Here is a 55,692-nt window from a genome sequence, read left to right as displayed (position 1 = left end):
CGGGAGTTCCCGCAATGGCCGCTGGTGGACGTGCAGCACACCGCCACCCTGTCGGCCACCGAGCTGCGGCGCTACCTGTTCGAAGCCGGCGACGTCGACTTCCACGGCGCGCTGCTGATGCTGCGTGGCAATGTGCCGGCGCCGGTGTACGACATGCTCGAAGCGTTCCGCAAAAGCGCGCCTGCGTATGCCCAGCTGGTGGCCGAGTACCGCTTCATCGAACAGTACAAGGCCGCCTGGAAGGATGCGCCCTACGCGCCCACCTTCGTCACCACCGATGCGGTGGTGGTGCATTCGGGCCACGTGCTGCTGGTACGGCGCCGTTCGGAGCCCGGCAAGGGCCTGTGGGCGCTGCCCGGCGGTTTCGTTGGCCAGGAGCAGAGCCTGCTGGACAGTTGCCTGCGCGAACTGCGCGAGGAAACCCGCCTTAAGATTCCGCTGCCGGTGCTGAAGGGTTCGCTGAAGGGCCAGCAGGTATTCGACCACCCCGACCGCAGCCAGCGCGGCCGCACCATCACCCACGGTTTCCACTTCGAATTCCCGGCCGGTGACCTGCCGCCGGTGCGCGGTGGCGACGACGCCGACAAGGCGCGCTGGATACCGGTGAGTGAGGCGTTGGACATGGGCCCGCAATTGTTCGAAGACCACCTGCACATCCTGGAGTATTTCCTCGGCCGCGGCTGACCTGCCCGGCTCTCCCCACCGGCGGATAGACCGCTGGTGTCACTCGACGCGAAGGAGCTTCCGTCATGCACTACCTCGATAACCTTCTCCTCAACACCGACAGCTACAAGGCCAGCCATTGGCTGCAGTACCCGCCGGGTACCGATGCCACGTTCTTCTACGTGGAATCACGTGGCGGCCTGCACGATCGCACGGTGTTCTTCGGCCTGCAGGCGATCCTCAAGGACGCCCTGGCACGGCCGGTCACCCACGCCGACATCGACGACGCAGCTGCGGTATTCGCCGCCCATGGCGAGCCGTTCAACGAAGCCGGCTGGCGCGATATCGTCGATCGGCTCGGCGGCCACCTGCCGGTGCGCATCCGTGCCGTGCCCGAGGGTAGCGTGGTACCCACCCACCAGGCACTGATGACCGTCGAGTCGACCGACCCGGCTGCATTCTGGGTGCCGTCGTACCTGGAAACGCTGCTGCTGCGCGTGTGGTACCCGGTCACCGTGGCCACCATCAGCTGGCATGCACGGCAGACCATTGCTGCGTTCCTGCAGCAGACCAGCGACGATCCGCAGGGGCAGCTGCCGTTCAAGCTGCACGACTTCGGCGCCCGCGGTGTATCGAGCCTGGAATCGGCCGCGCTGGGCGGTGCCGCACACCTGGTCAACTTCCTCGGCACCGACACCGTCTCGGCCCTGTGCCTGGCCCGCGCGCACTATCACGCGCCGATGGCCGGTTATTCGATTCCCGCCGCCGAGCACAGCACCATCACCAGCTGGGGCCGCGAGCGCGAAGTGGACGCCTACCGCAACATGCTGCGCCAGTTCGGCAAGCCGGGCGCGATCGTGGCAGTGGTGTCGGACAGCTATGACATCTACCGCGCGATCAGTGAACACTGGGGCACGACGCTGCGTGATGAAGTGATCGCTTCGGGCGCCACCCTGGTCATCCGCCCCGACTCGGGTGACCCGGTGGACGTGGTGGCCGAAAGCCTGCGCCGGCTGGATGAAGCATTCGGCCACACCCTCAACGGCAAGGGCTACCGCGTACTCAACCACGTGCGGGTGATCCAGGGCGATGGCATCAACCCGGATACGATCCGCGCCATCCTGCAGCGCATCACCGAAGACGGCTACGCCGCCGACAATGTGGCCTTCGGCATGGGCGGCGCGCTTTTGCAGCGGCTGGACCGCGACACCCAGAAGTTCGCGCTGAAGTGCTCGGCAGCACGGGTCGAGGGTGAGTGGATCGACGTCTACAAGGACCCGGTCACCGATGCCGGCAAGACCAGCAAGCGTGGCCGCATGCGCCTGCTGCGGAGCCTGGATGACGGCAGCCTGCACACGGTGGCGTTGCCTCCCAGCGGTGACGAGGCGCTGCCGACCGGCTTCGAGGATGCGATGGTGACCGTGTGGGAGAACGGGCGCCTGCTGCACGACCAGCGCTTGGATGAGATCCGCGCGCGGGCTGCGGCGGGGCGTTGAGGCGCATCCCGACCGGGGTCGGATCCCGTTGCAGCGCAAAGGGCTCCGACCCCGGTGCCCCTTGACCCACGCCGGCAACGCGTCCACCGTGGGCACGCCGAAGGTATCCCTGCCGTGGCTGGATGGCGGCAGGGAGTTAAACGGGAATCCGGTGAAGGCGCTTCGTGCGCCCATTCCGGAGCTGCCCCGCAGCGGTGAATGGAAACGAATCCTGCCAACAGCACTGGGCTCGCGCCTGGGAAGCGGCAGGGAGTAGGTGGGCTGCGGCCCGTGTCCATCAGCCCGAATACCGGCCCCGGCCGGGGGACACGACCGTCCCCTGATTCGACCTGGACTCTCCGCGGGGAGGGCGCCGGGGCCATCGCCCGCCTGCACGTACAGGCGGCGTGGCCGCGCGCGTCCTGTTCACGGTAACCGGCCAGACCGCTCCCACGCCCTGACGCACGCCACGATGACCGAGTTCCAACGCCCCACCCTGACCCTGCCCGCCGATGGCAAGCGCCTGCTGCTGCATTCGTGCTGCGCGCCGTGCTCGGGCGAAGTGATGGAGGCGATCACCGCTTCCGGGATCGACTACGCGATCTTCTTCTACAACCCCAACATCCATCCGGTGAAGGAGTACGAGCTGCGCAAGCAGGAGAACATCCGCTTCGCCGAGCAGCACGGCATTCCGTTCATCGACTGCGACTACGACACCGACAACTGGTTCAGCCGTGCGCGTGGCATGGAGAACGAGCCCGAGCGCGGCATCCGCTGCACGATGTGCTTCGACATGCGTTTCGAACGCACCGCGCTGTACGCGCACGAGCACGGCTACGACACCATCAGTTCGTCGCTGGGCATCTCGCGCTGGAAGAACATGGCGCAGATCAACGACTGCGGCATCCGCGCGGCGTCGCGCTATGAAGGCCTGCAGTACTGGGACTACAACTGGCGCAAGGGCGGCGGTGCCAGCCGCATGATCGAGATCAGCAAGCGCGAGCAGTTCTACCAGCAGGAGTACTGCGGCTGCGTGTACTCGCTGCGCGATGCCAACCGCCACCGCCGCGAGAACGGCCGCGAGCGGATCAGGATCGGCCTGCTGTACTACGGGCAGGACGCTGAGGCGCCGCAGGGCGATTGACGTGCAGGCATGGGGCGGCCACGCTGGTCGCTCCTTCTGATGTAGTGGATCTGCCATGATTGCCCTGCCCGCCGATGTCGCCCTGCTGGTGATCGACCTGCAGCCGGACTTCATGCCCGGCGGTGCGCTGGCCTGCGACCAGGGCGATGCGCTGGTAACACCGATTGGCGATCTGTTGGCACAGCGTCGCTACCGCACCGTGGTGGCGACCCAGGACTGGCACCCGGCCGACCACGCCTCGTTCGCCAGCCAGCACCCCGGCAAGCGACCGTTCGAAACCATCCTGCTGCACGCGCAGCCGCAGACCCTGTGGCCGGACCACTGCGTGCAGGGCAGCGCGGGTGCCGACCTGCACCCGGGCGTGGACTGGACCGTGGCCGACCTGATCCTGCGCAAGGGCACCCGCCCACAGGTGGATTCGTACAGCGCCTTCCGCGAGAACCACGGCCCCGATGGCGAGCGCCCGGCCACCGGCCTGGCCGGCTGGCTGCATGAGCGCCGCATCCGCGAGGTGCACGTGTGCGGCCTGGCACGCGACTACTGCGTGCTGTGGAGCGCGCAGGACGCGGTGAAATCCGGCTTCCGGGTGAAGTTCCTGTGGGACCTGACCCGGCCGGTGACCGAGGCCAACGACGCGATGGTGCGCGAAGCGCTGGGCAAGGCAGGGATCGCGATCGCCTGAGGCGTGACCGCCGGGCATGGCCCGGCGCTACCGCGCACGTCGCTTATGCCGCTTGCGCGCTCCTGCCCACAACAACACAATCGATTCATCCAGCCCCCTAACTACGCCCCCCTACAGATCGCGGGACGGCCGAACCGGGGGCTTTTCATTGGATGAAATCAGGATTCGGTAGTGCCGGCCGCTGGCCGGCAACCTCGGGATCTCTGCAGTTGCCGGCCAGCGGCCGGCACTACCGGATAGAACCCGTAGTAGCGCCGGGCCATGCCCGGCGGACGCGGGATGGGCGATTACCGGAACACCACCGTGCGGTGCCCGTTGAGCAGGATGCGGTGCTCCACATGGCGGCGCACCGCGCGCGCCAGCACCAGCGATTCGGTATCGCTGCCCAGCCGCACCAGCTCGCGCGGCGCCATCGCGTGGTCCACGCGGGCCACGTCCTGTTCGATGATCGGGCCTTCGTCCAGATCCTCGGTGACGTAATGCGCGGTGGCGCCGATGATCTTGACCCCGCGCGCGTGCGCCTGATGATACGGCTGAGCGCCCTTGAAGCTGGGCAGGAAGCTGTGATGGATGTTGATCGCACGGCCGGCCAGCGCGCGGCACAGCGTGGGTGACAGGATCTGCATGTAGCGCGCCAGCACCACCAGGTCGATGCGCTCACGCTCGACCAGGTCGATGATCTGCTCCTCCTGCACCGCACGCGTATCGGCGGTCACCGGCAGGTGGTGGAACGGTACCTGGTAGGACGCGGCCAATGGCGCAAAGTCGGCGTGGTTGGACGCCACCGCCGCGATATCGACCTTCAGCTGGCCGCTGTGGGCACGGAACAGCAGGTCGTTGAGGCAGTGCCCCTGCTTGCTGACCAGCACCAGCAGGCGTGCCCGGCGGCGCCCATCATGCAGCTGCCAGTCCATGCCGAAGCCTTCGGCAAGTTTGGCCATCGCGGCATGCACGGTCTCCAGCGGCAGGCTGGCATCGCGGTCGAAATGCACGCGCAGGAAGAAGCGGCCGCTTTCCTCGTCGCCGAACTGCTGGGCGTCGAGGATGTTGCAGCCGTGGTCGAACAGCAGGCCGGACACTCGGTAGACGATACCGGTACGGTCGGGGCAGGACAGGGTGAGGATGGAATCGGGGCGCATCTCCACAGTGTAGGGCAGCTTCCTGCCCAGCAGCCGGATGATCACCGATGCAACCGAACCGCTTGGTTCAGTCCCAAGCGATACTTGCCCATCACCGTGGCAAGCTGGTCGGTCATGAACCTGTTGCAACTGATCCGCAGCTTCACCCGCACCGCAGAGACCGGCAGCATTGCCGCCGCGGCCCGCATCCTTGGCATCAGCGCCACCGCAGTCGGCCAGAACATCAACCGACTGGAAGCGCATCTGGGCGTACGGCTGCTGAACCGGAGTACGCGCCAGCTGGCCCTCAGCGAGGCCGGCGCGCTGTACCTGGCGCAGGTGCGCCACATCGAGGGCGACCTGGCGCGCGCGCAGGCGATGGTGACTGCCGGTGATATCGAACCGGCCGGTCCCCTGCGCATCGCCAGCAGCAGCGCCTTCGGCCGCCACGTGCTGGCACCGTTGCTGCCGTCACTGCAGCAGCGCTACCCGCAACTGCAGCTGGAGCTGCGCCTGACCGACCGCGCCGTGCAGCATGGTCCAGAGGCGGTGGATGCCAGCATCCGCATCGGCGCGCAGCTGGAGGACGGTGTGGTCGCACGGCAGCTGGCGCGCGTGCCATTCGTGTTCTGCGCCTCACCAACCTACCTGAAGACCCATGGCACGCCGCAGGAACCCTCGGACCTGGGCAGCCATCGCGGGCTGCTGCATCGCTTCCCCACCGATGGCCGGCCGCTGCGCTGGGGCCTGCTGAAGGACGGCCAGCGCGTGGACGCCGCGCTGCCGCCGAGCATGGTCTGCGATGACATCGATGCGCTGGCGTCGCTGGCGGCGGCCGGTGCCGGCATCACACGATTGGCTGCGTTCGTGGCCGAGCCCTACCTGCGCGACGGCCGCCTGCAGGCGGTGTTCGGCGCCGACACGGCGTGGCGCCCGGAGCCGATGGAGGTCTATTTCTGCGTCAGCGACCGCCGCGACTTCACCGCCAAGATCCGCGCGCTGTTCGAGCATCTGCAGGCCGGCATGGCGCCGGCCTGGCGGGTGTGACGGGGAGGAGCGGAGGGCCTTCGCGGTCAGAAACTCTCCTTCAGGCGCATCAGGTGAGCACTGGCCTCTGCCCATCCTGTCAGGGTGCGCAGGCGCAGGCCATTCCTGAAGACATGGAATACCGGAGTTTCATGGACATCCAGTTCTTTCCAGCCCTCGGGCCCCGCTTGGAGCAACATGGGATGAGAGGGATTGCTTCTGTTCCACTCACTGACACCCGGCTGCGGCCACGCAGGAGACCGACGCACGACAAAGCGCACGCTGGATCGAATCCATGTCCATTCTGGTTCGTTCATGATCACGTGCATCGCGCTTCGCGAGGGAGCGCATGCCGGACTGACATAGACGACCACCTCCATTCCCTCCCTGTACGTCCAGCGCCGCCATTCCAGCTTCCCACCCGAAAGAGGGTGGAGAACGCCCTGCTGGTCGGGTGCGTTCCGCTCTATCTCGGGAAGTTCATCTACACGCAATGACGCCCTCTCACGCAGCTCATTGGCCTCAGCAAAATGTCGAACCTGCACCAGGACCGCGTGCATTTTCCGGTGCGTTGTCTCTGTGGCAATACCTCTCCGCCCCAGTTCTGCATGAATGCATCGCACTTTGCCAAGCCATTTCTCGTCTCCAACGTACATTGAGATGTAGAAGCTGGCGCGGAACGCGGCCTCAAGTTCCAGATCGCTCAAACTGCCGCAACCATCCCCTGAAGATCTGGAAGACTCCCATGACGAATAGGCATCCACCAGCTTCTCGACTCGGTCTGAAGCGCCAGCGGCCAACATCTCCCGGTCCATTTCACGCAGTTGAGCGTCTACTGGAGTTGCTGCCCACGTACTTGTGGGCAGCAGCAAACACCAAAGCAGCATGCGACCAATCATGCGATCAGCAACTCGACATGCAGATGCTGCTCATGGAGGTTGAACAGGTCGCACGCCCTGAACAGGCGTAGCCCGGATAATCTTCGAATACCGGGTTTGGATTGGCCGACCGCACGACCACATGATCCGCTTCCGACTCCTTCCGCAATCCCGGGATGTGCACAATTGCGCGCTGTGCCCCGAAGAGTGACAGGAGCCGATAGGCTTCACCTGCACTCAGTTCAGAGACGATGGGCTCGTAGCTGAAGCTGGCCAGTCCGCGATCTCCAAACACCAGCGAATCGACAAACTGCTTGCGCGCAAGGGGTGAAAGCAACATCAGTGGGGATTCGGGAGAGAGCTCGATCATGTGAAGATCAAGCCGCCCCCGCGAGTTCACAGGGGCGTGCATGAGCGAAACATTCTCCGCCCCGGTGACACTCGCGGCGTCATCACCTGCGACGGCAGGCATTGATAGGGGCAGTGAGAAAGCCGAGAGCAGAACCATCAGCATCATGGGTTTCATTGCGTTTCTCCATTGGCTGCACACCCATGTGTGCAGCTCAACGTTGCAATGTCCGCACCCAGCGCAATGAGGTGTCATTCACATAAAGTAGTATCCGCAATCATTCCTAGTTCGTTGCGACAGGCTATGCCGCAACTCGCCGTCACGCAGATCCCCTGCATCCTGAAGCGTCACAATGCGCTCGCAGACTGCGTCAGCGCGCCTTGAACACGCCGCGCGCATCGCGCGGCTCGCAGCGCAGGTACTGCGGCGCCGGCTCCACGCTGTCGCGCAATGCGGCAGCAGCGTGCCACGGCCAGCGCGGGTCGTAGAGGATGCCGCGTGCCAGCGCTACCGCATCGGCGTGGCGATGGCGCAGGATCGATTCGGCTTGCTCGGGCTCGGTGATCATGCCCACCGCGATCACCGGCATGCGTACCTTGGTCTTGATCGCCGCGGCGAACGGCACCTGGTAACCGGGACCGACGGTGATCTTCTGGCGTTCGTCCAGGCCACCGCTGGAGACATGCAGGAAATTGCAGCCGCGCGCGTCCAGCACCTGGGCCAGCGCTTCACTCTGCACCAGGTCCCAGCCGCCATCGACCCAGTCGCTGGCGGAAATGCGTACGCCCACGGCGATCTTGTCCGATACCGCCGCACGCACAGCGTCGAACACCTCCACCAGCAGGCGCAGGCGGTTCGGCAGCGAGCCGCCATAGCCATCGGTGCGGTGGTTGCTCAGCGGCGACAGGAACTGGTGCAGCAGGTAGCCGTGCGCGGCATGCAGCTCGATCAGCTCGAAGCCCAGGCGCTCGGCGCGCACCGCACTGGCGGCGAAAGCGGCGATGAGCTCGGCGATGCCGGCCTCGTCCAGTTCCTGCGGTGCCGGATCGGCGGCATGGAACGGCAGCGGCGACGGCGCCACCGTGGCCCAGCCACGCGCATCATCGCCCGGCAGCTGGCCGCCGCCGTCCCACGGGCGCTTCACCGAGGCCTTGCGACCGGCGTGGCCGAGCTGGATGCCCAGCGGCATCGGCGACCAGCGGCGGACGCTGGCCAGCACCTGCGCCAGCGCGGCCTCGGTGCCGTCGTCCCACAAGCCCAGGTCGGCCCAGCTGATGCGGCCGCGCGGCTCGACCGCAGTGGCTTCCAGGATCAGCAGGCCGGCGCCGGACTGCGCCAGGTTGCCCAGGTGCATGGCGTGCCAGTCGCTGGCGCGACCGTCTTCGGCGGAGTACTGGCACATCGGCGCGATGACGATGCGGTTGGACAGGGTGAGGGGGCCGAATGAAATCGGCGAGAACAGCTGGCTCAAGACGGTGATGAACGACGTAGGGGGTGCGTATTGCACCGCTGCGCGGCTCGCGGATCAACCATCTGGATGGATCGCTGTTTCGCGTGACCTGCAGCAGCCGAGCGTGCGCTCGGCCCTACAGAAGCCCTCGCCCCTTGTAGAGCCGAGCCCATGCTCGGCTCAGCGCGAAGCCCAGGCGGCCAGCGCTTCAGCGCAGTCCCGCTCATCCTTGAACAACAGCAGGTCGTCGGCTCGGGTGCGGCCGCGGTTCAGCGCCGCCACCGGCACTCCTGCCTTCGCCGCCGCCTGCACGAAGCGGAAGCCGGAATAGACCATCAGCGACGAGCCTACCACCAGCACGGCGTCGGCCTGCTGGAGGTGATCGTGCACCGCCGCCACCCGTTCACGCGGCACGTTCTCGCCGAAGAACACCACATCCGGCTTCAGCAGGCCGCCGCAGTAAGGGCAATCGGGCACCACGAACGTGGAGAAATCGGTCTCCAGATCGGCATCGCCATCGGGCGCGATACCGGCCTCCAGCGCATCCCAGCCCGGATTGGCGTCCAGCAGCCGCTGCTGGAAATCCTCGCGGCCACTGCGGCGCTCACAGCCCATGCAGCGCACCCGGTCCAGGCGGCCATGCAGGTCGATCACCTTGTGGCTGCCGGCGCGCTGGTGCAGGCCGTCCACGTTCTGGGTCAGCAGCACCTGCAGCGTGCCGCGCGCTTCCAGGGTGGCCAAGGCCTGGTGGGTGCCGTTGGGCCGGGCCAGGCCGAAGCGCGGCCAGCCCAGCAGGCTGCGTGCCCAGTAGCGCTGGCGGGTACCCGCTTCGCCCATGAACGCCTGGTAGGTCACCGGCGGCGTGCGCTTCCACTGGCCGTCGGTATCGCGGTAATCGGGGATGCCCGAGGCGGTGCTGCAACCGGCGCCGGTCAGCACGAACAGGCGCTGGGCGCGGTCGATGAAGTCGGTCAGCGGCGAGGTCATGGCTGCCAGATGGGGGCGCCGCAGCGCCCGTGCAAGCGCCGGCTCAGGCGGCCGGCAGCGGCGGCACCGCGATCGGGTGGCCGTCCTCGTCCAGCGCGATCATCACGAAGTGGCCGCGGGTACACAGCTTGCGCTCACCGCTGTGCAGGTCCTCGGCGACCAGTTCGACCTCGACCTTCATCGAGCTGCGCCCGACTTCGACGATGCGGCCGATGGTTTCCACCATCTGGCCGATGCGGATCGGCAGCTTGAAGTCGACCTGGTCGCTGCGCGCGGTCACCACGGTGCGTCGCGAATAGCGGGCGGCAGCCAGGAAGGCGGCCTTGTCCATCCACGCCAATGCCTGGCCACCGAACAGGGTGCCGAGGTGGTTGGTGTGGTTGGGGAAGACGATTTCGGCCATGCGCACTTCAGTGGGCGGCACAGTCTCGAGGATCGGGGTCATGGGGGTGCTTCGGTGTGGGGTCCGTCAATTTTAAGCCAGGCCCCGTGCAGGCGGCGCTACACTGCGCCACGCCCACTGCCAGGACCGCCCATGCCCGCACTTTCCGACCTGCTGGCCTTCGCGCTGGTTTCCCTGGCCATGGTGCTCACGCCCGGGCCGAACATGATCTACGTCATCTCGCGCTCGATCTGCCAAGGGCCGCTCGCCGGGCTGATCTCGCTGGCCGGGGTGGCGCTGGGCTTCGTGTTCTACATGCTGTGCGCGGCGCTGGGCATCACCGCCCTGCTGATGACCGTGCCGTTCGCCTATGAGGCGCTGCGCATCGGTGGCGCGCTGTACCTGCTCTACCTGGCGTGGCAGGCGCTGAAGCCCGGCGGCCGTTCGCCGTTCGCGGTGCGCGAGCTGCCGCAGGACAGCCCGCGCAGACTGTTCACGATGGGCTTGCTGACCAATCTGCTGAACCCGAAAGTGGCGGTGATGTACCTGTCGCTGCTGCCGCAGTTCCTGCATCCGGACAGCGAAGGCAGTGTGCTGATGCAGTCGATCGTGTTGGGCTGCACCCAGATCCTGGTCAGCGTCAGCGTGAACGGCCTGATCGCGCTGACCGCCGGCAGCATCGCCGGCTTCCTGGCCGCGCGCCCCACCTGGCAGAGGGTGCAGCGCTGGCTGATGGGCACGGTGCTGGCCGGGTTGGCGGTGCGCATGGCGGTGGAAGGGCGGCGCTGATCGTAGAGTCGAGCCATGCTCGACTCTACAAAAGCCAGGCGCGCAACAAAAAACCCCGGCATTGGCCGGGGTCTTTCGTTGCGACAGGCCTGACCGGTTCGATCAGAAGTTCATGTCGAAGGCGACTTCGCCCTGCACGCCGACCTGGTAGGCCGAGACGCGGCGTTCGAAGAAGTTGGTCAGTTCCTGCACGTCCTGCAGTTCCATGAACGGCAGCGGGTTGCGCACGTTGTACTTCTTTTCCATGCCCAGCTTGGCAAAGTGCTGGTCGGCGCAGTGCTGCAGGTACTGGCGCATGTCGCGGGTGGAAATGCCAGCCACGCCACCGGACAGTACGTCCTCGGCGAACTGCACTTCGCATTCGATGGCTTCGGCCAGCATGTCGTAGACCTGCTGCTTCATTTCATCGTCGAACAGGTCCGGCTCTTCCTCACGCACCACGCGCACCGACTCGAAGGCGAACTCCATGTGCGCGCTTTCGTCGCGGAACACCCAGTTGGTGCCCGAGGCCAGGCCTGGCAGCAGGCCGCGCGAACGGAAGTAGTACACGTAGGCGAACGCAGCGAAGAAGAACAGGCCTTCGATGCAGGCAGCGAAGCAGATCTGGTTGAGCAGGAACTGGCGGCGCTGTTCGCGGGTCTCGATGCGGGTCAGGTCCTGGATCGAGTCGATCCACTTGAAGCAGAAATCGGCCTTCTTCTTGATCGAGTCGATGTTCTCCACCGCCGAGAACGCCTTGGCGCGCTCTTCCGGGTCCGGCAGGTAGTTGTCGAGCAGGGTCAGGTAGAACTGCACGTGCAGCGCTTCTTCATACAACTGGCGCGACAGGTACATGCGCGCTTCCGGCGCATTGAGGTGCTGGTACAGGTTCAGCACCAGGTTGTTGGACACGATCGAGTCGCCGGTGGCGAAGAACGCGACCAGGCGGTGGATCAGGTGGCGCTCGCCCGGCGACATCTTGCTGTGCAGGTCGGTGATGTCGATCTGGAAGTTGATCTCTTCCACCGTCCAGGTGTTCTTGATCGCATTCCGGTACATGTCATAGAACTGCGGGTAGCGCATCGGGCGCAGGGTCAGTTCAAAACCGGGATCGAGCAGCATCTGCTTGGGCTTGTCGGCCATGGGTGTTCCCTTGAATTCTCGGGTCAAAACGCCGGGCATGGCCCGGCGCTACCTTGGTGTTTCCGTGCTGCAGCCGAGCATGGCTCGGCTCTACAGGTGCGAGGTGTTCGAGTGCCGACCAACGGTCGGCACCCACCGCGCGGCGTGTTACTGGCAGGCCTCGCAGGCTTCCGGGTTTTCCAGCGAGCAGGCGATGGCTTCGTCCGGGCTGAACACCTTGGCCGGTGCGGCGGCACTCACCGTCGTCTTGGCGATCTTGGTGGCCGGGCGCGAACGCAGGTAGTAGGTGGTCTTGATGCCCTGCTTCCAGGCGTACATGTACATGGAGGACATCGCGCCGATGTTCGGGCTTTCCATGAACAGGTTGAGCGAGGCCGACTGGTCGATGAAGGCGCCACGCTCGGCGGCCATGTCGATCAGCGAACGCATCGGCAGTTCCCACGCGGTGCGGTAGACCTCGCGCAGCGTTTCCGGGATCTGCGCCACGCCGGCGATCGAGCCTTCGGCCAGCTTGATGGCATCGCGCATTTCCGGCGTCCACAGCCCCAGCTTCTTCAGCTCGTTGACCAGGTAGCGGTTGACCTGCAGGAAGTCACCGGACAGGGTCTCGCGCTTGAACAGGTTGGACACCTGCGGCTCGACGCACTCGTAGCAGCCGGCGATCGAGGCGATGGTCGCGGTCGGCGCGATCGCGATCATCAGCGAGTTGCGCAGGCCGTGTTCCTTGATGCGCTCACGCAGGGCGTCCCAGCGCGCAGTGTCTTCCGGCACCACGTTCCAGGCGTCGAACTGCAGTTCGCCGCTGGCGGCACGGGTGTCGTTGAACGACGGGTGCTTGCCGCGTTCCTGGGCCAGCTCGCAGGAGGTTTCCAGCGCGTGGAAGTAGATCGCTTCGGCGATCTTCTTCGACAGCGCGCGGGCTTCGGCGCTGTCGAACGGCAGGCGCTTGCGGAAGAACACATCCTGCAGGCCCATGCAGCCCAGGCCGACCGGACGCCAGCGCAGGTTGGCGCGGCGGGCGGTTTCGATCGGGTAGAAGTTCAGGTCGATGACGCGGTCGAGCTGGCGCACGGCCAGGCGCACGGTCTCGGCCAGCTTCTCGAAGTCGAACTCGTTGTGCTCGTCGAAGTGATTGCCCAGGTTGATCGAACCCAGGTTGCACACTGCGGTTTCATCGTTGGAAGTGACTTCCAGGATTTCGGTGCACAGGTTGGACAGGTGGATCACGTTGCCCGGACGCAGGGTCTGGTTGCTGGCGCGGTTGCACTTGTCCTTGAAGGTCATCCAGCCGTTGCCGGTCTCAGCCAGCGTACGCATCATGCGGGCGTACAGCTTGCGCGCGGAGATGGTGCGGTTGGCCTTGCCCTGGGCTTCGGCCTGCAGGTAGGCAGCCTCGAAGGCTTCGCCAAACAGGTCGGTGAACTCCGGCACGACGCGCGGATCGAACAGCGACCATTCCTGGTCGGCCTCGACGCGCTTCATGAACAGGTCCGGCACCCAGTTGGCCAGGTTCAGGTTGTGCGCACGGCGGGCTTCGTCACCGGTGTTGTCACGCAGTTCGAGGAAGTCCTCGATGTCGGCGTGCCAGGTTTCCAGGTACACGCAGGCTGCGCCCTTGCGCTTGCCGCCCTGGTTCACCGCGGCCACGGACGAATCCATGGTCTTCAGCCACGGCACGATGCCGTTGGAGTGGCCGTTGGTCGACTTGATCAGCGAACCGCGCGAACGCACGCGGGTGTAGCTGACGCCGATGCCGCCGGAGAACTTCGACAGCTGGGCGATGTCGCCGTACTTGGCATAGATCGACTCCAGCGAGTCCTGCGGCGAGTCCAGCAGGAAGCACGAGGACAGCTGCTCGTGGGTGGTGCCGGAGTTGAACAGGGTCGGGCTGGACGGCAGGTAGTCCAGATTGCCCATGCGCTTGTACAGCGCCAGGGTCTCGGACACGTCCTCGCTCAGCGCGCTGGCGATGCGCAGGAAGAACTGCTGCGGGGTCTCGATCACCTTGCGGGTGTGCGGATGGCGCAGCAGGTAACGGTCGTACAGGGTACGCAGGCCGAAGTAATCGAAGTTCAGGTCCAGCGCGCCGTCGATGGCGTCGTTGAGCTTGCGTGCATTGGTCTGCACGAAGTTCAGCAGGCGGTCGTTGATCAGGCCGACTTCATGACCGCGGCTGACCGACTGCGAGAAGGCGTAGATTTCCTGGCCCGAGACTTCCTTGGCGATGTAGTTGGCCAGCAGGCGCGCAGCGAGGCGGCCGTACTCGGGCTCTTCACCGATCAGCAGGGCGGCGGTGCGGATGGACAGTTCGTCCAGCTCGCGGGTGGTGGCGCCGTTGTACAGGCCGGAAATGGTGCGGGTGGCCACGCGCATCGGATCGACGGCGTGCAGGCCTTCGGAGGAACGCTGCACCGCGCGCACGATCTTGTTCAGGTCCACCAGCTCGGTGGTCCCGTTGCGCTTGGTCACACTCATCGCGTTGGCCGTCGGCGGCGACGTCAACAGGAACTCGCTTTCCTTCTCGATGGTGGCGCTGGATTCGGTGCTCACGGCGTATGTCCTCTTGGCGTGATTGGGGGTGCTCGATGCATCGGGGTGACGCAGCCCGGGACATGACGGCCCAGGATGGCAGGACGGCGTCGCAGGGGATGAGACCCTGCGCCTGCCACTGCCGTTGACGATCGCGGATGGGTGCTGCTGCCAACCCCCAGACCTGGGGTTGCTGCGACCGACGGCCACAAGATAGTGGGGGTAGTGGGGTCCGTCAACGCCAAATGTAGTGAAATTCGGCAATCCCTTGCGCCGCAAGGATCGTGCCGACGGCGCCCGGATCAGACGCTTCAGACCTGCCGGAACGGGCTGCGCAGTCAAGCCCGAAAGGCGTCACTGCGGTGGCACAACGCACCGCGGAAACGGAACAATGACAGCTTCACATGACAGTGATGAAACTGGCTAGGGACAACCCTGTGGATAGAGCGTGGGCAGCCGGTGGGAATCCGGTGGATGCCGGGATCACCCGCCGGGCAGCGACGCGAGGCTGAACATGTCGGCCGGGCCGGAGGAGCGGCCGCAGGGAAACGCCGTTGCGCCCTATCCCCCGATCATTGCCGGCCAGCGGCCGGCACTACCGGAATCCCAGGGTGGTCGTGCCGGCCGCTGGCCGGCATTGCATTCGCGCGGAACCCCTCACGCCCGGTGCGGGGTGCCCAGGTACTCGGCGCTCTGCATCTCGATCAGGCGCGAGGCGGTGCGCTCGAACGCGCCCTGCAGGCGCTGGCCGGTGTACAGCTCGACCGGCGAGGTGCTGGCGGTGCAGACCAGGTTGACGTGGCGGTCGTACAACTCGTCGATCAGGTTGACGAAGCGGCGCGCGGCATCCTCGTTCAGGCGATCAAAGGCCGGAATGCCGCCCAGCAGTACCGTGTTGAACTCGTGCGCGATCTCGATGTAGTCCGAGGGCCCGCGCGGGCCCTCGCACAGCGCGGCGAAATCGAACCAGGCGATGCTCTTGCCGCGGCCGCGGACCGGAATCTTGCGGCCCTCGATCTCGATGTTGCCGGGCCTGGCCGGTTGGCCGCCGCTCAGTTCGCTCCAGCGCGTGGCCAGCCAGTCGTCGCTGTCTGCGGCCAACGGTGCGCGGTACACCGGCGAGCGAGTCAGCGCGCGCATCCGGTAGTCCTCGGTGCCTTCTGCGTACAGCTCCACGCAGAAGCGCTGCAACAGGCCGATGGCCGGCAGGAAGCTCTCGCGCTGCAGGCCGTTGAGGTACAGGTTCTCAACTGCGGTGTTGGAGGTGGTGACCAGGGTCACGCCCTCGGCGAACAGGCGCTCCAGCAGCCGCGCAAGCAGCATCGCATCACCGATGTCGGTGACGAAGAACTCGTCCAGCACCAGCACGCGCAGGTTGCTGCGCCACTCCTGGGCGATCTTCGCCAGCGGGTCGCTCTGCCCCTGGTGCTCGCGCAGACGCTCGTGGACGCTGCGCATGAAGCGATGGAAATGCGTGCGGTACTTCTGCTTGATCGGCAGCCCGTCGTAGAACAGGTCGACCAGGAAGGTCTTGCCGCGGCCGACGCCGCCCCAGAAGTACAGGCCCTTGACCGGCTCGGGCTTCTTCCAGAACGAGGACAGGCGGTCCAGCCAGCCGTCCTCGGCACTGTCCAGCAGTCCCAGGTGGATGCGGTCCAGCTCGGCCAGCGCTGCATGCTGGGCCGGGTCGTCCTGCCAGTCACCACGGGCGACCCCTTCCGCGTACCGCTGCGACGGGGTCAACTCGGTTGCACTCATGCCGCCGCGCCCAGCCAATGCTTCACGCCGTGGGTCAGCGCGCCGCGCAGGTCGATCAGCTTGCGGTGGAAGAAGTGGCTGGTCTCGGGCATGCGCACCAGCTCATGCGGGAAGTCCAGCGTGTCCAGCCACTGGTAGACGGCCTGCGGGTCGACGATCTCGTCCTGCTCGCCCTGGATCACCAGCCAGCGGGCCGGCGGTGCGATACCGTCGAAATCCCAGCGACCAGCCGGCGGCGCGATCGAGATCAGCGCTTCCGGCTGCAGCGCGGCAGCCGCCTTCAGCGAAACGAACGAACCGAAGCTGAAACCGGCCAGCCATAGGCGGTCGTCCGGGCGCTGGCTGCGTACCCAGGCGGCGACGGCCTTCAGGTCATCCTGCTCGCCCACGCCGCCATCGAAGGTACCGGCCGAAGCGCCGACGCTGCGGAAGTTGAAGCGCACCGTGGCGATGCCCAGCTCGCGCAGGGTGGTGGCGGTCATGGTGACCACCTTGTTGTGCAGGGTGCCGCCTTCGGTGGACAGCGGATGGCAGACAATGGCCACGATCGGCTGCACCGGCACATCGGCCTTGGGCAGGTCGACGACCACTTCCAGCGGGCCGGCCGGGCCATCCAGTTGGAGACAGGCGGTTTCGCCGGGGGCGACGGGGAACGAGGGCTTGTGCATGGCACCATGATACCGTCCCCCGCCCCTGCCCTGTGCCCGCCCCATGCTCTACCTGTCTTTGGCCGTGATCTGCAGCGTGCTGGTCTCGGTGTTGTTGAAGGTGGCCGGACGCCGCCAACTGGATGTTGCGCAGATGGTCACCTGGAACTATCTGGTGGCGGCAACGCTCACCGCGGTGGTGCTGCAGCCGCCGCTGGATGCGCTGCGCGCGCCGCATGCGCCGTGGCTGTCATTGCTGGCGCTGGCGGTGGTGCTGCCCTCGATCTTCCTGGTGCTGGGCCGCGCAGTGGCGGTGGCCGGCATCGTGCGCAGCGATGTGGCGCAGCGCCTGTCGCTGCTGCTGTCACTGGCTGCCGCCTTCCTGTTCTTCGGCCAGAGCGCGACGCCGTGGAAGCTGGTCGGCCTGGCGCTGGGCCTGGTCGCCATGGTGGCGATCAGCCTGCGCCCGCGCGGCCCGGCGGTGGCGTCCTCGCCCGGCGGCTGGGGCTGGCTGCTGGGCGTATGGGGCGGGTTTGCGGTGGTGGACGTGCTGCTCAAGCAGGTGGCGCTGTCGGGCACGCCGTCGATGGCGGCGGTGCTGGCCAGCTTCAGCGTGGCCTTCGTGCTGATGCTGGCCCTGCAGCTGTGGCGGCATGTCAGTGGCCGCAGCCAGCTGGCCTGGCGCAACCTCGGCGCGGGTGCGCTGCTGGGCCTGCTCAATGGCAGCAACATCCTGTTCTATGTGCATGCGCACCAGTCGATGCCGGACAACCCGGCCACCGTGTTCGCCGGCATGAACATCGGCGTGGTGGTGCTGGGTGCACTGGTGGGCGTGTTCGTCTTCGGCGAGGCCACCACGAAGTGGAACCGTGCCGGTTTGGCGCTGGCGGTGCTGGCGATCGGCTTGATCGCCTGGGGGTGAGCATGTGCATCGGGGTCAGATCCCATTCCGTGGGAATGGGATCCGACCCCTGACGCGACCATTGCCCCGGGGTCGGATCCCATTCCCACGGAATGGGCTCCGACCCCGGCGTTGAGGGTTATTTGTCGAAACCCAGCAGCAGCGGGTCGTGGTCGGAGCTGCGCCACGGGCCCTGCACGTTGCGGCCCTGGTAACCGCTGGCGTCCTGCTCGTCGGCGTTGCTGTGCCATTCGGCGGCACCGCGCAGGCGCTTGGCCATGCCCGGGCTGAGCAACGCGTGGTCAAGGCGGCCGGTGTAGCCGTTGTAGACGTAGCTGTAGGGATGCTCGACCTTGACGACCTTGAACGCGTCCTGCCAGCCCAGGTCGTGCAGGGTGCGGATCGGGTCTTCCATCGCGTAGGCGTTGAAATCGCCGAGCAGTACCGCGTCCTTTGTACCGGTACCGGTCGGATCCGTCTGCAGCCAGGCATGCAGCTGCTGCGCCGAGGTCACGCGGGTGGCGTTCCAGCAACCCTGGTTGTCGTTGCGGTCGGCGTCGGCGCCGCTTGCGTCGCGGCAGCCCTTCGACTTGAAGTGATTGGCCACCACCACGAACGGCGCGCCCTGCTTGCCCTGGAAGGCCTGCGCCAGCGGCACGCGGCTGTGCTCGACGAACGGGCCGCCGGTCAACGTGGCCGGCGTGCCGACCGGCTGCAGGCGTGAGCTGCGGTAGATGATGCCGACCCGGATCGGGTTGTCGCCGGGGCCGTTGCCGGCATCGACGAAGCGCCAGTCGCCCTGCGCGCCGCGGTCACGGTTGAGCGCATCGACCAGTTCGGCGATGGCCGACTGCGGTCCGTAGCCGTCGTTCTCCAGCTCCATCAGCGCGGCGACGTCGGCGCCCAGCGCGTTGACCGTGGCGACCAGCTTGGCCACCTGCGCTTTGTGCTCGTCCAGCGTGCGGGCGCCGCGCAGGGTCGGGAAGCCGCCGCCCTGGCCATCACCGTTGAAGAAGTTCTCCAGGTTGAAGGCGGCCACGTGCAGGCTACCCGGCACGGTCGGCACTGCGGGGCGCTTGAGTTCCGGCAGTTTCAGCGCACCCTCGACCTGCAGGCGCGGACGGCCCTGCGCGTCCACGCGCACGATGCCCTCCACATTGCGCAGCTGCATGCCAGTGCGCAGCACCGGGTTGCCCGGCAGGTAGGCCACGCTGGCCGGATCGCGGGCATCGCTGCCATCGTCCAGCACCAGGCGACGACGCTGGTTGTCGGCCATCACCTGCTCATAGCCGGCCGTACCCGGCGCGGCCACTTCGGTCGGCTGCCAGAGGCGGCCATCGAAGGCCACGGTGAGCTGGCCGAAGCGCTCCAGGCCATCGGTGCCGGCCAGGGTGAGCGGTGCGGCGATGCGCACGCGCTGTCCATCCAGCGCGCGCCAGTCGGCTGGCGCGGCGGTCAGCACCACGCTGGCGCTGCTGCGCGCAGCGGGCGGCGTCGCGACCGGCGTGGCCTGCGGCTGGGCCTGGGCGATGGCGCCGGCCGGCAGCAGCAGGGACAGGGCAAGGGCGAGGGAGCAGCGGCGCATCGACGGGCGATTCCTGGGACGAGGGCGCACAGACTAACCCTGAAATGCGAAACCCCGCCTGCGAGCGGGGTTTTGACCTTGGTGGGCAAAGCCTGGGTCGTGCCGGCCGCTGGCCGGCAACCTCATGACCTTCGTGCGATGTGTGGTTGCCGGCCAGCGGCCGGCACTACCGCTTACTTCAGATTGGCCAGCATCCAGTCCACGGTGGCGTGGATCTGTTCTTCCGTCAGGGCCGGGTTGCCGCCCCTGGGGGGCATGATGCCGCCGTCGGGGCCGGTATAGCCCTCGATGGCGTGCTTGTAGAGCGTGTCCTTGCCCTGCGCGATGCGCTTGTCCCAGTGCGAATGGTCCAGCGTCGGTGCCATGCCCACGCCGGTGGTGTGGCAGGCGGTGCACAGGTTGTCGAAGATCACCTTGCCATCCTTGGTGCCGCCGTAGGCCACCTGCGACGCGGCCTTGGCCAGCGCGGCGGCCTTGGCGGCGGCCTGCGCGGCAGCGCCGGTACTGCCGGCATAGACCGCGCCGGTGGGCGAGATGCGCTGTTCGGTGCGTTTGGCCGCGGTCGGCGACACCTCGGGCGGAATCCGGGTGTGGATGTAGGCGGCAAGGAGAATGAGGCCGAGGGTGATGGTCGCCAGCAGCGCGATCACCATGGAGAAGCGTTTCAGGAACTCCAGATCGTAATTCCGCACTCTTCGTTACCCCTGGCTGATAGTCGTTGGACCACGGCTGAGCGACTGCGTGATGGGCCGAGTATAGAACGCACTTTGCGTGCGACAACAGGCGTCACTGCTGATGCGGCGCAGCATGCCGGGGCTGGGGTCAGATCCCTTTTGCGCCGCAAAAGGGATCTGACCCCAGCAACAGAAGCCGGCCAGCGGCCGGCGCTACCGGATTGCCGGGGCGCCGATCGCGCGCAGGCAGAAGCTGCAGATCGCATCCACCAGCGCGTCTTCGTCGCGGTGCGCTTCGCGGCTGGGCGCGGTCGGGCCGACCATCGCTTCGGTGAAGGCACCGACCAGGCACGCGGCGGCCACATGCGCGTCCTGCACCGGCAGCTCGCCGGCCGCTACGCCCTCCTCCACCAGTCGCAGGAACACGTCGCCGAAGGCGCGACGGCCGCGCATGCGCTCGGCTTCCACGTCCGGGTCGACCGGTTCAACGATGAAGGCGTGCGCCAGCCCCGGCCCGGCCAGGGCACGGCGGACGAAGGCGGTGATCGCCAGCCGCAGCCGCTCGCTGGCCGCCTCCGGGCCACTGGCGATGCGCTCCATGATCGCGACCTCGTGGGCGACGGCGGCATTGAGGACTTCCACGAACAGCTCTGCCTTGGACGGGAAGTGGCGATAGATCAGGCCGGTGGACACCCCGGCCTGGGTCGCCACGGCCGTCACCGGAGCATTGCGCCAGCCGCCCGTGGCGACCAGCTCGCGGGTGGCCAGCAGGATCCGTTCACGGGCGCCCGCCAGGCGTTCTTCCATCAATGCAGAGCGTTTATAAGCCATGTTCTGATTCTAGTTTCAATTTTTGAATTCGTATTCACTTCTTACCCGAACCCCGCTACGCTGGGGCCATCGCCCGTGTGGGTGGCGGTCCTGCAGACCGCCCCCCACTCCCCCGCCGGGTGCGTCCATTCCTGCCATCCCGCCGTGGAGCCACCACAATGCACGTGCCATCCCTGAACTTCGATCTTGGCGAAGACATCGACCTGCTGCGCCAGAGCGTGGCCCATTTTGCCGCCGCCGAGGTCGCTCCGCTGGCCGCCGAGGCCGATGCCAGCAACCAGTTCCCGCTGGCGCTGTGGCCGAAGCTGGGCGAACAGGGGCTGCTGGGCCTCACCGTGGAAGAAGCATACGGCGGCACCGGCATGGGTTACCTGGCCCACGTGGTGGCGATGGAAGAGATCTCGCGCGCGTCCGGCGGCATCGGCCTGTCCTATGGCGCGCATTCCAATCTGTGCGTGAACCAGCTGCGCAAGAACGGCAACGAGGAACAGAAGCAGCGCTTCCTGCCCGACCTGTGCAGCGGCGCCAAGGTGGGCGCGCTGGCGATGAGCGAACCGGGCGCCGGTTCGGACGTGGTGTCGATGAAGCTGCGTGCGGACAAGCGCGGCGACCGCTACGTGCTCAACGGCAACAAGATGTGGATCACCAACGGCCCGGATGCCGACGTGCTGGTGGTCTACGCCAAGACCGACATGGAGGCCGGCGCCAAGGGCATCACCGCGTTCCTGGTCGAGAAGGGCATGAAGGGCTTCTCCACCGCGCAGAAGCTGGACAAGCTGGGCATGCGTTCTTCGCCCACCTGCGAGCTGGTGTTCCAGGATTGCGAGATTCCTGAAGAGAACGTGCTGGGCCAGGTTGGCGGTGGCGTGCGCGTGCTGATGTCCGGCCTGGACTACGAGCGCGTGGTGCTGTCCGGTGGCCCGCTGGGCCTGATGGCTGCGGCGATGGACGTGGTGATGCCGTACGTGCACGAGCGCCACCAGTTCGGCGAGCCGATCGGCAGCTTCCAGCTGATCCAGGCCAAGATCGCCGACATGTACGTGGGCCTGGGTGCCTGCCGCGCGTATGTCTATGCCGTGGCACGTGCCTGCGACCAGGGCCGCACCACCCGCCAGGACGCCGCCGGTGCCATCCTGTACGCCGCCGAGAAGGCCACCTGGCTGACCGGCCAGGCGATCCAGATCCTGGGCGGCAACGGCTACATCAACGAATACCCGACCGGCCGCTTGTGGCGCGATGCCAAGCTGTATGAGATCGGCGCCGGCACGTCCGAGATCCGCCGCATGCTGATCGGCCGCGAACTGTTCCAGCGCACCCTGTAAGGCCACTGCGATGACCGTATTGAGCACCCAGCTGCAACCGGGCAGCGAAACGTTTGAAAGCAACCGCGCGGCCATGCAGGCCGTGGTCGACGACCTGCATGCCACCCTCGCCCGCACCGCGCTGGGTGGCAGCGAAGCCGCACGCGCCAAGCACACCGCGCGCGGCAAGCTGCTGGTGCGCGACCGCATCGACGCCCTGCTCGACCCGGGCAGCGCGTTCCTGGAAATCGCGCCGCTGGCCGCGCACGGCATGTACGAAGACGCCGTGCCGGCCGCTGGCGTAGTGGCCGGAATCGGCCGGGTGAGCGGCGTGGAATGCGTGATCGTGGCCAACGACGCCACGGTCAAGGGCGGCACCTATTACCCGATGACGGTGAAGAAGCACCTGCGCGCGCAGGAGATCGCCGAGCAGAACCACCTGCCCTGCATCTACCTGGTCGATTCCGGTGGCGCGTTCCTGCCGCTGCAGGACGAAGTCTTTCCCGACCGCGACCATTTCGGCCGCATCTTCTACAACCAGGCCAACCTGTCGGCACAGGGCATTCCGCAGATCGCCTGCGTGATGGGCAGCTGCACCGCTGGTGGTGCCTATGTGCCAGCGATGAGCGACGAGACTGTGATCGTGCGCGAGCAGGGCACGATCTTCCTCGGCGGCCCGCCGCTGGTGAAGGCGGCCACCGGCGAAGTGGTGACGGCCGAGGAACTGGGTGGTGCCGATGTGCACACGCGCATCTCCGGCGTGGCTGACCACATGGCCGACAACGACCTGCAGGCACTGGCACGGGTGCGCGCGATCATCGCCCAGCTCAACTGGCGCAAGCCGGAACCGGCCATGGCGGTGCAGGCGCCCGAGGAACCGCTGCTGCCGGCACACGAACTGTACGGGGTGATCCCGGCCGATACGCGCAAGCCCTACGACGTACGCGAAGTGATCGCGCGGCTGGTCGATGGCTCACGCTTCGACGAATTCAAGCCGCGCTACGGCGCAACGCTGGTCACCGGCTTCGCCCATCTGAACGGCTACCCGATCGGCATCATCGCCAACAACGGCATCCTGTTCTCCGAGTCGGCACTGAAGGGCGCGCACTTCATCGAGCTATGCACCCAGCGCAATATCCCGCTGGTGTTCCTGCAGAACATCACCGGCTTCATGGTGGGTCGCAAGTACGAACAGGGTGGTATCGCCAAGGACGGGGCCAAGCTGGTGATGGCGGTGGCCTGCGCCAGGGTACCCAAGTTCACCGTGGTGATCGGTGGCTCGTTCGGTGCCGGCAACTACGGCATGTGCGGCCGCGCCTATTCGCCGAACTTCCTGTGGATGTGGCCGAACGCGCGCATCGGCGTGATGGGTGGCGAACAGGCCGCCAGCGTGCTGGCCACGGTCAAGCGCGATGGCATCGAGGCCAAGGGTGGCCAGTGGCCGGCAGCGGAGGAAGACGCGTTCAAGGCACCGATCCGCGACCAGTTCGAGCAGCAGGGCCACCCGTACTACGCCAGCGCGCGCCTGTGGGACGACGGCGTGATCGATCCGGCCGACACCCGCCGGGTGCTGGCGCTGGCGCTGTCGGCCAGCCTCAACGCCGCCCCGCAGCAGACGCGCTTCGGCGTGTTCCGCATGTAACCCGTGCCATGACCGAGCCTGTTGCCATGTTCACCAAAGTCCTGATCGCCAACCGCGGCGAAATCGCCTGCCGCGTCATCGCCACCTGCCGCCACCTCGGCATCGCCACCGTGGCGGTGTATTCCGATGCCGACCGCAACGCGCGCCATGTGCGCCTGGCCGACGAAGCCATCCACATCGGCCCGGCTGCCGCGCGCGAGAGCTACCTGCGCGGCGATGCCCTGCTCGAGGCCGCACGCCTGACCGGCGCGCAGGCGATCCACCCCGGCTACGGCTTCCTGTCCGAAAACGCCGACTTCGCCGATGCCTGCGCTGCCGCCGGCATCACCTTCATCGGGCCGCCGGCCAGCGCCATCCGCGCGATGGGTGACAAGAGCGCCGCCAAGGCATTGATGGCCAAGGCCGGTGTGCCGCTGACCCCGGGCTACCACGGCGACCAGCAGGCGCCGGACTTCCTGCGCGCGCAGGCCGATGCCATCGGCTACCCGGTGCTGATCAAGGCCAGCGCCGGTGGCGGTGGCAAGGGCATGCGCAAGGTCGAACGCAGCGAGGACTTCGTCGATGCACTGGCCAGCTGCCAGCGCGAGGCCGCCTCGGCCTTTGGCAACGACCATGTGCTGGTCGAGAAGTACGTCGAGCGCCCGCGCCATATTGAGATCCAGGTGTTCGGCGACAGCTACGGTGAGGCGGTCTACCTGTTCGAGCGCGACTGCTCGGTGCAGCGCCGCCACCAGAAGGTGCTGGAAGAGGCGCCCGCCCCGGGCATGAGCCCCGAACGTCGTGCTGCGATGGGCAAGGCCGCGGTCGATGCCGCGCGCGCGGTGGGCTACGTCGGTGCCGGCACGGTGGAATTCATCGCCGGCCCGGACGGCGATTTCTACTTCATGGAAATGAACACCCGCCTGCAGGTCGAGCATCCGGTCACCGAGTACATCACCGGCACCGACCTGGTGGAGTGGCAGCTGCGCGTGGCCTCGGGCCAGCCGCTGCCGCTGCGCCAGGATCAGCTGGCGATTCATGGTCATGCCATCGAGGCGCGGCTGTATGCCGAAGACGCCGACCGTGGTTTCCTGCCGTCCACCGGCCTCCTGCGCCGCCTGCGCCTGCCGTCGCCGTCGACTCATGTGCGCGTGGATACCGGTGTCGAGGAAGGCGATAGCATCACGCCGTACTACGATCCGATGATTGCCAAGCTGATCGTCTGGGACGTGGACCGCGACGCCGCGCTGCGCCGCATGAGCCAGGCCCTGGCCGACTGCCAGGTGGTGGGCGTGACCACCAATGCCGGTTTCCTGCGCCGCCTGGTGAACACCGATTCGTTTACCCACGCCAAGCTGGATACCGCGCTGATCGAGCGCGAGCAGGCCGCATTGGGCCGGGTGGGTGACAGCGATGATGCGCTGTGGCTGCTGGCGGCGGTGGCCGCCGTGACCACTACTGCAGGTGCAGCCAGCGACGCGCGCGACCCGCATTCGCCGTGGCAGGTGCAGGATGGCTGGCGCCTTGGCGCGCCCGCGCCGCGCGTGCTTCCGCTGCAGCAGGGTGAACGCCGGCACACGCTGAAGGTGTGGGCGCAGACCGATGGCTGGCGCGTGCAGTGCGATGACGCAGCACCCGTGCAGGTGATCGGCACAGCCGATGTGCGGGGGCTGGCGGTACAGCTGGGCGACCGCCGCGGGTCGCTGCAGCTGCTGCGCGACGGTGACCAGCTGTACCTGTTCGGCACCGACGGCCAGCACCGTTTCACCCTGCATGATCCGGTGAGCGAATCGGACCACGCCGTGGCCGATGCCGGCAGCCTGCTGGCACCGATGCCCGGGAAGATCGTGGCCACGCTGGTCGCCGCCGGTACCGAGGTCAAGCGCGGCACGCCGCTGGTGGTGCTGGAAGCGATGAAGATGGAGCACACCCTGCAGGCGCCGGCCGACGGCACGGTGAAGGGCTACCGCGCCAAGGCCGGTGACCAGGTCAGCGACGGCGCGGTGCTGGTGGACTTCGAAGCGGCGTGAACGCCGGGGCGACGGTCGCTCAGCGGTCGTCGCCCGCCGTCACCCGACCTGCGGGATCGAATTCGGCCGTGTCCAGCGTGGCACTGCGCCAGCCCAGGCCGCAGATGGCCATCGCGCTCTGACCGATGCCATCGAAGCCGAAGGCACGATCGACATCGGCATCGTTGATGGCCGCTGTCACGAACGCCGCCAGCCCGCGCTCGGTCGCGCACAGGTACAGCAGCTGCGAGATGTGGCCGACATCCAGCGTCACCGCACGATGCGCCTTGGCGTGGTTGCGGTACTTCCAGAAGCAGCGGTCATAGCGCGGCGCCAGCACCAGCATCGCCGGCGCATCGGCGAACCACGCCTGCCCGGACAGCATCCGCCGCGCCAGCGCCGGCAGTGCCTGCGGCGGTGGCGAGGGCAGCGGCAGCACGGCGTGCTGCACCGGGTGGTAGTGGTACAGGCCCGGTGCCAGTCCTTCCACGTTCTGCACCAGCAGGAAGCCTTCGGTAGGATGCAGGCCGCCACCGGAAGGCACGTTCTTCTTCAGGAACTCGGTATCGCGCTCGACCTTCTGCACCGCGTGCGCCATCAGCGTGCGCTGCAGCACCTGGGCCAGCAACGGCAGCGGCAGCGCGCGCTGCGGGTCGAAATTGCGGCAGGTGGTGCGGCGCGCCAGCAGTGCGTCGAACGCGGCCTCTTCGCTGCGCGGCAGCGGCTGGTAGTCGCCCTGCATGGGCTGCACCACCGGCGGCGGCGGCCCGAGGCGCTGGCGCAGGCCGGCAGCGGTGTCCAACCCCTGCCGGCGCATGTCCTCCACGCTGTCCACGGCCTGCCAGCGTGCATGGCGATGGGCCAGTGCAGCCAGCGGCCACCACTGGCTGCGCCGCAGCGCCTCGTCGCGCAGCTGGTGCCCCACCTCGCTCGGCGGGTCGGTCAGCAGCAGGCCCTGCTCGACCAGGCGGGCCAGCATCGCCGGGGAAGCATCGGCGGGCGGTTCGCTCCAGCGGTGCGCGCTGAGCTCGCCCAGCAGCTGGCGCTCCTCGGCGTCCACCGGCAGTGGCTGGTCCAGATGCGCGGCCAGCGCCACCCAGCTGATCTGGCTGTCCATCTCGGCGTGGCCGGCCAGCATCGCGCGCAGGTCCAGGGTGACCGCCTCGCGGGGCTCGAACATCAGGCTGGCGCAGCGGCGCAGGCGCATCGGTTTCCTTCCTTCTGCCGCACAACCGGCATAGCAGCAACGACCGCGGCGCGGCCAACTTTAGCGATGTGCACAGCGCGGCCCTCAATGGCAGGCTGTCGCGGCCGATACGAGAAACTCCACTTACGGACGATCCCCATGAGCACCCATCCCCGCCTTTCCGCCGCAGACGCCAGCCTCCTGCTTGACCACCTGATCGGCAATGACGACTTCCGCAGCCACTTCACCGCGTCGCCAGCCAAGGCGCTGGCCTCGATCGGGCTGGACGGTGCCGTTGGCGAGAACGACTGCATGAAGATCGGCACCCTGGCCTCGGTCGAAGAGCTGAGCCAGGTGCGTGACGGGCTGCAGGCCCACCTGTCCGGGTCGGTGGCGGCCATGACCGTGGTGTTCTGCTTCGAAGCCGGCAAGGTCGGCGAGCGCATCGACGGCTGACCCGCCATCAGGGCGCGCCGGCCGTGGCCGACGTAGCCCACGTGGAGACGTCATACACGTTCAGCGGTTGCCACACCTGCAGGGCGGTGACCTCGGCAATGGCCTGGCCGCGATGCTGGGCCAGCCAGGCCTGCTGGCGGCGCACGGCGGCTTCATCGCCCTGCGCACGCAGCGCGAGCAGCAGCACGACGCGCGCCTGCACCGGCTCGCTGCCATCCAGCATCGGCTCGATCAGGGCGCGGGCAGCCTCGGGGCGCTGCATCTGCAGCTCATCCATGGCGCTGACGATGCGCAGCCAGCGGTCCGCGACCGGACTGCGCAGGCTGCGCAGCAGGGGCCGCTGCTCGTCCAGCCAGCGCCTGGCCAGTTCGAGCTGGCCCTGCCGCTGCGCCAGGTGGACCAGCGCCAGCCACTGTAGGCCACGGGCATGCAGCATGGGATCATCACGCTCCTGCAGCATCGGCTGCAGCAGCGCCGCGATCGCCTGCAGCTCGACACGGTCAGCGCCCGGGCACAACGCCGCCACGCTGGCGTGCTGCAGGCGCTGCTGCACCTGAAGATCGACCAGCGTCGGCGCCGCTGCATCTTCACGTATCGCCCGCTGCATCGCCGGGCAGTCGCGCTGCGCGGCCGCCAGCAGCAGCTGCGCACGCAGCTTCATCCGCTGCTGCAGGGCATCGCTGGCATGGATCTGCGGCAACAGCTTCGCGGCCTTGGCGTACTGCCCCTGCGCCACCAGCACATCCACGCCGGTCTCATCGGCGTCATCACGGCCGCGCAGGATCTGCGCCTGTGCCAGTGTTTCGGCAGCAAGCTGCGGTTGGTTGGCAGCGATCTGTATCCGCACCAGGTGGACCAGCGGATACAGCCGCAGCGGATCCTGCGGCACTGCGGCCGCACGCGCATAGGGCTCGGCCTCGCTGAACTGGTTGGCCTGCAGCAGGTACCAGGACGTGTTGGACAGCCCCGCGAACGAATCCGGATAGACCTTGGCCAGCGTGCGCCATTGCTCCAGCGCCCAGCCACCCGGCTCCAGCTCGGCCGTCCAGGCCTTCAGGTACAGCCGCTCGCGTGGCGGCAGCCGATCCTGCAGGTCCAGCGCATGCTGCATGGCTTCGCGTGCTCGCCGCCCTTCCTCGACGCGCGCATGCAGTTTGGCCACGCCCATGTAGGCCAGGGCGAAACCGGGATCGATATCGATCGCCGCCTGGTACAGGTTGCGCGCCTCCTCAAAGCGCCGCTGGCCCAGTGCACTTTCCGCCAGTGCGAATGCACGCAGTGCGCGCAGATCCTGGGTCGATGCCCGCGGCAGCGGCAACGACTGTTCCAGGCTCGCCACCGATTCGCCCAGTCCGCGACGCAGGCGCCCGACCACGTCGTCCACCGCGAACACCATCTGGTCGGATCGATCCACGGTGGCGGTGAACGTCTGGATCACCTGGCCGCTGCCGGGTGCGGCGACATCGATGGCCAGCTCGTAGCCACCGACCTTCTGCCGCACCGTCGGCAGCAGCACGGCGCGCGCGCCTTCCCGCACCGCCACGTTGGCCGCGGTATCGCGGCTGAGCCGGGTATCGCCCGAGAGCCGCGCCATTTCCAGGCTTTCGCGGATCTTGCCCTCCGACAGCACGTTCACGTAGCGCGATTGCTCCAGCGCGATCCGGATCGCGTGCCGCATCGAGTCGTCGAAGATCGGGTCGCCGGTGAGGTTGTCGACATCACCGAGCACCACCCAGTCGCGCTCGGCGAACGCGATCGCCGGTTCCGGCCGCAGCAGCAGCCAGCCGCCGAGCACCGCCACCGCCAGCACCAGGCCTTCGGCGGCCAGCACCAGCGGCTGCCGCCACAACGGCAGGTCGCGGCGGGCCTTGGCATTGGCACGCGGCATGCGCAGCGGTGCGGAGCCGATCTCGCCCACTTCGATCACTTCCTGTACCACCGGCACGCCCTTGAAGCGCCAGCGCCCGTGCGACTTCCACAACAGGCGCGTGCCGCGCTCGCCCAACGCATCGGTGGCACGGCGGGTCAGCGATTCGGCTACCGCCGACAACAGGATCTGGCCGGGCCGCGCCAGCATCATCAGGCGCGCCGCCATCGGCTTGGCCAAGCCTTCCACTTCCATCGACTTGGCGCCGGCGCGGACCGCCTCTGCACTGTTTTCCCAGGTCAGCACGTCACCCACATGCAGGCCGGCACGCGCGCGCAGTTCAATCGCACGCTGCTGGCCCAGCGCATGCAGTTCGCGCTGGTAGTCCAGGGCGAAGCCCAGGGCATCGATGGCGCGCTCGAACAGCATGAACAGGCCGTCCGAACGATCGATCAGCTGGCCATTCCAGCGGTGCTGCAGCACCAGCACCAGGCGGTCGTGTTCCTGGAACAGGCTCGCCGCCGCCACGTCGCCGATCCGCTCGACCAGCTGCAGCGAATCACACAGATCAGTGAACAGCAGGGCGCGTAGCTGTGGGCTATGCGGGGCTGACGTTCCGTTGTCGCCATTCATCGCCTGCATCTCCCTATTGGCCGTCCGGATCATCCACCCAGCGCAGGCAGTTGCCGCCATCACGCTTGGCCCGGTACAGCGCCCGATCGGCGCTGGCATACCACTCGCTCCAGTCCGCGTCGGCATCCAGCAGGCTGGCTCCGATGCTGACCAGGCTTACATGCGGCGTGCCATGGCTGCGCTCGAGCAGGCCGTGCACCGCGCTGAGGATGAACTCGGCAGCGTGCTGCACGATCTCGCGGTTGCCACGGCGCAGCATCAGGCAGAACTCATCACCGCCAAGCCGGCAGGCCAGGTCCTGTTCGCCAGCCATCGAGCGCAGGATGTTGCCCATGCTCTGCAGCACGCGGTCGCCGGCCTGGTGGCCGTGGCGGTCGTTGATCTGCTTGAAACGGTCGCAATCGATCAGCAGCAGCGCCTGCGGCGGCCCCTCGGCACGCTCGCGGCACTCCTGCAGGTACAGGGTGAGGCCACGGCGGTTGTGCAGACCGGTCAGTTCATCGGTACGCACCAGCTCGCGGGTGTGGGTCAGCTGGTGGGTGGTGATGTAGAGGTTGTCCAGCGCGGTTTCCAGATCGTGGTTGCGCCGGCGCAACTGGCTGATCAGGGCCTGTTCGTTGGCCAGCACGCGCATGATCGTGCGGCGCAGGAAGTAGGCCACCAGGCCCGGATCGGATTCGACCAGCCGGTGGAAATCAGCCGGCCCCAGTTCCAGCACATCGCAGTCGACCAGCGCGCGCGCGCTGGCGCTGCGCAGGTGGTCGCCGACCAGCAGGCCCAGTTCTCCGAAGAACTCATGCTGCCCGAGTGTCTTGATCACCAGGTCCTCGCCGAAGTCCAGTTCGATCTGGCCTTCGAGGATCACATACATGCGCTCGCCGCGGTGGCCACGCTGGAACAGCCACTGTCCGGCACGGAGCTTGCATGCGCGGGCGAATCTGGCAAACAATGCCACCTCGGCATCTGACAACAGCGCGTGCACGATCTCGGCCATCGCCACCCGGGCGATACCTGTCGTCACATCACTGTTCTCGGCCGCACCCCTGCCGGTCATTCCCTGCACCCGCCGCCAGCGTCCCCTGGTGAGCCGCGGAGCATAGCACCGCTTTAAAGTGTGCGCCCTATCTCATTTTGACCGTTCTGCCGATCTTGATTGACGTGAAGATCGGTGGTGGCCCGTTCTGGTCACGGGTGCCCGGGCAAAACCCCTGCTGGATCAATTCGATGCCGGGTTTCACAGGGTTTCGGCCAAGTTGCCGGAACCCGGGGTGCGCCTGATTGACGCTGCCCGCTGGCTGCCCCCCTTGCATCGATACAACAACGCCGGCAGGTCCCCCGACCGGCCGGCGTTGCCTGGCCCTTCCCTGGCCACCCTGATCGGATTCCAGGCCCCGGTAGAGCCGGCCGCTGGCCGGCTGCCACGCAGCGCCCGGAGCATCCTGTGATTGCCGGCCAGCGGCCGGCACTACCGGATCACACCGCGCACCGGATCACGCCGCGCGTTCGCTGCGCCCGCCGTGGAACTGCTCTTCCTCGGTCGATCCGGTCAGCGCGGTGGTCGACGACTGGCCCTGCTGGATCGCCTGGGTCACCGCATCGAAATAGCCGGTACCGACCTCACGCTGGTGCTTGACCGCAGTGAAACCGCGCTCGGCCGCTTCGAACTCGGCTTCCTGCAGTTCCACGAACGCACTCATCTGGCGGCGCGCGTAGCCGTGGGCCAGATTGAACATGCCGTAGTTCAACGCATGGAACCCGGCCAGGGTGATGAACTGGAACTTGTAGCCGTAGCTGCCCAGTTCGCGCTGGAACTTGGCAATGGTGGCGTCGTCCAGGTTCTTCTTCCAGTTGAAGCTGGGCGAGCAGTTGTAGGCCAGCAGCTTGCCCGGGAACTTCGCGTGGATCGCCTCGGCGAATTTGCGTGCAAACTCCAGGTCCGGCTTGCCGGTCTCGCACCACACCAGGTCGGCATAGGGTGCATAGGCCAGGCCGCGGCTGATCGCCTGGTCCAGGCCGTTGCGGGTCTTGTAGAAACCTTCGACGGTGCGCTCACCGGTGGTGAACGGCTTGTCGTTGCCGTCGATGTCACTGGTCAGCAGATCCGCAGCTTCGGCATCGGTGCGCGCGACCAGCAGGGTCGGCACGCCCATCACGTCGGCGGCCAGGCGTGCGGCGTTGAGCTTCTCGATCGCCTCGCGGGTCGGCACCAGCACCTTGCCGCCCATGTGCCCGCACTTCTTGACCGAGGCCAGCTGGTCCTCGAAGTGCACGCCGGCGGCGCCGGCCTCGATCATCGCCTTCATCAGTTCAAAGGCGTTGAGTACGCCGCCGAAGCCGGCCTCAGCATCGGCCACGATCGGCTGCAGGAAGTCGATGTCATCCTTGCCTTCGGCGTGGTGCAGCTGGTCGGCGCGCAGCAGCGTGTTGTTGATGCGCTTGACCACCGCCGGCACCGAATCTGCCGGGTACAGCGACTGGTCCGGATACATCTGGCCGGCCAGGTTGGCGTCGGCCGCCACCTGCCAACCGGACAGGTAGATCGCCTTCAGGCCGGCCTTGACCTGCTGCATGGCCTGGTTGCCGGTCAGTGCACCCAGCGCGTTGACGAACTCGCGCTCGTGCAGCGACGCCCACAGCTTCTCCGCACCCAGGCGGGCCAGCGAATGCTCGATGTGGACGGTGCCGCGCAGGCGCACCACGTCGGCGGCGCTGTAGTTGCGCTGGATGCCTTCCCAACGCGGGTTGGTATCCCAGTCGTGCTGGATCTGTTCGGCAGTGGGCAGCTTGCTCATGTCTTTCTCCAGTTCGGTTCGTGCGTGCAGCGGGGAGGGAAACGGCGGTAGACGCGGGCGGCAGTCAATCGATGCGCGCGTAGGCCGGCAGGGTCAGGAAATCGGTCAGTTCTTCGCTGCGGCTCAGTTCGCCGAGCAGGGCGATGGCCTCGCTGATGCGCGCGCCACCGGGCAGCGCGGCGGTATCGCCCAGCCGTGCCGGCAGCTGCGACAGGGTGGAATCCAGCAGGGCCAGGTCGATCGCGGTGCCATCGTCCAGCTGCTGGCCCGGCGTATGCAGCCACTGCCACAACTGGCTGCGGCTGATCTCGGCGGTGGCCGCGTCCTCCATCAGGTGATGGATCGGCACACAGCCGTTGCCATCCAGCCACGCCGCCAGGTAACGCACGCAGACTTCCACGTTGCCTTCGAAGCCGGCGCGGGTGATGGTGCCCGGCGGCCGCGCGATCAGTTCGTCGCGGCCGACGCGCACGTCCTGGCGCAGCACGCTGTGCTGGTTCGCACCGGGCATGTGCTCGTCGAAGATCGCCATCGCCACCGGAATCAGCGCCGGATGCGCGACCCAGGTGCCGTCGTGGCCGGCGCTGACTTCGCGCAGCTTGTCGGCGCGCACGCGGGCCATGGCCTGTTCGTTGGCGGCGGCATCGTTGTTGATCGGAATCTGCGCGGCCATGCCGCCCATCGCATGCGCACCGCGGCGGTGGCAGGTCTGGATCAGCAGTTCCGAATACGCCTTCAGGAACGGCTGGGTCATGGTCACCTGGCCGCGTTCGGGCAGCACGCGGTCGGCGTGGCGGCGGAAGGTCTTCAGGTACGAGAAGATGTAGTCCCAGCGCCCGCAGTTCAGGCCGACGATGCGGTCACGCAGTGCGTGCAGGATCTCGTCCATCTCGAACACCGCCGGCAGCGTTTCGATCAGCACGGTCACCTTGATCTGGCCGTGCGGCAAGCCGAGCATCCCTTCAATGTGCGACAGCGCGGTTTCCCACAGCGCCGCCTCTTCCATGCTCTGCAGCTTGGGCAGGTAGAAGTACGGGCCACGATCCTTGGCCTGCAGGGAGCGGGCGTTGTGGAAGGCGAACACCGCTGCGTCGAACAGGCCGCCGGCGAGGAACTGGCCGTCGACGCGTACGTGCTTCTCGTCCAGGTGCCAGCCACGCGGGCGCACGATCAGCACCGCCTGTTCGTCGTATGGGCGCAGCGTGTAATGCTTGCCATTGGGGGCGGTGTATTCGAGATCGCCGCGCACCGCCGCGGCCAGCGACTGCTGCCCGGCCAGCAGGTTGCGCCAGGTCGGCGAGGTCGAATCCTCGAAGTCGGCCATGAACACCTTGGCGCCGGAGTTCAGCGCGTTGATGACCATCTTCGGGTCGGTCGGGCCGGTGATCTCGACGCGGCGGTCCTGCAGCGCGGCCGGCAGCGGCGCAACGCGCCAGTCGCCGCTGCGGATCGCAGTGGTGTCTTCACGGAAGTCCGGCAGGCCGCCCTGGTCGAAGAACGCTTGGCGTTCACGGCGGGCCTGCAGCCTCGCCTGCCGGCCCGGTTCCACCGCGCGGTGCAGCGACACCAGCAGGGCCAGCAGCGGCGCCGGCAGCACGGTGTCCTGGCCGGCCACGCGGGTCGCCAGGGCGATGCCGGGGGTGGCCTTGGTGGCGGGGGTGGGAACGGCGGAAGCGACGGCGGACATGGGGCTACTCCAGCGGTGGGGGAACGTCTCCACGGTGCCGCCCGGCCTCAGTATTTGGCAAAACAGTTTTTGCAATGTTTTACATAAGTTGTGCTAATACTCGTTACACGATGAGCACACGCACCCCGCCAAGTCCTCGTTTTTCCTACAAATCCGACCGGCTCAAGCCGCTGCGCGCGTTCTGCCAGACCGTGCGCCTCGGCTCCGTCTCACGGGCGGCTGAGGCACTTTTCGTCAGCCAGCCGGCCATCAGCCTGCAGTTGCAGGCGTTGGAACGGGAGCTGGGGGTGCCATTGTTCGAGCGCAGCGGGAGGCGCCTGGTGCCCAGCCGCGAGGGCCAGCTGCTGTACGAGATGGCACAGCCGCTGGTGGAGAACCTGGACGGGCTGGAGGCGCGCTTCCGCGACAAGGTGCGCGGCCTGGACGCGGGCGAGCTGAACATTGCCGCCAACAGCTCGACCATCCTGTACCTGCTGCCGAAGATCGTCGAACGCTTTCGCCTGCACCACCCGGACGTGCGCCTGACCCTGCACAACGCGATCAGCGCCGACGGCACCGACCTGCTGCGCGAGGATGCCGCCGACCTGGCGATAGGTTCGATGACCGATGTGCCGGCCGACCTGACCTACGCCCCGGCCTACCGCTTCGAGCAGGTGCTGATCGCACCGCACGATCATCCGCTGGCCAAGGGCGGCGAGCTGGAGCTGGCCGACATCGCGCGCTATCCGCTGGTGCTGCCGCCGAAGCGGCAGATCACCTACCGCCTGGTGGACCAGGTGTTCCAGCGCCACCGCATCGCCTACACCGTGGCGCTGGAAGTGGGGGGCTGGGAAGTGATCAAGCAGTACGTGGCGATGGGCATGGGCATTTCCATCGTGCCGGCGCTGTGCCTGAACGAGGCCGACCACGAGCGGCTGGCGGCGCGGTCGATGAAGCGCTGGTTCCCCGAGCGCAGCTACGGGGTGATCGTGCGCCGGGGCAAGGCGCTGTCGGCGCAGGCGCGGGCGTTCATCGAGCTGATCCAGCCGGAGTTGTTCAGTCCGCGCGATTACGATCAGAGCGGGCATTCGGAGCGGTGAGGGGTGTTCTGGTTTGCAGGGTTGCCGCCCTGCACCTGCAGAGGCCGAAGCAACGGCAACGTCAACGGCAACAGCGGGCATTCCGTGGGATGGCGGGGTGGGTCCGGTTGCGGGGGACGCCGTAAACCCGTCCATGGAGGCTCGGTCGCGCCATCCATGGCGCTCACGCCCCCGCAACCGGACCCACCCCGCCTTCGACTGTTTTCTGCGAACTGTGGGAAATGCTTTCCATGGTGGGTGCCGACCGTTGGTCGGCACGGGGTCGGATCCCGTTGCTGCGCAACGGGCTCTGACCCCGCCTCTGATTCATTTCCGGCTGACGATGAATAAACTGGCCCCATGTCCATCGAACTCCGCCACCTGCGCTACTTCCTCGCCGTCGCCGATACGCTGCACTTCGGCCAGGCGGCGGAGCGGCTGGGCATGTCACAGCCGCCGCTCAGCCAACAGATCCGCCAGCTGGAAGAACTGATTGACGCGCGCCTGTTCGTGCGCAGCCATCGCCGCGTGCAGCTGACGCCTGCGGGCGAACTGCTGCAGGAACGTGCACGCGCCATCGTGCAGCAGGTGGAGACGGCCGTGGACGAGGTGCAGCGTGCACAGCGTGGTGAGCAGGGTGAACTGCACATCGGTCTGACTCGCGCCACGCCGCTGTCGCCGCAGATTCCGCGTTCGATCCTGCGCTACCGTCAGCAGTACCCGCAGGTGCGGCTGCAGCTGAGCGAGATGAACACGCTGCAGCAGATCGACGCGCTGCTCGACGGTTCACTGGACGTGGGCATCATCCGCAAGCGCGCGCTGCCGCCGGAACTGGTGGCGCACAGCCTGTTCGTCGACCCGCTGGCGCTGATCGTGCACGCCGACCACCCTGCCCTGCGCAGGCTGTCGAAGCAGGGCACGCTGTCGCTGCGCGACTTCGCGCAGGAGCCTTTCGTGGCGTTCCGCCGCAGCGCCGGCGCGGGCATCCACGACCACATGATCGCGTTGTGCGCGGCGGCGGGCTTCACGCCGCGCATCGTGCAGGAAGCCGGTGAAGCATCGACGTTGATCAGCCTGGCCGCTGCGGGCCTGGGTGCGGCGATCCTGCCGTCGTCATGCGATCACATACGCGTGGAAGGATCGCGCTTCGTGGCACTGGCCGATGCCGGCGCGCATTCGGAAGTGCAGCTGGCCTGGCACCGCGAACGGGTAACGCCGCTGATCCGCAATTTCGCCACGCTGCTGCGTGAGGCGTTCGCCGAAGGGTGAAGTGCAACCCACCCGGGTAGTGCCGGCCGCTGGCCGGCAACCCCACATGGGCCGGCATGCCGGCCAGCGGCCGGCACTACCGTACGCGGTGGGTCACGCGGTGACCGGCTGCGGCGCGCGCTGCTGCAGTGCCCAGACGATGCCACCACCGATCAGGGTCAGCACGGCAGCGAACAGGCACACACCCAGCCAATCCCAGGCCGCATAGGCCAGGCCACCGACCCCGCCCAGCACGCTGGACCCGAGGTAGTAGGCGAACAGGTACATCGCCGAGGCTTCGGCGCGCATCGTACCGGCGCGGCTGCCAACCCAGCTGCTGGCCACCGAGTGGCCGCCGAAGAAGCCGAACGTGACCAGTGCGATACCCAGTGCCATCGCACTCAGCCACGGCATTGCCAGCAGTGCGATGCCCGCGCCGATCAACGCGAACGAGATCGACAGGATGCGGCCGCGCCCGTAGCGCGTTGCCTGCTGGCCCATCCACGCCGAACTGAAGGTGCCCACCAGGTAGACACTGAAGATCAGGCCGACCACGGTCTGGCTGAGGTGGTAGGGCGGCGCCAGCAGGTGGTAGCCCAGGTAGTTGTAGAGGGTGACGAACACGCCCATCAGCACGAACGAGGTGGCGAACAGCCACGGCAGGCCCGGGTCGGCGAACAGCGTGCGCCAGCGCGACGGCAACTGGCGCAGGCCGTCACGACGGGGATGGAAGTGGCGCGACGGCGGCAGCTGAAGCCACAGGAGCACGGTGCTGGCCACCGCGATGATCGAGACCACGCCGATACCCCAGCGCCAGCCCCAGTGGTCGGCGATGATGCCGGCCAGCAGGCGTCCGCTCATGCCACCGATGGCGTTACCGCCGATGTACAGGCCCATCGCCAGGCCCAGCGCGCGGCTGTCCATTTCCTCGACCAGGTAGGTCATCGCCACCGCCGGCACGCCGCTCAGCGCCAGGCCGAGCAGCGTGCGCAATACCAGCAGCGTGGTCCAGTCATCCACCAGCGCCGAGCTCAGCGACAGCATGGCCGAGACCAGCAACGCGACGATCATCAACGGGCGGCGGCCGACCGCATCGGACAGCAGACCAGCCAGCAGCATCGCCACGGCCAAGGTGCCGGTCGTCAGCGACAACGACATCGCGCTGCCGGCGGCGGACACGCCGAAATGGCGGCTGAACTCGGGCAGCAGCGGCTGCACCGTGTACAGCAGGCCGAAGGTGGAAAAGCCGGCCAGGAACAGTGCCAGCGCGGTGCGGCGGAAGGCCGGTGTGCCCTGCTGGATGCGGGTCTCGGCGCTGGAGTCGACAGTGGGGGGGCGGCGTTCGACGGCCGCCGCGGTTTCGCCAGTCATGGGATCGATGGGCCGGTGGGGGCGGCCAAGCGTGGGAGGGAACGGGCCTCAGACTAGGCCCGTCTATCCAGTCGATCCATAACCTGATAGGTAATGATTGATATACGAGAAGTATCAATTCAGCTTACAGGCGCTGCCACTCGAAGCCGTCGCCCCGGCGGTAGTACACCGCCACCGCGCGGCCGTAGAGCTTGTCGGCGTCGACGAAGCCGAAGAAGCGGCCATCGAAGCTGTTGCCGCGGTGGTCACCCAGCACCAGCACCTTGCCAGCCGGCACCACCAAGTCGGCGATGTCCGGACCGCCGCCCATGTCCAGATCAAGGCGGGCACGTCGCTCGCCGAAGGCTTCCACGTCCTGCAGGTCGGCCATCTGCAGCGGCTGCCCGTTGATGCTCAGATGGCCTTCGCGCATCTGCACATGGTCACCGGCCACCGCCGCCACGCGCTTGATCAGGCGGGTGCCGTCGGCCGGTGAGTCGAAGACCGCCACCTCGCCACGCTGCGGGGTGCCGGTCGCCATCAGTTCCGTGTTGGTGAATGGCAGACGCAGACCGTAGGCGCGCATGTCCACCACCACCCGGTCGCCGGGCTGCAGGGTCGGCTGCATCGAACCACTCGGCACCACGTAATGGTTGGCCAGGGTATCGCGGGCGGCGGCGAGCAGGCCGAGCATCACCAGCAGCGGCAGCGCCTCTTTCTTCAGCCAGGCCAGCGCGCGTTCGGAAAAGGGAGGGCGGGCAACAGCGTCCATGGCAGGATCCGGGTGGGTGGTAGCTGCATCAGACCACATCCGGGCCGAAGAGGTTCCCGCACCGCGCTCCTGTAGAGCCGAGCCTACGCTCGGCTGCTCTGCGCCCAGTCCTGGCAACCCTGGCGCTGCAAAAGGGGTTACGCAGGTTTTACGCCCCGGCCCGGCGGCGGGCATCGCACCTTTACGGGCAGCACGCGCATCGTGTGCCCACCGCGCCACAGGGCGCATTCCGCAAGGTGTTGTATGACCCTCCTGGTGATCCGCCACGCATCTTCGTCGGCGCCGCGTCCGCAGCTGCCGGCACAGCTGGCCGGCCATCGCGTGCTGTGCAGCGACTGCGCCAGCCTGTCCGAGGTACGCCAGTGCCTGTGCCAGCCGCAGGCGCGCTCCGCCGACTGGGTACTGCTGGATGTCGGTACCGCCGACGAAGCGCAATGGCAGGCCGAAGGTGGCGCGCTGCAGGCAGCACTGGAACGGCTGCCGGCGCAGTACATCGAACTGCAGGCTCCCAGCGAGCCGGGCCTGGATGCACGTCTGCGCCTGCAGCACGGTCCGGCCGCCGTGGTGGTCGACCAGCGCAGCCAGCAGGCCGGTTACCCGTTGTCGCTGGCCATTGTCGGCCGCCGCCTGGCGCAGGAGGGCTGAGTCATGTCGATCTTCATCATCCGCGGCCCGGAAGCGGCCGGCGCCCTGATCCGCACCGCGATGCCGCTGCCGGCACCGGTCCTGAAGTCGCTGGTGCATCGCGCGATCGACGCCGGCACCAGCGTGGCCATCCGCGCCTGCGGTTCGGAACAGGAACTGCTTGATGCGCTGCGCGTGGCCGATCACAGCCGCGGCGAGGTGACGCTGCTCGATCCGGGTGCGTGTGCCAACAGTCTGCGCCTGCAGCGGCTGCTGCCCTATCTGCACAACGCGTACGTAGAGGTGCATGACGACGGCGCAGTGGCCGAACCGTGCCTGCCGGCCGGTGTCGGCCAGCGCCTGGGCATCGCTGCTGGGTATGGCGCGCAGAGTTATGTGCTGGCGCTGGATATCGCGCTCGATCACCTGGGCCTGGCCGAGCAGGCGAACCGCGTGCACGTGGGGACGTAACGCTGTGTGTAGAGCCGAGCCCATGCTCGGCTGCGTCTTCAGAAAAAGCCAGCCGAGCATGGGCTCGGCTCTACACAAAGAAAAACGGCGGGGTTGCCCCCGCCGTTTCCGCTTTCTTATTTCAGCCCGCGGAACTTCAGCAGCGGTTCCACCGACGGGTCCTTGCCGCGGAAATCGCGGTACAGGGTCGACAGCTCCACGCTGTTGCCGCGCGAGAGGATCTTGTCGCGGAACTCCTGGCCGTTGGCCGCCGTCAGCCCACCGTGTTCGGTGAACCACTGGTAGGCGTCATGGTCCAGCACTTCGGCCCAGAAGTAGGCGTAGTAACCGGCCGAGTAACCACCACCCCAGATATGGTCGAAGTAGGTGGTGCGGTAGCGCGGCGGCACCTGCGGCAGGTCGACCTTGAACTTCTTCAGCGCGCTGGCTTCAAAGGCGCCGACATCCTGCAGCGGTGCATCGGCCTTCTGTGTGTGCCAGGCCAGGTCGAGCAGCGCGGCCGACAGGTATTCGGTGGTCGCATAGCCCTGGTTGAAGCTGCGCGCCTTGAGAATCTTGTCGACCAGTTCCTGCGGCATCGCCTCGCCGGTCTTGTAGTGCTTGGCGTAGTTGGCGAACACCTTCGGGTCCAGTGCCCAGTGCTCGTTGAACTGCGACGGGAACTCGACGAAGTCACGCGAGGTGGCGGTGCCGGCGATCGACGGGTACTTCACGTTCGAGAACATGCCGTGCAGCGCATGGCCGAACTCATGGAACATGGTGGTGACGTCGTCGAAGCTGATCAGCGCCGGCTGGCCGGCGGCCGGCTTGGTGAAGTTGCAGACGTTGTAGACCACCGGCTTGGCACCGGTCAGGCCGTCCTGCTCGACGAACACGTCCATCCAGGCGCCGCCGGACTTGCTGTCACGCTTGAAGTAGTCGGTGTAGAACAGGGCCAGCGAGGTGCCGTCCTTGTCGAACACTTCGTACACCTTCATGTCCGGGTTGTAGGTCGGAATGTCGGTGCGCGGCTTGAAGGTGATGCCGTACAGCTGGGTGGCGGCGTAGAAGACGCCGTTCTGCAGCACGTTGTCCAGTTCGAAGTACGGCTTAATCTGCGACTCGTCCAGATCGTACTTGGCCTTGCGCACCTGCTCGGCGTAGAAGTCCCAGTCCGAAGCGGCGACCTGGAATCCGCCCTTCTGCGCGTCGATGACCTTCTGGATCTCACCGGCCTCGGCGCGCGCCTTGGCGGTGGCGGCCGGCACGGTGTCGGTCAGCAGCTTGAGCGCGGCAGCCGGAGTCTTGGCCATCTGGTCGCCCAGCTGATAGTCGGCGAAGGTGTCGAAGCCGAGCAGCTTGGCCTTCTGCGCACGCAGCTGGGCCAGGCGCTGCACGGTCTGCCGGGTGTCGTTGGCATCACCGCGCTCGGCGCGGGTTTCAGAGGCCTTCAGAACGGCGGCACGCTGGTCGCGATCGCTCAGCGAGCCGAGCACCGGCTGCTGGGTGGTGTTCTGCAGCGGCAGCAGGAATTTGCCATCCAGCTTGCGGTCCTTGGCGGCGGCCGCAGCGTTGTTGATCGCGCCCTCGTCCAGGCCGGCCAGCTTGGCCTTGTCGTCAACGACAACAGCCGCAGCGGCGGTCGCGGCCACCAGGCGGGTGTGGAACTGGGTGGAGAGCGTGGTCTCTTCCACGTTGAGCTTGCGCAGGGTCGCCTTGTCGGCGTCGGACAGCTGCGCACCGGCGCGCACCAGGCCATCGTAATAGTGCTCGACCAGGCGCTTCTGCACCGGGTCCAACTCCAGCGTGTCACGCTGGTCGTACAGCGACTTCACGCGCGCGAACAGCTTCGGATCGAGGTTGATCTCGTCCTGGTGCGCGGCCAGCTTCGGCGCCACTTCTTCCTGGATCTTCTGGCGCGCATCGTTGGTGTCGGCCTGGACCAGGCCGAAGAAGATGCGCGACACGCGGGTCAGGGTCTCGCCGCTGCGCTCCATCGCCACGATGGTGTTGTCGAAGGTGGCCGGCTCGCTGCTGTCGGCGATCTTGCGCACGTCGGCCAGGTGCTGGCGCATGCCTTCTTCGAAGGCCGGCAGGTAGTCGCTGTCCTTGATCCTGTCGAACGGCGGCGCCTGGAACGGCAGCGTGCTGGCGCTCAGCAGCGGATTGGTGGAGGCTTCGGCCGGCTGCTGGGCCGGGGTCTTCTGGGCATCGGACACGGGGGTGGACTCCTTGCCGGAACAGGCCGCCAGCGCCAGGCTGATGGCGGCGGCCAGGACTACGGTACGCGACATGTAAAACGCTCCTTGGGCAGACGGTATGGATACCAGCCCTCCACCCTACTCCTGTCGCGCTCGCCCGGCATGTGCCGGACGTGGCGTCTATGCGGCGGCCTGCGGCAGGCTCAGACCGTACCGCGGGTCTTGCCGATCCAGGGCCGGTAGAACTCGCGGATGGCAGCCATGTCGGCCACATCGTCGCCGCTCGGGGTGAACAGCGGACCGATGCCGATGGTCTTTTCCGGATAGTGGAAATACGCGGTCAGGATCGGCACGTCGGCCATCCGGGCGATCTTCAGGAAGCCGGCCTTCCACTCCTTCACCGCCTTGCGGGTGCCCTCGGGCGTGATGGCGAACCACATCTTCTCGTTGTTGCGCAGCAGGTCCACCGCCTGGCCCACCGTACCCTGTGGCGAGCTGCGATCGAGCGGAATCACGCCCAGCCGGTGCAGCAACGGGCCCAGCGGCCACCAGAACAGCGACGCCTTGCCCAGCACCTTCACCTTCATGCCGAGCGCGATCTTCGCTGCCATGCCCCACAGCCCGTCCCAGTTGGACGAATGCGGGGCGATGATGAAGACCAGCCTGGGGATGTCAGGCAGGGTGCCGGTCACCTTCCAGCCCCCCATGCGCAGGGTGCAGCGCGCCAGCCAGCGCAGGAAGGCGTTGGGTTTGACCTGCGGCATCTGCGGCGGCACGGCCGGCAGCAACGAAGTCGGGTTGTTCAAGCAATCACTCCCAGTCACGTGATGAGCGCCCGCGCTTGATCTGCGCGCGCCCGCGTTTGGCGTCCAGACGACGCAGTTTCGACCCGAGGGTCGGCTTGGTGGCTTTGCGCGGTTTGGGCACGCTCAGCCCGGCCTGGATGAAGGCCGCCAGCCGCTCGCGCGCATCCTCGCGATTGCGATCCTGGGTGCGGAAACGTTGCGCGTCGATGACCAGCACGCCTTCGCCGGTCATGCGCCGGTCACGCCGCGCCAACAGCCGCGCGCGCAACGGTTCGGGCAACGAGGGCGAGTTGGCCACGTCGAAACGCAGTTCCACCGCAGTGGACACCTTGTTGACGTTCTGGCCGCCGGCGCCGCTGGCGCGCACGAACCGCTCGACGATCTCGCCGTCGGGGATTTCAAGCTGCGCGCTGATGGTGACCGGTCCACTGCCCATCCACGCATTGTAGCGGCAGGCACGTGGTGGAGTGCGCCATCGCGCCCCGTATGCCGCCGATCAGGCGCCGAACACGCCGCCTTCGCCTGGGCTGCAGGTATGCTGGCGGTCCCATGTACCGCAGGAAGCCCGCATGACCCGCTTCGCACCCGCCCTGCCGTCCCTGCTGCGCCGCGCCGCCCTGCTGCTGGCACTGGCCACGGCCAGCGTCCCGGCCCTGGCCGCCCCGCCGACCGACGGCGACATCAACCGCCTGCTGTCGGCCTCGCGCGCGCAGAGCATGATCGACACCATGGTGCCGCAGATCGAAGCCATGCAGCAGCAGCAGTTCCAGCAGGTGGCCGCGCAGCGCCAGCTCACCGCCCAGCAGCAGGAGCAGCTGAAGCGGATCCAGGCGCGGACCAGCCAGACCCTGCGCCAGGCCATGTCGTGGCAGCAGCTGCGGCCGATGTACGTGGACCTGTACAAGAAGACGTTCAGCAAGGAAGACGTGCTGGCGATGGCCGAGTTCTACGAGAGCGCGGCAGGCCAGAGCCTGCTGGACAAGACCCCGGCACTGATGCAGAACGTGATGGTGGCCATCCAGGCGCGCATGCAGCCGCTGTTTGCGGACCTGCAGAAAGACCTGGAAGCGATCGTCAACGAGCCGGAAAAGAAACGAGAATGAGGTAGTGCCGGCCGCTGGCCGGCTCCCCAGTACACCTGGAATCACGCAGCTGCCGGCCAGCGGCCGGCACTACCGTCAAACTGCGTCCACCTGCCAGCCGAACAGGTCCAGTGCCTTCTGGAACTGGCGGTCCAGCGGCGCACTGACATCCACGTTGCCGCCCTCCGGATGCGGAAAACGCAGGCGCTCGGCGTGCAGCAGCATGCGGTGCACGCCCTGCATGCGGAAGATGCGGTTGTGGCGCCCATCGCCGTGGCTGGTATCGCCGATCATGTGATGTGACAGGTGCTTGAGGTGACGGCGGATCTGCCGGAAGCGCCCGGTCTGCGGCTGGCAGCGCAGCAGCGCGTAGCGCGAGCTGCTGAATTCGCCCACCGGCACCGACAGCTCGCCAGTGGCCAGGCGCTGGAAATCGGTGATCGCCGGCTTCTTCACCGGCTTGCCCGGCCCACCGTCCAGATCATGGTCCACCCGCCAGGACAGCTCGGCCGGCCAGCCTCGGCAGACTGTCAGGTAGTCCTTGGCCACTTCGCCACCCATCAGTGCCTTGCCCAGCGAACTGGCGGTTTCGCGGTCAAAGGCCAGGAGCAGGCAGCCACTGGTGGCCCGGTCCAGGCGGTGCACGAGGAAGATCGGCCGCCCCAGCTGCTCACGCAGGCGGTCGGCCAGGAAATCATCTTCGCCACGGGCCAGCTTGCTGTCGTGGACCATCAGCCCGGCAGGCTTGTTGACCACGGCCAGGCGCTCATCCAGGTGCAGCAGCTGCAGGGGCGCGGTTTCAGTCTCGACCGCGGCGAGGGTGTCAGGTTCGGTACTCACCGCAGGATTATAAGGGTGCCCTGTATGGGGTCAGATCCCTTTTCCACGGGAAAAGGGATCTGACCCCGGGTCTGTGGCGTGGCAATCAGGCGTTGCGCACGGCCAGCAGTTCGCCGTTGCCCACCGGCACCACGCTGGTGCTGAAGTCCGGATCGGCATCCAGCAGCAGGCACAAGGGCTCCATCTCTTCCGCGTGCGAGGTGGCGTTGTCCACCACCAGCAGGCCCCCCGGCCGCAGCACGCGGCGCAGCTGCGGCCACCAGCCGGCGTACTGCCCGCGGTCCGAATCCAGGAACAACAGGTCGATGCAGCCTTCGCCGGCCTCTGCCAACCACTGCCCGGCATCGCCATGCACCAGCGTGATGTGCGCGGCCAACCCTCTGCGCGCGAACGTGGATCGCGCCAACGCCACCTTGTCCTCGGCGACTTCCAGCGTGGTCACGTGGCCGTCGATGGCGGCTGCGGCTTCGGCCAGCCACAGCGTGGAGTAGCCATTGGAGGTGCCGATTTCCAGTACCCGTCGCGCGGTGCCGAAACGCACCAGCACCGACAGGAATTCACCGGTATCCGGCGTGATGTTGAGCATGCGCCGAGCGCGCTCGGTTTCATGCGCGTCGTTTTCAGCACCGAAGTGCATCAGTTCGTTCTTCAGCGTCTGCAGCACCGGGTCTATCTCCACCACGCGCGCGCCAGCGCCAGCGCGCCGACGGCACCGGACACCCAGCTCCACATCGGCAGGTCGCCCCAGTACCAGCCCGGCGGCTGCAGCACGTACATCAGCGCGGCGATGGCCAGCAGGCCGACGCCGGTGATCGCGCCGACCGTGCGCTTCTGCAGGCGCTGCACGCTGGCATCCAGCGCAACCAGATCGCGCGAGCGCATCGCCAGCTCGTGGCGCCCCTCCACCTGCTGGGTCAGCCAAGCGTGTACCAGGCGCGGCATGTCCGGCGCGTGGGTCATGATTTCCGGCAACCGCTTGCCGATCTCGCGCACCACCCGGCGTGGGCTGTAGCGCTCGCGCAGGATCTTCGCCAGCACCGGCTTGGCCACCGCCCAGATATCGATCTGCGGATCCAGCTGCCGGCCGACACCTTCGATGTTCAGCAGGGTCTTCTGCAGCAGGATCAGCTGCGGCTGCAGGGTCAGCTGGTAGCGCTGCGCCACGCGGAACAGCTTCATCAGCACTTCGGCCAGCGAGATCTGCGACAGCGGGCGGGTGAAGTACGGCTCGCACACCGAACGCACGGCCGCTTCCAGATCATCGATGCGTACGTGATCGGGCATCCAGCGCGCCTGCACGTGCAGTTCGGCGATGCGGCGGTAATCGCGGTTGAAGATGGCCATGAAGTTCTCAGCCAGGTAGTACTGATCCTCCTGCGACAGCTGGCCCATGATGCCGAAGTCCAGCGCGATGAATCGCGGGCTGGCGCGGCGCCCCGGATCGGTGTCGACCCAGATGTTGCCGGCGTGCGCATCGGCATGGAAGAAGTTGTCGCGGAACACCTGGGTGTAGAAGACCCGCACGCCCTTGGCGGCCAGTGCCTTGCGGTCGATGCCCGCCTTGTCGAGCGCGGCGATGTCGTCGGACGGAATGCCCCACACGCGTTCCAGGGTCAGCGCGCGCTCGGCGGTATGGCTCCAGATCACTTCCGGCACATACAGGTCGTCGCTGTTCTCCCAGAAGCGGCGCAGCACGCTGGCATTGGCGCCTTCGCGCTGCAGGTCCAGCTCGGCGGCGAGGGTGTTCTCGACTTCGGCCACCACTTCGCGCGGTCGGATCTTGTCGGCACGCGGATGGGTACGCTCGACCAGCGCGGCCAGCGAGTTGAGCAGGGCGATGTCGGCATCGATCTGCTTCTCGATGCCGGGGCGCAGTACCTTGACCACCACCTGGCGGCCATCGGCCAGCGTGGCCGCATGCACCTGCGCGATCGAAGCCGAGGCCAGTGGTTCGGTATCGAAGCTGGCGAACGCCTCGCTGACCGGCAGGCCAAGCGCTTCCTCGACAATGCGGCGCGCAGTGTCACCGTCGAACGGCTTGACCCGGTCCTGCAGCAGGGTCAGCTCATTGGCCACATCCGGCGGCACCAGGTCGCGGCGTGTGGAGAGGATCTGGCCGAACTTGACGAAGATCGGGCCGAGATCCTGCAGCGCCAGGCGCAGGCGCGCACCGCGCGACTGCGCGGCGATGTCGGCCGAGGCACGCGGCACGAACGGCTTGGCCAGGCGCAGCCAACGCTCGGCCGGCGTGCCCTGCAACAGGTCGTCAAGGCGGTAACGCAGGATCACCCGGCCGATGCGGCTCGCCCGCAGCACGGCCTTCATGCGGCACCCCGCAGGCGCTGCACGCGCGCGCCAAGACGCTCGACGTCATCGCGCAGCACGTCCACATCATCATGGAAGGCATCCAGTTCGGCGCGCGGCACCACGTCGCGCGATTCCTCGGTGATGAATTCGGCGGCGCTGTGGGCCAGGTCGATCGCCCCCTGGCGCGCGTGCTGCAGGGCGCTGCGCAGGGTGTTGGCGACCTGCACGCCCAGTACCTCGCCGAATACGCTGACGAACGGCTGCTGCCAGTCCGGGTCGAAGCCCTTGGCCAGCTGCTGCAGGCGCCGCGCCAGTTCGGCGTCACCGGCCACGCGTACTCGGCCCTTGTTGTTGGACTCGCCGCGCCGTGCGTTGGCCAGCAGCGGCAGCTGCGCCAGCACGCCGGCCAGGCTGCTGCGCACGGCCAGGTCGGCTTCCTGCGCATCCACCGGGCCGACCCGCAGCTGGTCGCCGTCGACGCTGATGCGCATCGCCAGCGACGGCGCTTCCAGGGTCAGGTCAATGTGCCGGCCATCGAGGCTGGCCAGGGCATGGCGGGTATCCGGATCCAGCGCCAGCGCGCGGTTCAGGGCGATCTGCAGGGCGCGGCCAGCGACCGGCTTGAGGGACTTGAGCAGGGAAAGAGCCATGGGCGCATTCTACCTGCGTGGGTGGGGGGCTTGGGCCGGGCTGCCGCCCGGCACCCGCGGTAGTGCCGGCCGCTGGCCGGCAACCTCAACACCAACAGCAACAGCATGCATTCCGTGGGATGGCGGGATGGGTCCGGTTGCGGGGGACGCCGTAAACCCCGCTCCGCGGTCCGGCCCAGCCGCTGGCGGCTGGGCGTTCGGGCGCTTGCGAAGCAGTGCTTCGCAAGCAAAGCGCCCTCACCCATGGGGGCTTGGCCGCGGCATCCATGCCGCGGACACCCCCGCAACCGGACCCATCCCGCCTTCGACAGTTTCCTGTCGTCCGTGGGGTCGGATCCCGTTGTTGCGCAACGGGCTCCGACCCCTGTTGATGGGCCATGAGGACGGTAGATCCACGCCATGCGTGGATGGATTTCTGGTTCATCTGTGCCTCACGCGGTGGGCCGATGAAGGTTCATGCTATGGGGCCACGCAACGCACAGGACATCGCACTCCCCATGGCACGGACCCGGGTCGGCATCATCTTCGGGGGCAAGTCTTCCGAGCACGAAGTTTCACTGCAGTCGGCGAAGAACATCCTCGATGCGCTTGATCGCGAGCGCTTCGAGCCGGTGCTGGTCGGCATCGACAAGCAGGGCCAGTGGCATCTGAGCGAGCCTGCGACCTTCCTGCTCAATGCCGATGATCCGGCACGCATCGCGCTGCATCGCTCCGGCCAGTCGCTGGCGGTCTTTCCCGGTGCCGAGCAGGCACAGCTGCAGCCCTCCGATGCGGCCAGCGTGCTGGGCCAGATCGATGTGGTGCTGCCGATCGTGCACGGGCCTCTGGGCGAGGACGGTGCGCTGCAGGGGCTGCTGCGCATGGCCAACCTGCCCTTCGTCGGTTCGCCGGTACTGGGCTCGGCAGTGGCGATGGACAAGGACGTGACCAAGCGTCTGCTGCGCGACGCCGGGCTGCAGGTGGCGCCGTGGCTGTGCATCCGCCGCCACCAGGTGGCGGAAGTGGATGTCGATGCGGTGATTGCCCAGCTTGGCCTGCCGCTGTTCGTGAAGCCGGCCAACCAAGGCTCGTCGGTAGGCGTGAGCAAGGTCAAGGATGCGGCGGGCTTTGCCGAAGCGCTGGCATTGGCGCTGCGCTACGACCACAAGGTGCTGGTGGAATCGGCGGTGATCGGCCGCGAGATCGAGTGCGCGGTGCTGGGCAACGAACATCCGCAGGCCAGCCTGTGCGGCGAGGTGGTGGTGCACGACGAGTTCTACGCCTACGACACCAAGTACATCAACGCCGATGGTGCCGAAGTGGTGGTACCCGCGGATATCGATGCCGGCACCCAGGCACGCATCCAGCAGATCGCGCTGCGGGCCTACCAGGCGCTGGAGTGTGCCGGCATGGCGCGCGTGGATGTGTTCCTCACTGCGGGCGGCGACATCATCATCAACGAGGTCAACACGCTGCCGGGCTTCACCCGCATCAGCATGTACCCGAAGCTGTGGGGTGCCAGCGGCGTGGACTACACCACGCTGATCACCCGCCTGATCGAGCTGGCGCTGGAGCGCCATGAGGCCGATCGCGGGCTGCAGAGCGCTGTGTAACGTCGTGATCGCCCGCAGAGTCGAGCATGGCTCGACTCTGCGGAAAGCGATGCCGGCCAGCGGCCGGCACTACCGGCTAGCCGCGCTTGCGGAACATCGAGATCACCGCAAGGATCAGGAACACCACGAACAGGATCCAGGCGATGTTGGTTGCGGCGCCGGCGATTCCGGAGAAACCCAGAACAGCGGCGATGATGGCGATGACAAAGAAGATGATGGCGTAGTGCAGCATGGCGCTCCTCGCGGGTGGTCGAGCCTTGGATGGCGTGGGTCCATCCTCCCGATCCTGCGGTGTGCAACCAGTGACGGCGATCTATGCAGCAGATGAAGCCTTCAGCCTGCGCAGCCCCTCTTCGATGCTGACCTGCGGCACGTAGCCGAAGTCACGGCGCGCCGGTTCCATGCTGTACCAGTGCGGCGTGCACAACTGCTCGGCCAGGAAGCGGGTCAGCGGCGGCTCGCCACGCAGGCGCAGCAGCGGCCACAGCCGCTCGCAGATGGCGCCGACACGGTACGCGGTCTTGAAGCTGATCGCCTTGCCCACCGTCGGCGCGCCAACAGCGGCCAGCAGCTTGTTGACCAGCTCGCGCATCGGCAGCGGCTCGCCATTGGAGATGAAGTAGGCCTTGCCCGCACACGCAGCGCCCGGCGCCAGTGCCTCGAAGGCGAGGAAGTGCGCGAGTGCGGCGTTGTCGATGTAGGTGGTGTCCACCCTGTTGTTGCCATCCCCCACCAGGCGCAGGCGGCCCTGCCGCGCACGCTCGGCCAGCCTCGGCACCAGCTGCTGGTCGCCTGGGCCCCAGATCAGGCGCGGGCGCAGTGCCACCGTCGCCAGCGACGCATCGTTGGCGGCCAGCACGCGCTGTTCGGCGATTGCCTTGGTAGCCGCATACGGCGCCTGGAAATCTTCGCCGTACGGCACCTCGTCAGCCCCGAGGCCTTCCACCGGGTGCGTGGCACGATGGGTCACGCTGGGCGTGGAGGTGTAGACCAGCCGGTTGATGCCATGCGCGCGGCAGGCCGCGAGGACGTTGTCGGTGCCGACCACGTTGGCCTGGTGGTAGCTGTCATAGCTGCCCCATGCGCCGGCCTTGGCGCCGTTGTGGAACACCGCATCGACGCCGGCCACCGCATGCAGCACCGCCTGCGCATCGGCCAGATCACCGCGGATCTGGCCCACGCCCATCGCCTGCAGTTCCGGGTAATGACTGCGGTTGAACGCCAGCACCTGGTGGCCACGCTCGACCAGCCCGCGGCACAGCGCCTGCCCAAGGAAACCACCGCCACCGGTGACCAGGATCTTCATGCGCGCTTCTCCAGTTCGGTGCTGGCCCAGACGGCGAGCTTCTCGCGGCCGATCTTGGCGTTATGACGGATATCGACGGGGAACGAAGGGTGTACCAGGAAGTGCTCCAGCCCGGCTCCGGCCAGGCATGCGGCGGCCTTGGCACGCAGCGCTTCCTGCAGTGCCGGGCTGTCGGACCGGCCACGCTGCAGCTCCACGCACAGCACCGGCACCTGCGCACCGGCGGCCCCCACGCCAACCAGCGCAGTGCGCGCCACGCCGGCCACGGTGTTGAACATCGGCTCGACCTGCTCGGTGTACAGCGGCCCGCGCGCGGTTTCCACGCGCTGCGTCTTGCGCCCGCAGAACCACAGGCGGCCCTGCACATCGAAATAACCAACGTCGCCCATGCGATGCACCACGCGGGTGCTGCCATCGGCCAGCGTCTCGCGGATCTTCGCCGCCGCAGTGGCCTGCGGGCGGTTGAAGTAGCTGTCGGTGGCGGTCGGCCCGGCCACGGTGATCTCGCCCACCTCGCCGGTGGCCAGCACACGTGCCTGCGACCAGTCGGCCAACGGTGCGTCGTCGATGGCGATGATGCGCACCTCGTTGGGGGCCACCACGTTGCCCACGCAGGTGCCGGCACCGGCCTCGGTCGCCGCGCGGGTGCGCTCCAGTTCGCGGCCTTCGACCACCGCCACCGGCAGGCACTCAGTGGCGCCATAGGGAGTCCAGAACTGCGCATCGGCCGGCAGCAGGCTGCGGATGGTGGCGACCACGTCCGGCGGCACCGGTGCCCCGGCCGAGGTCACCCGGGTCACCGTCGGCAGTGGCCGCCCGTGCCGAGCCAGCACCCGCATCAGCGCTGGCGAGCCGAACAGCTGGGTTACGCCGAAGCGCTGGATGGCATCGTGCAGGCGTCCCGGGTCGGCCTGCGCCGGCCGCGTCGGGTCCATGTCCGGGATCACCGAAGTCAGGCCCAACGCCGGGTCGAACAGCGCGAACGGTGGGAAGGTCGGCAGGTCCACCCCACCCGCTTCCATGCCGAAGGCACTGCCCAGCAACTGGATCTGGCCGACGAAGTGGCGGTGGCGGTAGACCACGCCCTTGGGCACGCCGGTGGAGCCGCTGGTGAACAGGATCGCCGCCATGTCCTCGCCATCGGTATCGGCCAGCATGGCCCCCCCCTTGGCACCGGCACGTTCCAGCGCGGCCAGGCTGGTACCGCCCCAGCCGAGGCGGCGGCCGACCGTCACCAGCCGGGTGGCCGACGGCGCCCAGCGCAGCACCAGCCGCGCCACATGCGCCAGCGGAATGCCGATGAAGGCCTGCGGCTGCGCCTCGTCCAGGCACTGCTTCAGCGCGCGCCGGTCGATGCCCGGATCGACCAGCACCGGCACTGCGCCCAGCTTGAACAACGCGAACATCAGCAGGAAGAACTCCGGAGAAGGCCGCACCATCACCACCGTGCGCACGCCACGGCCGATCCCGTAGCCGGCCAGGCCGGCGGCCATGGCATCACTGCGGGCGTCCAGCTGACGGTAATCGAGGGTGACATCGTAGGCGGCCATGCCGTTGCCGGCGCCGCGGCGGCCCGGGCAGCGGATGGCGATCTGGTCGGGGCGTTCACGCGCCAGTTCAGGCAAACGGGCCGCAATGTTGCAGGGTCGGTTCATCCGTTCATTGTCGCCGCTTACGGAATTTCTTGCGCGGCGGCCCACTTCGTGGAAAATCCGCACCCTCGTTCCCGATTCCGACTGCCGCCCGAGGCGGCTTGCCCATGCAACATCCCTGCATGACCTGCGGCGCCTGCTGCACCCAGTACCGCGTGGCCTTCCACTGGATGGAATCGGACGAGGTCACCCCCGGCGGCGTGCCGCATCAGCTCACTGAGGTGCTGGATCCGCACCGCCTGTGCATGCGCGGCACCCATTCCAAGCCGGTGCGCTGCGTCGCGCTGGATGCGCAGATCGGCGTGTATTCACGCTGCACGATCCACCCCAACCGGCCCAGCGTGTGCCGTGAGGTGGATGCATCGTGGGAATACGGCAAGGCCAGCCCGCAGTGCGACAAGGCGCGCATTGCCTATGGCCTGGATCCGCTGACGCCGGCCGACTGGCGCTGGCGCGATGACGCCGACAATGACGACGATCACCCGGACGACAACGGCAACAGCCCGTCCTCGCCACCACAGGCGCCGGTCGCCGCATAATCCGGTGTGCCGACCAACGGTCGGCACCCACCCATACCTTCCACTTGTGGGTGCCGACCGTTGGTCGGCACATCGATCAGATCGGGTTGGCGTCCAGGAACGCGCGGATTTCCGGCACCAGCACGTCCTGCTTGTCTTCCAGCACATAGTGGCCGGCATCCTCGAAGGCATGCACCTGGGCATTCGGCAGCGCGGCCTGGAAGCCCTTCAGGAAATGATGGTCGAACACGAAGTCGCGCAGGCCCCAGCCGAGGAAGGCGGGACGGTCGGCGAACGACGGCAGCGCCTTGCCGGCGCGTTCCAGCAGCGGCCAGGCCTTGTCGGCCGGCGACAGCGGGATGTCCTGCATGAAGCGGATGGTGCTGATGCGGTTGGCCCAGCTGTTGTACGGCGACACGTAGGCGCGGCGCACATCGGCCGGCATCTTCCGCTCCACGCCCAGCCACGAGGCACCGGACGAGAACGCGTTGAAGCTGCGGATGATCCACTCGCCGATCTTCCAGTGGCGACCCAGTGCGATCTGCCACGGCATCTTCTTTGCCGCCGGCATCGGGAAGGCAGCGGTGTTGAGCACCACCAGGCGCTTCACCTGCTCGTGGTGCGACAGCGCCCAGCCGAACCCGATCATGCCGCCCCAGTCGTGCACGGCCAGGGTCACCGGGCCGGTGATGCCCAGGTGCTTCAGCAGCGCATCAAGATCGTCCACGCGCGACTGCAGCGTGTACTCATAGCGGCTGTCGTCCGGCTTGTCCGACAGGCCCATGCCGATGTGGTCCGGCACGATGCAGCGGTAGGTGTCCGACAGGCCGGCCACCAGCGTGCGCCAGTAGTAGCTCCACGACGGGTTGCCGTGCACCATCACCACCACCTCGCCATCGCGCGGGCCCTCGTCGAGATAGTTCATCGACAGGCCGGGGCGGACCTCGAAGCGCTGCGGGTGGGCGGGGTAACCGGGAAGATCGCGCATGCGGAGCACCTAAGGAGAGTCGCGGCGCAATGTAGAGCCGAGCCGTTGCTCGGCTGCTCTCCGGTCCGCTGCGGAAGAGCCGCGCTGCGCGCGTGAGCCGAGCATGGCTCGGCTCTACAGGAGGTCGGGCAACGGGCTGCTTACCAGACCACTTCAGCCATCGAGCAGTTCAGGCCCGAGCCAATACCCAGAAGCGCGATGCGATCACCCTTCTTCAGCTTGCCCAGCTGCTTGAGCTTGCTCAGCACGATCGGCACCGAGGCCGGGCCGATGTTGCCGTGCTCGCCGAAGATGGTCATGACCTTCTTCGGGTCGATGCCGAAGTTCTTGATGAACGCGGCGGTGTGCGGTTGGCTGACCTGGTGGATCACGAACTGGTCCAGCTCCTCCACGGCCCAGCCGAGTGCGATCTTGGCGGCGCTGAAGGTCTTCTGCGCCAGCTTGATGCCTTCGATCAGCAACAGGCGGGTGTCGGTGACCATGCGGTCCAGGTTGCCCAGGCACAGCTGGTTCCACTCGGTGGCCGAGCGGGTCACGCCGCCCTTGTAGCGCGGCGCGTCCGGCACCAGCTCCGCGCGCGCCATCACCATCGCGGCGGCGCCCGACCCGGTGGTCAGCGCGGCCAGCTCGTTGCGGAAGTCATCGGCGGTGACGTCCGGGGCGGTCATGCGCTCCAGGGTCTTCTCGTACACCAGGTTGGCGGTCTCGCCGTCCACCACCAGCGCGTAGTCGATATCACCGCGCTCGATCATGCGCGCCGCGATGTCCATGCCGTTGATGAAGGCCAGGCAGGCGTTGGCGACGTCGAAGGTCATGCATTCGTCGCTGACACCGAGGTTGCCCGACACGATGGAGGCCGTGGACGGCTCCAGGTAGTCGCGGCTGACCGAGGTGTTGACCAGCAGGCCGACCTGGGTCGCGGTGATGCCCGCGTCTTCCAGTGCCTTACGGCCGGCCATGGTGGCGGCGTCCGACGCCAGCACGCCGTTGTCCCACAGGCGGCGGGCGTGGATGCCGGCGATGTCGCCGAGCACATCGGTGCGGATACCCAGGCGATCCAACGTCGGCTGCAGGCGTTCGTTGATTTCCTTGGTCGTCAGCGTATGCGGTGCGTCGACGTGTGCCAGGCCGGCGATCGAGACATTCTTGAAGAGCATCGAGGTTAGCGCCAAGGCTCAGGCAAAAGGGGGCGCTATTCTATAACCCCCGGGCTTTCACCGCATCTTTACGAATTCAGCCTCGGCCGTATGGTGAAGCGTTCAGCGCGGCGGGCACTGGAACGCGGCGAAGCGCTGGCTGCCATCGGCGGGGGCCGCAGCGGCCTGGACGGCATTGGCGCCGGCGCTCGGGGCCTCGTTGCGGGCCAGGGTTTCCAGCTCTTCCTGCACCCGCAGCGGGTTGCGGTTGTAGAAGCCGACCTTGCTCTTCACGGTGACCACCACCTCGCCCTTGGCGATGCAGCCGGCCGGAACCGGCCCTGCCGGCAGCACGCGGGTTGCCTTGCCGGCCGGTTCGATCGGCACCCAGGTACAGGCGGTGACGGTGAGCAGCAGGGAGGAAAGCAGCAGAACGCGCATGGGCAGATCCTGGAAGGGTATGGGGGGATTCTGCCTGAACAGCCTGAATCGGGGGTAGCCGGGGCCGGGGTCAGAGCCCCCTGCGGGGGATCCGACCCCAGATCGGCAGAGGGGTCGGATCCCCCGCAG

51 protein-coding genes and 1 riboswitch (1 of these 52 cut by a window edge) are annotated in these 55,692 nt (G+C 67.3%); of the genes, 18 read left to right on the top strand and 33 right to left on the bottom strand.

What is annotated here, in order from left to right:
• From ACM0PB_RS13525 to pncA, 4 genes are all read left to right on the top strand, one after another.
• On the top strand, positions 1–684 hold the 3' portion of the coding sequence (locus ACM0PB_RS13525) for a bifunctional nicotinamide-nucleotide adenylyltransferase/Nudix hydroxylase (RefSeq protein ID WP_414604762.1). 366 nt of this gene lie to the left of the window's left edge; only the last 684 of its 1,050 coding nucleotides appear in the window; the start codon falls outside the window, past its left edge; it ends in the stop codon at positions 682–684.
• A 65-nt stretch (positions 685–749) separates the two neighbouring features.
• Positions 750–2,159, top strand: a complete 1,410-nt coding sequence (locus ACM0PB_RS13520; protein ID WP_414603798.1) for a nicotinate phosphoribosyltransferase — start codon at positions 750–752, stop codon at positions 2,157–2,159.
• A 98-nt stretch (positions 2,160–2,257) separates the two neighbouring features.
• Positions 2,258–2,471, top strand: a riboswitch (cobalamin riboswitch).
• Positions 2,472–2,610: 139 nt separating this feature from the next.
• Complete coding sequence (locus ACM0PB_RS13515) at positions 2,611–3,282, top strand: epoxyqueuosine reductase QueH (RefSeq protein ID WP_061480745.1); 672 nt, start codon at positions 2,611–2,613, stop codon at positions 3,280–3,282.
• 55 nt (positions 3,283–3,337) lie between these two features.
• On the top strand, positions 3,338–3,964 hold the full coding sequence (gene pncA / locus ACM0PB_RS13510) for a bifunctional nicotinamidase/pyrazinamidase (protein WP_235649704.1): 627 nt from the start codon (positions 3,338–3,340) through the stop codon (positions 3,962–3,964).
• A gap of 287 nt (positions 3,965–4,251) precedes the next feature.
• Here the strand turns inward: pncA and purU are convergent, their stop codons facing one another.
• Positions 4,252–5,103, bottom strand: coding sequence for a formyltetrahydrofolate deformylase (gene purU, locus ACM0PB_RS13505; RefSeq protein WP_164230165.1), 852 nt, complete (start codon positions 5,101–5,103; stop codon positions 4,252–4,254).
• Positions 5,104–5,217: 114 nt separating this feature from the next.
• On the opposite strand from purU, the gene ACM0PB_RS13500 reads away from it, so the two are divergent.
• On the top strand, positions 5,218–6,129 hold the full coding sequence (locus tag ACM0PB_RS13500; protein WP_069138218.1) for a LysR family transcriptional regulator: 912 nt from the start codon (positions 5,218–5,220) through the stop codon (positions 6,127–6,129).
• Between the two features lie 26 nt (positions 6,130–6,155).
• Here the strand turns inward: ACM0PB_RS13500 and ACM0PB_RS13495 are convergent, their stop codons facing one another.
• The 5 genes from ACM0PB_RS13495 to ACM0PB_RS13475 all read right to left on the bottom strand — a co-directional run bounded on the left by ACM0PB_RS13495 (position 6,156) and on the right by ACM0PB_RS13475 (position 10,217).
• The gene (locus ACM0PB_RS13495; protein ID WP_139726611.1) at positions 6,156–6,911 is read right to left on the bottom strand and encodes a hypothetical protein; all 756 of its coding nucleotides are present in this window, start codon (positions 6,909–6,911) and stop codon (positions 6,156–6,158) included.
• Positions 6,912–7,011: 100 nt separating this feature from the next.
• Positions 7,012–7,512, bottom strand: a complete 501-nt coding sequence (locus ACM0PB_RS13490; protein WP_065178411.1) for a hypothetical protein — start codon at positions 7,510–7,512, stop codon at positions 7,012–7,014.
• A gap of 193 nt (positions 7,513–7,705) precedes the next feature.
• Positions 7,706–8,806 carry an NADH:flavin oxidoreductase/NADH oxidase gene (locus ACM0PB_RS13485; protein WP_081280882.1) on the bottom strand — a complete coding sequence of 367 codons (1,101 nt, stop codon included), beginning with the start codon at positions 8,804–8,806 and terminating at the stop codon, positions 7,706–7,708.
• Between the two features lie 159 nt (positions 8,807–8,965).
• Complete coding sequence (locus tag ACM0PB_RS13480; RefSeq protein ID WP_065178410.1) at positions 8,966–9,772, bottom strand: NAD-dependent protein deacetylase; 807 nt, start codon at positions 9,770–9,772, stop codon at positions 8,966–8,968.
• Between the two features lie 43 nt (positions 9,773–9,815).
• Entirely contained in the window at positions 9,816–10,217 is a 402-nt protein-coding gene (locus ACM0PB_RS13475) for an acyl-CoA thioesterase (RefSeq protein ID WP_414603797.1), read from the bottom strand.
• A gap of 90 nt (positions 10,218–10,307) precedes the next feature.
• Here ACM0PB_RS13475 and ACM0PB_RS13470 point away from each other — a divergent pair, with 90 nt between their 5' ends.
• Positions 10,308–10,943 carry a LysE family translocator gene (locus ACM0PB_RS13470; protein WP_065178409.1) on the top strand — a complete coding sequence of 212 codons (636 nt, stop codon included), beginning with the start codon at positions 10,308–10,310 and terminating at the stop codon, positions 10,941–10,943.
• Between the two features lie 102 nt (positions 10,944–11,045).
• Here ACM0PB_RS13470 and ACM0PB_RS13465 read toward each other — a convergent pair whose 3' ends face one another.
• The 4 genes from ACM0PB_RS13465 to ACM0PB_RS13450 form a co-directional block, all read right to left on the bottom strand.
• Complete coding sequence (locus ACM0PB_RS13465; protein ID WP_005420683.1) at positions 11,046–12,065, bottom strand: ribonucleotide-diphosphate reductase subunit beta; 1,020 nt, start codon at positions 12,063–12,065, stop codon at positions 11,046–11,048.
• Positions 12,066–12,212: 147 nt separating this feature from the next.
• The gene (locus ACM0PB_RS13460; RefSeq protein ID WP_053499270.1) at positions 12,213–14,615 is read right to left on the bottom strand and encodes a ribonucleoside-diphosphate reductase subunit alpha; all 2,403 of its coding nucleotides are present in this window, start codon (positions 14,613–14,615) and stop codon (positions 12,213–12,215) included.
• A 636-nt stretch (positions 14,616–15,251) separates the two neighbouring features.
• Positions 15,252–16,352 carry a cell division protein ZapE gene (gene zapE, locus ACM0PB_RS13455; RefSeq protein WP_065178408.1) on the bottom strand — a complete coding sequence of 367 codons (1,101 nt, stop codon included), beginning with the start codon at positions 16,350–16,352 and terminating at the stop codon, positions 15,252–15,254.
• The gene (locus ACM0PB_RS13450; RefSeq protein WP_065178407.1) at positions 16,349–17,020 is read right to left on the bottom strand and encodes an alpha/beta hydrolase; all 672 of its coding nucleotides are present in this window, start codon (positions 17,018–17,020) and stop codon (positions 16,349–16,351) included. Before ACM0PB_RS13450 ends, zapE begins: the two co-directional genes overlap by 4 nt.
• Before the next feature lie 43 nt (positions 17,021–17,063).
• On the opposite strand from ACM0PB_RS13450, the gene ACM0PB_RS13445 reads away from it, so the two are divergent.
• A complete protein-coding gene (locus ACM0PB_RS13445; RefSeq protein ID WP_065178406.1) occupies positions 17,064–17,921 on the top strand; it encodes an EamA family transporter in 858 nt (285 codons plus the stop codon).
• Between the two features lie 118 nt (positions 17,922–18,039).
• Here the strand turns inward: ACM0PB_RS13445 and ACM0PB_RS13440 are convergent, their stop codons facing one another.
• The 3 genes from ACM0PB_RS13440 to ACM0PB_RS13430 form a co-directional block, all read right to left on the bottom strand.
• Positions 18,040–19,485 carry an ExeM/NucH family extracellular endonuclease gene (locus ACM0PB_RS13440; protein ID WP_065178405.1) on the bottom strand — a complete coding sequence of 482 codons (1,446 nt, stop codon included), beginning with the start codon at positions 19,483–19,485 and terminating at the stop codon, positions 18,040–18,042.
• A gap of 173 nt (positions 19,486–19,658) precedes the next feature.
• Positions 19,659–20,177, bottom strand: coding sequence for a c-type cytochrome (locus ACM0PB_RS13435; protein ID WP_065178404.1), 519 nt, complete (start codon positions 20,175–20,177; stop codon positions 19,659–19,661).
• Between the two features lie 195 nt (positions 20,178–20,372).
• Entirely contained in the window at positions 20,373–20,990 is a 618-nt protein-coding gene (locus ACM0PB_RS13430; protein WP_005420712.1) for a TetR/AcrR family transcriptional regulator, read from the bottom strand.
• A gap of 158 nt (positions 20,991–21,148) precedes the next feature.
• Between ACM0PB_RS13430 and ACM0PB_RS13425 the strand changes: the two genes are divergently transcribed.
• Genes ACM0PB_RS13425 through ACM0PB_RS13415 form a run of 3 tightly spaced genes read left to right on the top strand, consistent with a single transcriptional unit; the run spans position 21,149 to position 25,942 of the window.
• Entirely contained in the window at positions 21,149–22,312 is a 1,164-nt protein-coding gene (locus tag ACM0PB_RS13425; RefSeq protein WP_053499282.1) for an isovaleryl-CoA dehydrogenase, read from the top strand.
• Positions 22,313–22,322: 10 nt separating this feature from the next.
• Positions 22,323–23,933: a carboxyl transferase domain-containing protein gene (locus ACM0PB_RS13420; RefSeq protein WP_111174940.1), complete on the top strand. Its 1,611-nt coding sequence runs from the start codon at positions 22,323–22,325 to the stop codon at positions 23,931–23,933.
• A gap of 26 nt (positions 23,934–23,959) precedes the next feature.
• Positions 23,960–25,942, top strand: a complete 1,983-nt coding sequence (locus ACM0PB_RS13415; RefSeq protein WP_414604822.1) for an acetyl/propionyl/methylcrotonyl-CoA carboxylase subunit alpha — start codon at positions 23,960–23,962, stop codon at positions 25,940–25,942.
• A gap of 19 nt (positions 25,943–25,961) precedes the next feature.
• Here ACM0PB_RS13415 and ACM0PB_RS13410 read toward each other — a convergent pair whose 3' ends face one another.
• Positions 25,962–27,128, bottom strand: coding sequence for a putative peptide maturation dehydrogenase (locus tag ACM0PB_RS13410; protein WP_069138098.1), 1,167 nt, complete (start codon positions 27,126–27,128; stop codon positions 25,962–25,964).
• 138 nt (positions 27,129–27,266) lie between these two features.
• Here ACM0PB_RS13410 and ACM0PB_RS13405 point away from each other — a divergent pair, with 138 nt between their 5' ends.
• Complete coding sequence (locus ACM0PB_RS13405; RefSeq protein ID WP_005420725.1) at positions 27,267–27,563, top strand: NHLP-related RiPP peptide; 297 nt, start codon at positions 27,267–27,269, stop codon at positions 27,561–27,563.
• Positions 27,564–27,570: 7 nt separating this feature from the next.
• Here ACM0PB_RS13405 and ACM0PB_RS13400 read toward each other — a convergent pair whose 3' ends face one another.
• From ACM0PB_RS13400 to aceB, 4 genes are all read right to left on the bottom strand, one after another.
• Entirely contained in the window at positions 27,571–30,063 is a 2,493-nt protein-coding gene (locus ACM0PB_RS13400) for a putative peptide modification system cyclase (RefSeq protein WP_414604821.1), read from the bottom strand.
• Between the two features lie 13 nt (positions 30,064–30,076).
• Positions 30,077–31,117, bottom strand: a complete 1,041-nt coding sequence (locus tag ACM0PB_RS13395; RefSeq protein ID WP_032954692.1) for a GGDEF domain-containing protein — start codon at positions 31,115–31,117, stop codon at positions 30,077–30,079.
• Between the two features lie 436 nt (positions 31,118–31,553).
• Positions 31,554–32,855: an isocitrate lyase gene (gene aceA, locus ACM0PB_RS13390; protein ID WP_061480262.1), complete on the bottom strand. Its 1,302-nt coding sequence runs from the start codon at positions 32,853–32,855 to the stop codon at positions 31,554–31,556.
• Between the two features lie 64 nt (positions 32,856–32,919).
• On the bottom strand, positions 32,920–34,542 hold the full coding sequence (gene aceB, locus ACM0PB_RS13385) for a malate synthase A (RefSeq protein WP_095378572.1): 1,623 nt from the start codon (positions 34,540–34,542) through the stop codon (positions 32,920–32,922).
• A 110-nt stretch (positions 34,543–34,652) separates the two neighbouring features.
• Between aceB and ACM0PB_RS13380 the strand changes: the two genes are divergently transcribed.
• The gene (locus tag ACM0PB_RS13380) at positions 34,653–35,621 is read left to right on the top strand and encodes a LysR family transcriptional regulator (protein WP_032954693.1); all 969 of its coding nucleotides are present in this window, start codon (positions 34,653–34,655) and stop codon (positions 35,619–35,621) included.
• Positions 35,622–35,960: 339 nt separating this feature from the next.
• The gene (locus tag ACM0PB_RS13375) at positions 35,961–36,869 is read left to right on the top strand and encodes a LysR family transcriptional regulator (RefSeq protein WP_005420736.1); all 909 of its coding nucleotides are present in this window, start codon (positions 35,961–35,963) and stop codon (positions 36,867–36,869) included.
• 93 nt (positions 36,870–36,962) lie between these two features.
• On the opposite strand, the gene ACM0PB_RS13370 is transcribed toward ACM0PB_RS13375, so the two are convergent.
• Together ACM0PB_RS13370 and lepB are read right to left on the bottom strand one after the other, a co-directional pair.
• On the bottom strand, positions 36,963–38,219 hold the full coding sequence (locus ACM0PB_RS13370) for an MFS transporter (protein WP_414604820.1): 1,257 nt from the start codon (positions 38,217–38,219) through the stop codon (positions 36,963–36,965).
• Positions 38,220–38,343: 124 nt separating this feature from the next.
• Positions 38,344–38,970: a signal peptidase I gene (lepB, locus tag ACM0PB_RS13365; RefSeq protein WP_053501214.1), complete on the bottom strand. Its 627-nt coding sequence runs from the start codon at positions 38,968–38,970 to the stop codon at positions 38,344–38,346.
• A gap of 243 nt (positions 38,971–39,213) precedes the next feature.
• Between lepB and ACM0PB_RS13360 the strand changes: the two genes are divergently transcribed.
• Positions 39,214–39,615, top strand: coding sequence for a hypothetical protein (locus ACM0PB_RS13360; protein WP_053496494.1), 402 nt, complete (start codon positions 39,214–39,216; stop codon positions 39,613–39,615).
• 3 nt (positions 39,616–39,618) lie between these two features.
• Positions 39,619–40,065, top strand: a complete 447-nt coding sequence (locus ACM0PB_RS13355) for a 3-dehydroquinate dehydratase (RefSeq protein ID WP_004153636.1) — start codon at positions 39,619–39,621, stop codon at positions 40,063–40,065.
• A 116-nt stretch (positions 40,066–40,181) separates the two neighbouring features.
• Here the strand turns inward: ACM0PB_RS13355 and dcp are convergent, their stop codons facing one another.
• The 3 genes from dcp to arfB form a co-directional block, all read right to left on the bottom strand.
• Positions 40,182–42,338 carry a peptidyl-dipeptidase Dcp gene (dcp, locus tag ACM0PB_RS13350; RefSeq protein ID WP_005420753.1) on the bottom strand — a complete coding sequence of 719 codons (2,157 nt, stop codon included), beginning with the start codon at positions 42,336–42,338 and terminating at the stop codon, positions 40,182–40,184.
• 110 nt (positions 42,339–42,448) lie between these two features.
• Positions 42,449–43,051, bottom strand: a complete 603-nt coding sequence (locus ACM0PB_RS13345) for a lysophospholipid acyltransferase family protein (RefSeq protein WP_005420754.1) — start codon at positions 43,049–43,051, stop codon at positions 42,449–42,451.
• 4 nt (positions 43,052–43,055) lie between these two features.
• Positions 43,056–43,487, bottom strand: coding sequence for an alternative ribosome rescue aminoacyl-tRNA hydrolase ArfB (arfB, locus tag ACM0PB_RS13340; protein WP_005420755.1), 432 nt, complete (start codon positions 43,485–43,487; stop codon positions 43,056–43,058).
• A gap of 133 nt (positions 43,488–43,620) precedes the next feature.
• Here arfB and ACM0PB_RS13335 point away from each other — a divergent pair, with 133 nt between their 5' ends.
• Positions 43,621–44,154, top strand: a complete 534-nt coding sequence (locus tag ACM0PB_RS13335; RefSeq protein ID WP_005420757.1) for a DUF2059 domain-containing protein — start codon at positions 43,621–43,623, stop codon at positions 44,152–44,154.
• Between the two features lie 75 nt (positions 44,155–44,229).
• Here the strand turns inward: ACM0PB_RS13335 and ACM0PB_RS13330 are convergent, their stop codons facing one another.
• The 4 genes from ACM0PB_RS13330 to ACM0PB_RS13315 form a co-directional block, all read right to left on the bottom strand.
• Positions 44,230–44,973, bottom strand: a complete 744-nt coding sequence (locus ACM0PB_RS13330) for a pseudouridine synthase (protein ID WP_005420759.1) — start codon at positions 44,971–44,973, stop codon at positions 44,230–44,232.
• Positions 44,974–45,058: 85 nt separating this feature from the next.
• A complete protein-coding gene (locus ACM0PB_RS13325) occupies positions 45,059–45,610 on the bottom strand; it encodes an O-methyltransferase (protein ID WP_414604823.1) in 552 nt (183 codons plus the stop codon).
• Between the two features lie 32 nt (positions 45,611–45,642).
• Positions 45,643–47,298 (bottom strand): ubiquinone biosynthesis regulatory protein kinase UbiB, encoded by a 1,656-nt coding sequence (gene ubiB / locus ACM0PB_RS13320; RefSeq protein WP_414603793.1) that lies wholly within the window; start codon positions 47,296–47,298, stop codon positions 45,643–45,645.
• Entirely contained in the window at positions 47,295–47,930 is a 636-nt protein-coding gene (locus tag ACM0PB_RS13315) for a ubiquinone biosynthesis accessory factor UbiJ (RefSeq protein WP_005420772.1), read from the bottom strand. The genes ubiB and ACM0PB_RS13315 overlap by 4 nt, the downstream gene beginning before the upstream one ends.
• Positions 47,931–48,427: 497 nt before the next feature.
• On the opposite strand from ACM0PB_RS13315, the gene ddlA reads away from it, so the two are divergent.
• Positions 48,428–49,522, top strand: coding sequence for a D-alanine--D-alanine ligase (gene ddlA / locus ACM0PB_RS13310; RefSeq protein ID WP_065178469.1), 1,095 nt, complete (start codon positions 48,428–48,430; stop codon positions 49,520–49,522).
• 76 nt (positions 49,523–49,598) lie between these two features.
• Here the strand turns inward: ddlA and ACM0PB_RS13305 are convergent, their stop codons facing one another.
• The 3 genes from ACM0PB_RS13305 to oleC form a co-directional block, all read right to left on the bottom strand.
• Positions 49,599–49,754, bottom strand: coding sequence for a DUF1328 domain-containing protein (locus tag ACM0PB_RS13305; RefSeq protein ID WP_005407633.1), 156 nt, complete (start codon positions 49,752–49,754; stop codon positions 49,599–49,601).
• An 81-nt stretch (positions 49,755–49,835) separates the two neighbouring features.
• Positions 49,836–50,828 (bottom strand): 2-alkyl-3-oxoalkanoate reductase, encoded by a 993-nt coding sequence (gene oleD, locus ACM0PB_RS13300; protein ID WP_065185571.1) that lies wholly within the window; start codon positions 50,826–50,828, stop codon positions 49,836–49,838.
• Positions 50,825–52,483 carry an olefin beta-lactone synthetase gene (gene oleC, locus ACM0PB_RS13295; RefSeq protein ID WP_065178390.1) on the bottom strand — a complete coding sequence of 553 codons (1,659 nt, stop codon included), beginning with the start codon at positions 52,481–52,483 and terminating at the stop codon, positions 50,825–50,827. The genes oleD and oleC overlap by 4 nt, the downstream gene beginning before the upstream one ends.
• Positions 52,484–52,587: 104 nt before the next feature.
• On the opposite strand from oleC, the gene ACM0PB_RS13290 reads away from it, so the two are divergent.
• Positions 52,588–53,019 carry a YkgJ family cysteine cluster protein gene (locus ACM0PB_RS13290; protein WP_005407630.1) on the top strand — a complete coding sequence of 144 codons (432 nt, stop codon included), beginning with the start codon at positions 52,588–52,590 and terminating at the stop codon, positions 53,017–53,019.
• A 76-nt stretch (positions 53,020–53,095) separates the two neighbouring features.
• Here the strand turns inward: ACM0PB_RS13290 and ACM0PB_RS13285 are convergent, their stop codons facing one another.
• The 3 genes from ACM0PB_RS13285 to ACM0PB_RS13275 form a co-directional block, all read right to left on the bottom strand.
• Positions 53,096–53,986: an alpha/beta fold hydrolase gene (locus ACM0PB_RS13285; protein ID WP_414604924.1), complete on the bottom strand. Its 891-nt coding sequence runs from the start codon at positions 53,984–53,986 to the stop codon at positions 53,096–53,098.
• 140 nt (positions 53,987–54,126) lie between these two features.
• A complete protein-coding gene (locus ACM0PB_RS13280; RefSeq protein WP_005420782.1) occupies positions 54,127–55,143 on the bottom strand; it encodes a 3-oxoacyl-ACP synthase III in 1,017 nt (338 codons plus the stop codon).
• Positions 55,144–55,245: 102 nt separating this feature from the next.
• Positions 55,246–55,563 carry a DUF4156 domain-containing protein gene (locus ACM0PB_RS13275; protein WP_005407628.1) on the bottom strand — a complete coding sequence of 106 codons (318 nt, stop codon included), beginning with the start codon at positions 55,561–55,563 and terminating at the stop codon, positions 55,246–55,248.
• Positions 55,564–55,692 lie beyond the last annotated feature (129 nt).

The organism is Stenotrophomonas sp. AR029, assembly GCF_047520695.2.
Classification (GTDB): domain Bacteria; phylum Pseudomonadota; class Gammaproteobacteria; order Xanthomonadales; family Xanthomonadaceae; genus Stenotrophomonas; species Stenotrophomonas sepilia.
Note: the sequence above shows the minus strand (reverse complement) of the source record. Positions and strands in the feature narration are given on the sequence as shown.

Excerpts from the sequence above, each read along its gene's own strand:
- ACM0PB_RS13370 (WP_414604820.1), bottom strand. The coding sequence starts at position 38,219 with ATGACTGGCGAAACCGCGGCGGCCGTCGAACGCCGCCCCCCCACTGTC.
- ACM0PB_RS13380 (WP_032954693.1), top strand. The coding sequence starts at position 34,653 with ATGAGCACACGCACCCCGCCAAGTCCTCGTTTTTCCTACAAATCCGAC.
- ACM0PB_RS13475 (WP_414603797.1), bottom strand. The coding sequence starts at position 10,217 with ATGACCCCGATCCTCGAGACTGTGCCGCCCACTGAAGTGCGCATGGCC.
- ACM0PB_RS13465 (WP_005420683.1), bottom strand. The coding sequence starts at position 12,065 with ATGGCCGACAAGCCCAAGCAGATGCTGCTCGATCCCGGTTTTGAACTG.
- ACM0PB_RS13335 (WP_005420757.1), top strand. The coding sequence starts at position 43,621 with ATGACCCGCTTCGCACCCGCCCTGCCGTCCCTGCTGCGCCGCGCCGCC.
- aceA (WP_061480262.1), bottom strand. The coding sequence starts at position 32,855 with ATGAGCAAGCTGCCCACTGCCGAACAGATCCAGCACGACTGGGATACC.
- ddlA (WP_065178469.1), top strand. The coding sequence starts at position 48,428 with ATGGCACGGACCCGGGTCGGCATCATCTTCGGGGGCAAGTCTTCCGAG.
- ACM0PB_RS13395 (WP_032954692.1), bottom strand. The coding sequence starts at position 31,117 with ATGACCGGCAGGGGTGCGGCCGAGAACAGTGATGTGACGACAGGTATC.
- ubiB (WP_414603793.1), bottom strand. The coding sequence starts at position 47,298 with ATGAAGGCCGTGCTGCGGGCGAGCCGCATCGGCCGGGTGATCCTGCGT.
- ACM0PB_RS13410 (WP_069138098.1), bottom strand. The coding sequence starts at position 27,128 with ATGCGCCTGCGCCGCTGCGCCAGCCTGATGTTCGAGCCCCGCGAGGCG.
- ACM0PB_RS13520 (WP_414603798.1), top strand. The coding sequence starts at position 750 with ATGCACTACCTCGATAACCTTCTCCTCAACACCGACAGCTACAAGGCC.
- purU (WP_164230165.1), bottom strand. The coding sequence starts at position 5,103 with ATGCGCCCCGATTCCATCCTCACCCTGTCCTGCCCCGACCGTACCGGT.
- aceB (WP_095378572.1), bottom strand. The coding sequence starts at position 34,542 with ATGTCCGCCGTCGCTTCCGCCGTTCCCACCCCCGCCACCAAGGCCACC.
- ACM0PB_RS13490 (WP_065178411.1), bottom strand. The coding sequence starts at position 7,512 with ATGAAACCCATGATGCTGATGGTTCTGCTCTCGGCTTTCTCACTGCCC.
- zapE (WP_065178408.1), bottom strand. The coding sequence starts at position 16,352 with ATGAGTGCAACCGAGTTGACCCCGTCGCAGCGGTACGCGGAAGGGGTC.
- ACM0PB_RS13285 (WP_414604924.1), bottom strand. The coding sequence starts at position 53,986 with ATGCGCGATCTTCCCGGTTACCCCGCCCACCCGCAGCGCTTCGAGGTC.
- ACM0PB_RS13430 (WP_005420712.1), bottom strand. The coding sequence starts at position 20,990 with ATGGCTTATAAACGCTCTGCATTGATGGAAGAACGCCTGGCGGGCGCC.
- pncA (WP_235649704.1), top strand. The coding sequence starts at position 3,338 with ATGATTGCCCTGCCCGCCGATGTCGCCCTGCTGGTGATCGACCTGCAG.
- ACM0PB_RS13440 (WP_065178405.1), bottom strand. The coding sequence starts at position 19,485 with ATGCGCCGCTGCTCCCTCGCCCTTGCCCTGTCCCTGCTGCTGCCGGCC.
- ACM0PB_RS13275 (WP_005407628.1), bottom strand. The coding sequence starts at position 55,563 with ATGCGCGTTCTGCTGCTTTCCTCCCTGCTGCTCACCGTCACCGCCTGT.
- lepB (WP_053501214.1), bottom strand. The coding sequence starts at position 38,970 with ATGGACGCTGTTGCCCGCCCTCCCTTTTCCGAACGCGCGCTGGCCTGG.
- ACM0PB_RS13315 (WP_005420772.1), bottom strand. The coding sequence starts at position 47,930 with ATGGCTCTTTCCCTGCTCAAGTCCCTCAAGCCGGTCGCTGGCCGCGCC.
- ACM0PB_RS13450 (WP_065178407.1), bottom strand. The coding sequence starts at position 17,020 with ATGCACAAGCCCTCGTTCCCCGTCGCCCCCGGCGAAACCGCCTGTCTC.
- ACM0PB_RS13405 (WP_005420725.1), top strand. The coding sequence starts at position 27,267 with ATGAGCACCCATCCCCGCCTTTCCGCCGCAGACGCCAGCCTCCTGCTT.
- ACM0PB_RS13355 (WP_004153636.1), top strand. The coding sequence starts at position 39,619 with ATGTCGATCTTCATCATCCGCGGCCCGGAAGCGGCCGGCGCCCTGATC.
- ACM0PB_RS13480 (WP_065178410.1), bottom strand. The coding sequence starts at position 9,772 with ATGACCTCGCCGCTGACCGACTTCATCGACCGCGCCCAGCGCCTGTTC.
- ACM0PB_RS13515 (WP_061480745.1), top strand. The coding sequence starts at position 2,611 with ATGACCGAGTTCCAACGCCCCACCCTGACCCTGCCCGCCGATGGCAAG.
- ACM0PB_RS13400 (WP_414604821.1), bottom strand. The coding sequence starts at position 30,063 with ATGAATGGCGACAACGGAACGTCAGCCCCGCATAGCCCACAGCTACGC.
- ACM0PB_RS13360 (WP_053496494.1), top strand. The coding sequence starts at position 39,214 with ATGACCCTCCTGGTGATCCGCCACGCATCTTCGTCGGCGCCGCGTCCG.
- ACM0PB_RS13500 (WP_069138218.1), top strand. The coding sequence starts at position 5,218 with ATGAACCTGTTGCAACTGATCCGCAGCTTCACCCGCACCGCAGAGACC.
- ACM0PB_RS13280 (WP_005420782.1), bottom strand. The coding sequence starts at position 55,143 with ATGCTCTTCAAGAATGTCTCGATCGCCGGCCTGGCACACGTCGACGCA.
- dcp (WP_005420753.1), bottom strand. The coding sequence starts at position 42,338 with ATGTCGCGTACCGTAGTCCTGGCCGCCGCCATCAGCCTGGCGCTGGCG.
- ACM0PB_RS13470 (WP_065178409.1), top strand. The coding sequence starts at position 10,308 with ATGCCCGCACTTTCCGACCTGCTGGCCTTCGCGCTGGTTTCCCTGGCC.
- ACM0PB_RS13445 (WP_065178406.1), top strand. The coding sequence starts at position 17,064 with ATGCTCTACCTGTCTTTGGCCGTGATCTGCAGCGTGCTGGTCTCGGTG.
- oleC (WP_065178390.1), bottom strand. The coding sequence starts at position 52,483 with ATGAACCGACCCTGCAACATTGCGGCCCGTTTGCCTGAACTGGCGCGT.
- ACM0PB_RS13305 (WP_005407633.1), bottom strand. The coding sequence starts at position 49,754 with ATGCTGCACTACGCCATCATCTTCTTTGTCATCGCCATCATCGCCGCT.
- ACM0PB_RS13425 (WP_053499282.1), top strand. The coding sequence starts at position 21,149 with ATGCACGTGCCATCCCTGAACTTCGATCTTGGCGAAGACATCGACCTG.
- ACM0PB_RS13420 (WP_111174940.1), top strand. The coding sequence starts at position 22,323 with ATGACCGTATTGAGCACCCAGCTGCAACCGGGCAGCGAAACGTTTGAA.
- oleD (WP_065185571.1), bottom strand. The coding sequence starts at position 50,828 with ATGAAGATCCTGGTCACCGGTGGCGGTGGTTTCCTTGGGCAGGCGCTG.
- ACM0PB_RS13415 (WP_414604822.1), top strand. The coding sequence starts at position 23,960 with ATGTTCACCAAAGTCCTGATCGCCAACCGCGGCGAAATCGCCTGCCGC.
- ACM0PB_RS13495 (WP_139726611.1), bottom strand. The coding sequence starts at position 6,911 with ATGTTGGCCGCTGGCGCTTCAGACCGAGTCGAGAAGCTGGTGGATGCC.
- ACM0PB_RS13375 (WP_005420736.1), top strand. The coding sequence starts at position 35,961 with ATGTCCATCGAACTCCGCCACCTGCGCTACTTCCTCGCCGTCGCCGAT.
- ACM0PB_RS13290 (WP_005407630.1), top strand. The coding sequence starts at position 52,588 with ATGCAACATCCCTGCATGACCTGCGGCGCCTGCTGCACCCAGTACCGC.
- ACM0PB_RS13325 (WP_414604823.1), bottom strand. The coding sequence starts at position 45,610 with ATGCACTTCGGTGCTGAAAACGACGCGCATGAAACCGAGCGCGCTCGG.
- arfB (WP_005420755.1), bottom strand. The coding sequence starts at position 43,487 with ATGGGCAGTGGACCGGTCACCATCAGCGCGCAGCTTGAAATCCCCGAC.